We start from the raw sequence: 57671 nt of genomic DNA on the forward strand, positions 1-57671 counted from the left end.
GGTGCGCGGGACGGCATTCACGGCCGCGGCCTGATCGGTATTCGGTCCGGCGAGCAGCACCTGGGTGGCCGAGACGTAGGAGAGCCTGGTGGTGGAATCGCCGGGAGAACCCGCACTGTCGTTCAGCTGCTCAATCTTCGTGACGCGGCCCTGGTTATCGTACGTGAAAGTCACTGCCGATCCCGCGGGCGAGGTGATCCGGGTCAACAGCGACCCGCTGTAACCGAACTTTGTGGATTTGCCGTTCACGTCCTGGTAGATGACCATGTTCTGGCTGTAGTCGTCCTTGCCGAAGGTCGCAGACCGGGTGCTGCTGCCAGCGGTCTGGCTGATTTTTTCGACCAGTCCGCTCTGGGACCCGTAGCTGACGGTGGCGGTGCGGGCCGCCTCGCTGGCCCGGGTTCCAACGATCTTCGTCGGTCGGGCACCGTTGTAGGCCAACGTGGTTGTGTTGCCGTTGCGGTCGGCCAGGGAGACCGCCTTGCCGTCCGCGTTAAACGTCTGGACCTCGGCGGTGGTACGGGAAGTCAGCGTATATCCGGTGGCGGTCTTAACCAGGTCGGCCTTCACGCCGGCCGGGGGGGGTGAAAGCTGTGGTGGAACCGGAAACCGGGGTGAAGAGGGCGGAGTAGCCATCCCCGGAGGTGAAGAGGACTCCTTTAGACGTGGTGGAGAGGGTGCCGGCGGAAGCCAGGGCCAGATTCCAGCGCGGACTGGTGAACGACGATGCGTCGTCCGTGGAACGGGAGTTGTAAACCATGCCCAGGCTCGCGTCGCCGTTAATGCCGGGAAGGCTGAGGGCACCGATGGACACGGAGAGGTTGCCAGTTCCGACGTCCACAGTGGCGCTGACCGTGTCGCTGACCGGCACCGGTAACGGGGTTGCCCCGGGACGGGACCCCAGGAGTCCTAAGGTGTTCTGCGCCCCGGTTGATGCACCGGGAACGGCTAAAGGTGCGTAGGCCTGGACCGGGCCGGCGAAGCCCAGGACCAGGGCTGCGGCCGTTGCGGCGGCAGCAAGCGAGCCGGCTTTTTGGGCACGGCGGGATAGCGCTATGGACATGATGACCCCCGAGAAATCCGAGACTGACGCGGAGGCTGATTGCTCCGGTGAGTGCACGCTAAGCCTGGGGCATGTCCTTTGTCTGTAGCAGTGGAATACCCGTTTTCTCGCCGAAATACAGGTAGTTGCAGATTGTTGGAACTTCGAGGCAACGCCGGGAACGAAGGGGATGCGTCTCAATGACTTCGAGGAAATTTCTCACCGCACCTTCAGCACCAACCCCTATCTGCCTACTGGTGCGCCTCATTGTTGATTGCTTAAGGCCTCGATGTGAAAGTAGTTCCGCGGTGCCTGCGTCACGTCTCAGTGAAGGTGACACTGGATACTAACGGGCAAATGTTCCCGGATAAAGAAGAGTCCGCACGTGCAGCCCTCACCGAAGTGCTGGCCGCTCGTGCGGACTCCTTGCGGACTAAACCCCGTTTAGCCGCGGATTCCAGCTAGACGCCGTAGTAGAGCTCGAACTCGAACGGGTTCGGACGCATGGCCAGGGGCAGGATCTCGTATTCACGCTTGTACTCGATCCAGCTGTCGATCATGTCCTGGGTGAACACGCCGCCGGCCTGCAGGAACTCGTTGTCGTTCTCCAGGGCCACCAGTGCCTCTTCGAGCGAACCCGGAGCCTTCTGGATGTGCTTGGCCTCTTCGGGCGGCAGCTCGTAGAGGTCCTTGTCAATCGGGTCCGCCGGCTCAATGCGGTTCTTGATGCCGTCCAGGCCTGCCATCAGCTGGGCCGAGAAAGCCAGGTACGGGTTGGAGGAGGGATCCGGTGCGCGGAACTCGAGGCGCTTGGCCTTCGGGTTGGAACCGGTGATCGGGATGCGGATGGCAGCGGAGCGGTTGCCCTGCGAGTAGACCATGTTCACCGGGGCTTCGAAGCCCTTGACCAGGCGGCGGTAGGAGTTGACCGTCGGGTTGGTGAAGGCCAGCACAGCCGAAGCGTGCTTGAGCAGGCCGCCGATGTACCAGCGGGCCAGGTCCGAAAGGCCGGCGTAGCCCTTCTCGTCGTAGAACAGCGGCTCGCCGCCGTTCCACAGCGACTGGTGGCAGTGCATGCCCGAACCGTTGTCACCGAAAATCGGCTTCGGCATAAAGGTGGCGGACTTGCCCCAGGCGTCGGCGACGTTCTTGACGATGTACTTGAACTTCTGCAGGTCGTCAGCGGCGTGCGTCAGCGTGGTGAACTTGTAGTTGATTTCGGCCTGGCCGGCGCCGCCGACCTCGTGGTGGGCGCGTTCGACGGCGAGGCCCACGTTGTCCAGCTCGACGCTGATGGCGTCGCGCAGGTCGGCCTGCTTATCAACCGGAGCCACCGGGAAGTAGCCACCCTTGTACGGGGTCTTGTTGCCCAAGTTGCCGCCGTCTTCCTCGCGGCCGCTGTTCCACGGTGCCTCGATGGAATCCACCTTGTAGAAGCTGCCCTTGGGGGCGGATTCGTACTGCACGTTGTCGAAGATGTAGAACTCGGCCTCGGAGCCGAAGAACGCAGTGTCGGCGATGCCGGTGGACGCGAGGTAGGCCTCGGCACGCTCGGCAACACCGCGCGGATCGCGGTGGTACGGCTCGCCGGTGCGCGGGTTCACGATGGAGAAGTTCAGGGCCAGCGTCTTCTCGATGCGGAACGGATCCAGGAACGCCGTGGTGACGTCGGGGATGAGCTGCATGTCGGATTCGGCGATGCCCTGGAAGCCACGGATGGATGAGCCGTCGAACAGCTGACCGTTGACGAAGAAATCGGCATCTACGGTTTTGGCCGGCACGTTGAAGTGCTGCTGCACTCCGGGAACGTCGGTGAATCGGATGTCGACGAACTTCACTTGCTCGTCAGCGATGAACTTGAGGACTTCGTCCGCGTTCTTGAACATCGTTTCTGTGCTCCTATACAACTGTTTGGATGGAGGACCTCGGGCTGCAAGACCAAAGCTGGCGCCCGGTCCTTTGACCGTCCGGCGCAACACCTTGACCTTAGAAGGACCCGGTTTCCCGGCGGTGACACGTGTGTTTCCGGCACGTTACGCAGTCGGTGGTCTCCCTTCCACCCTATCCGCAACTGTCCGGGGCGGTGATAATAGGAGGTTTATTTACGGCCCGGCCACCCGGGTAGTCTTTAACCGTGGTCGATAGAAGCGATATAGGTTCCTGGCTGCAAGGCCCTCCCTCCGATGAGAGCACCTGGCCGGGCAAGGGCCTTGGCCGGCCCCGGACGGGTCCGGGTTCAATAGCCCGTGTAGGGCCGCGCCTGGGCGCGTTGGTCATTGACTGGGCCATCGCTTCCCTGATCGCCTACTGGCTTTTCGGCGGTGACGACTTCGCGATCCTCGGCATCTTCGCCGTCGAACAGATCCTCCTCGTCAGCCTGCTCGGCTACAGCATCGGCCACCGTGTGTTCAGCCTGCAGGTGCAGAAAATGGACGGCCGGGCCGCGGGTATCCCGGCCGGCATCGTGCGTACCGTGCTGCTGTGCCTGGTGCTCCCGGCTGTCGTATTCGACGCCGACCAGCGCGGACTGCACGACCGCGCCATGGGAACCGTGCTGGTGAAGGTCAAACACTAAGCTTTCCATTTCCTCCCGTTTCCGGCAGGCTCGGGGCATGAAACTCCTGATCCTCGGCGGTACCGCCTGGCTTGGACACCGCACCGCACTGGCCGCCGCCGCGGAAGGACATCAGGTCACCTGCGCAGCGCGCGGCATCTCCGGCGCCCCGCCGTCCGGTGCCGCGTTCCTGGCCATTGACCGGGACGCCGATGACGGCCTGGCGGAAGCGGCAGGGCAGCAGTGGGACGCGGTCATCGACGTGTCCCGGCAGCCCGGGCAGGTCCGGCGGGCCGTGCGGGACCTGGCCGACGCGGCGGACTTCTACGTATTTGTGTCCACCGGGAACGTCTATGCCAGCCAAAAGGAGTACGGGCAGGACGAAGACGCACCGCTGCTGGCACCGCTCGCATCCGACGTCATGGAGTCCATGGAGAATTACGGCCCGGCCAAGGTGGCCTGCGAGCAGGCCGTAACGTCCGGGTTCGGTCCGGCTCGCCGGGCGATTGTGCGGGCGGGGCTGATCGGCGGTCCCGGAGACACTTCCGGGCGCAGCGGATACTGGCCGCTGCGCTTCGCGCATCCCGCCGACGCCGCCGGCAGGGTCCTGGTACCCGACGCCGGTGCCCAGCCCACACAGCTCATCGACGTACGCGACCTCGCCCAGTGGCTGGTGGACCTGGCCCGGGAACGCACCGCGGGGATTTTCAACGCCGTGGGGGATACCGTTCCCCTGGCGCAGCACTTGGCGGCCGCCGCCGCCGCGGCCGCAGGGCCCGGAACACTGCTGCCGGAGCACGAACCGGCAAGCACCGGTGCGGCCGGGGAGGAACGGGGCAGCGCCGTCGCCGTCGCCCAGCAGTGGCTGCGTGAGCAGGGTGTGGGGGAATGGTCCGGTCCCCGCTCGCTCCCGCTGTGGCTGGAAGATCAGGACTGGCAAGGCATGAATGCCCGCTCGAATGCGCGGGCGCGCCGGGCAGGGCTGACGCTCCGGCCCCTGGAGCAGACCCTTGCGGACACACTGGCCTGGGAAGAGAACGAAGGCATCAACCGGCCCCGCGGCGCCGGTCTGTCCGGCAACGAAGAGCGGGAACTGCTGGAGCGCCTTGATGCTGGCCCAGGCGCGGTCACGGCTGGACGGGGAAAGGCCGAGTCCTAGGCCGGATACAACAAAAGGGCCCCTCGAGAGGGGCCCTTTTGGTAGGAACGGCTAGCGTCCGCGGGTAGCCTTGCGGTCCGGGCGGGCACGGTAGGGGTCAATGCCCTTGGGGATCGGCAGCCGGGTTCCCAGTGCGGAGAGACGCTGGTTGACGGCGGCGACTTCCTGCTTGGTCAACTGCTTGGGCAGCTTCTTGGCCGTGGGGGCCACCTTGGCCAGGGGGACCTGCCCTTCACCGTTTCCGGTCTGGATGACGGTGACCGGAACCTTGGGGGCGATGCGGTTCATGCGCCGGCGTTCGCCGTCGGCCAGTGCACGGGCGCGGGTCGGGGAGCCTTCGGTGACCAGGACAATGCCGGGACGGCCAATGGCGCGGAACACCGCTTCCTGGGTGCGCGGGTTGACCGCAACGGGCTGCTCTTCGAGGATCCAGCCGCGGCGGAGCACACTCAGGGCTGCACCGGAGGCACCGGGCTGTCCTTCGATCTGCGAGAACGCCGCCCGCTCTGCGCGCCGGGACAGGATGAACACCGCGGCGAGCAGGCCAAGCGGGATGGCGATGATCAGCAGTGTGATCCAGTTGTCGATGAGCAGGCCGATCAGCAGGCCCACGGCGATGATGCCGAAGAAGGCACCAAGCATCAGCCATACAACGTTCGGGTCATTCCGGCGGGTCATCTTGAAGATGTCCACCATCTGCTTCATGCGCCCCTGCTTCTTGGGCTTCTTTTCCCCCTTCGGCTTGCGGGAAAAGGCGCCCTTGCGGGGGGTCTGGGATGCGTCGGAATCAGTGCTTTTGGCCATAATAAGTCAATTCTACGTGATGCGGGCGTGCTGTATTGAAGGGCGTGCGGATGTGACACGCGCCGTGATGCAACGGTATGCGGGGCGGGTGCCTCAGCTGCGGGCGAGGATAGAGGAGGCTTCCTGCAGGGTGGTGCCTGAATCCTCGATGTGTGCCAGCTGCGGGGGCAGTTCCCGGCCCTTGCGGCGCATTGCTCCGGCCCACAGCCGGCCGGCGCGGTAGGAGGAACGGACCAGCGGACCGCTCATCACGCCCAGGAACCCCAGTTCTTCCGCTTCGGTGCTGATGTCCACGAATTCCTGCGGCTTGACCCAGCGGTCCACCGGGAGGTGGCGTTCGCTGGGGCGCAGGTATTGGGTGATGGTGAGCAGGTCGCAGCCGGCGTCGCGCAGGTCCTTCAACGCGCCGGAGACCTCTTCGCGGGTCTCGCCCATGCCCAGGATGAGGTTGGACTTGGTCACCATGCCCATGTTCTGGCCCTGCGTGATTACGTCCAGGGACCGCTCGTACCGGAAGGCGGGCCGGATGCGCTTGAACAGGCGCGGCACTGTTTCGACGTTGTGGGCGAAGACTTCCGGCTTCGCCTCGCAGATATCGATGATGTGCTCCACCTTGCCGGAGAAGTCGGGGATGAGGATTTCGACGCCGGTGCCCGGGTTGAGTTCGTGGATCTTGCGGATTGTCTCGGCGTAGAGCCAGACGCCTTCGTCCTCCAGGTCATCGCGGGCCACGCCCGTGACGGTGGCGTAGCGCAGGTTCATCTGCTGCACCGAGCGGGCTACCTTGAGCGGTTCCATCCGGTCCAGGGCGGAGGGTTTGCCGGTGTCGATCTGGCAGAAGTCGCAGCGCCGAGTGCATTCGGACCCGCCGATGAGGAAGGTGGCCTCGCGGTCCTCCCAGCACTCGAAGATGTTCGGGCACCCGGCCTCCTCGCAGACGGTGTGCAGGCCTTCCTTCTTCACCTGCTTCTTCAGCTCCACGAATTCCGGGCCCATGTTCACTTTGGCCTTGATCCATTCTGGCTTGCGTTCCACCGGGACGGCGGCGTTGCGCTGTTCGATGCGCAGCAGGCGGCGTCCTTCAGGGGCGAGGGTCACAGCAGGGCTCCTTTCGGCCGGCCGTCGGCAGGTATGGCGCCGCGGCCGGGGAGTTCTGTCGGGGTGGTGCCGGTCAGTTCCGCCGTACGGGCGGCAAGCTCGGACTCGATCCGGTCAACGACGTCGGCCGGGGACACGGTCCTGCCGGTTTCGGCGCTGATGGAGGTGGTGCCGGCGTCGGTAATGCCGCAGGCAATGATCTGGCTGTACGGAGCAAGGTCGTTACTGCAGTTCAGGGAGAAGCCGTGCATGGTTACGCCTTGGTGGACGCGGATGCCGACGGCGGCGATTTTGCGGTCCGGGGTGCCGAAAGGCTGCCCGTCTCCGCGCAGCCACACTCCCGAGCGGCCCTCGATCCGGGTGCCGGTAATGCCGTATTCCTGCAGGACGGCGATGACGGCGGCCTCCAGGGCTGCTACGTATGCCTTCACATGGGCCGGGTCGGCCAGGCGCAGGATCGGATAGCCCACCAGCTGGCCGGGGCCGTGCCAGGTGAGTTTTCCGCCGCGGTCCACGTTGATCACGGCAGTTCCGTCAAACGGGCGCTCATGCGGTTCGGTACGGCGCCCCGCCGTGTATACCGGGGTGTGCTCAAGGAGCAGGACCGTATCGGGGGAAGAACCCTCAAGGACCTGCCGGTGCAGTTGCTGCTGGAGATCCCAGCCTGCTGAATAATCCACGTAGTGCGGAGCCAGGCCTACGCGGGTGAACTCCAAAGCCATGGGGCCTAGCCTAGACCCCCGCAGACGTAATGTTGACCACATCCCCGACGGCGGCGCAGGCGGGGGTTCCGCGCGGCTGCGGCAGGCCCCGGCCCGGCCCCCGGGGGCGACTACCTTGTGGATAACCGGTGTGCCCGTCCGGGGCAGGTTAACACTTGGGTGCCATGGACACCACGCCCAATGACGGACGCCCAGGCGTACCGCCGCATGAGACCTTTTCCCCGGAAGCCGGCACCGATGCCCCCGGCCGCACCGCTCCTGCTGTACGGGGGTTCTCCGTGGACCGGCTGCTTGGAACGGGCGGCAGCGGTGCCGTCTGGCTGGTGCGCGACGCCGCCGGCTCGGCCTTTGCCCTTAAGGTCCCGGCCGGGGCGGGACACCACGGGTTTGAAGCCCGGCGGGAAGTGAACGTGCTGGCCCGGATGGAGCATCCGCACCTGGTCCAGCTGCACGGGGTGGCCGAGACCGACCAGGGTGAGGGGCTGCTGGTGGGGTATGCCGCCGGAGGCAGCGCCGCAGCCCTGGTCGCTGCCAGGGGACCGGTTCAACCCGGTGAAGCGGTCAGTGTGCTGGTCGGCATTGCCGGGGCGCTGGGCTACCTCCATGCGCGCGGGGCAGCGCACGGAGATGTTTCTCCGGCCAACATCCTGTTCACGGCCGAGGGCAAGCCGCAGCTTGCCGACTTCGGCCAGGCGCGCCTGCTGGGGGAGCCGGGAACCTCGGCGCCGGCCACCCCGGGGTTCGATGCGCCGGAGGTTGGCGGCAGCCGCCAGAGGCAGCGCTCCCGGCAAAGTACCCTCGGGGCAGCCGCCGATGTTTATGCGCTCGCCGCCGTGGGCTGGTTCCTGCTCACCGGCAAGCCTCCTCCGCCTGTTCGGGACCGCCCGCCGCTGTCGATTCTGGTTCCCGGGGTGGGGCGGGAGCTGCCCGCCCTGCTGGAGGCGGGACTCTCGGAGGACCCGGACGTGCGTCCCGGGGCAGACGAGATGGCGGCATGGGCCTACCGCGGCGCCCGCCCGCTGCCGGTGGACCTGGTGGCTTCCGCCCACCCCGAGGTGCGCCCGGACCTGCTGACCCGGCGGACAGGTTCGGCTGCCCGTGCAGGCGGAACGAAGAAGGGCCGGGGAAGGCGCCCCCAGAAGGAGCCCAACAGGGAGGGGGAGCGGAACAGGGGAAGGGGCCGCATCAGCGGGAGGGGTACGCGGCAGTTCCGGCGGCCGCTTCCTCCGCACCGGCGCAGGCCGGCGGGCACCTTTGTCCGCGTTGCTGCCATTGTCCTGGTGGCTGCAGTGCTTCTGCTGGCCGGAGTGGCGCTCGCAGCGCCCGACCTTCTCCGGGCCGAAACCAACCGGTCCGCCGGGCCGGCCAAGGATGCTCCCGTGGAACCGCGGCCGGACGGCGGCAGCGGCGAGGGCGCGGAAACCCGTACAGAGGATGTTGGGCACGGCAATCCGGACGGAGCCTCCGGCGATGACACGGGTGACGGTGCGGCCGGGCAGGGGAGGGGAGAGTCGCAGGGGATGCAGGGGGAGCAAACGCCGGCAGTGGAGGTCCTGCTGGCCACGGCTGCTGCCGCCGATCCGGCTGAGGCGGTCCCGGCGCTCGCCGAGCTGCGCGCCCGGGCGTTCCGTACAGGCGACCCGCGCCTGCTGGCCCATGTGGACGCACCGGAATCGCCGGCTTTGTCCGCAGATGAGGAACAGGTGGGCAGGCTGGCCCGGGACGGACAGGCCCTGCGGGGTCTGGAGATGCAGGCAAGTGTGCTGGCTCCGGACACCCCCGCTGCCGGCGGATCCGCCGCGCCGGCTGAGGTCACGGTGCAGTTGCGGGTCAGGTTGGAGGTTTCTGCCTACCAGCGCGTGGGCAGGGACGGTTTGGTCCTGGAAGACGCATCCGCCCGGCAGCAGGAAGTGGTGCTGGTGCTCGTGCAAAGCGGCGGCACCTGGAAGATCAGCACGGTCTTCGGCACGGATTAGGCAGGTTGCTGCCGGATCTAGCGTGAGCTGAAAGATAGGATCGGTCTATGAGTCCAACTGCTTACCTTCGTTACCCAGACCTGCACAACGACCTGGTCACCTTTGTGGCGGAAGACGATGTATGGATGGCTCCCGTCGCCGGCGGCCGGGCCTGGCGGGTGTCCGCCATGGGGCTGCCGGCCCGCAGCCCCAAGTTCTCCCCGGACGGCACCCGGCTGGCCTGGCAGGCAGTGCAGGGCGGCGCGCCGGAAATCGTTACGGCCAATACCGACGGCGGAGACTTCCGCCAGCTGACCTACTGGGGCAGCCAGAGCACGCGCCTGAAGGGGTTCAATTCCGCCGGACGGGTCATCGCGACCACGTCCGTGGAGCAGGAGGACAACCGGCTCCGCTGGGCCTTCGAAGTTCCATTGGACGGTGCGGCGCCCGTCAAACTGCCCTACGGTCCGGTGGAAACGCTGGCCGAGGGCCCCGCCGTCGGTGATGAACGCCCGCTGGTGATCGGCAGCATGCTCACCCGCGAGCAGGCCTGGTGGAAGCGCTACCGCGGCGGCACCGCAGGCAAGCTGTGGATTGATGCCGACGGCAACGGCGAGTTCGAGCGCCTGGTGCCCGAACTGGACGGCAACCTTTCGGACCCCATGTGGATCGACGGCCGCGTTGTCTTCCTCTCCGACCACGAGGGTTACGGCAACCTCTACTCCGTGACGCCGCAGGGAACGGACCTCCGCCGCCACACTGACTTTGAAGGTTTCTACGTCCGGCACGCGTCCTCGGACGGCAGCCGCATCGTGTTCGAATCCGCCGGCCGCATCTGGCTCCTGCCGTCGCTGGATGCCGAAGCGCAGCCGCTGGACATTGTCCTTGGTTCGGCAGGCACCGCACGGCGCCCCCGGCCGCTCGACGCTGCCAAGCACCTCGCCGAAGCCGTGCCGGATGCCGCAGGCAACGCGAGCGTGGTGGAAACCCACGGCACGCTGCACTGGCTCGCCCACCGGGACGGACCCTCCCGTGTTATCGAAGCGGACTCCTCGGTGCGTGCCCGGCTCGGCCGGCCGCTGGGAGATTCCCGTGCGGTGTACGTCAGCGACCGTGACGGCGAAGAGGCCGTCTACATTCGAAACGTTTTCGAGGACCTTACGGCTGCCGGGACAGCGGGCCGCAAGGGAACCGAATCGGTGCCGGCGGCGGACACGGCCAGCGGGCTTGTCCTTCCGCGCCCGGTTTCCGCAGCGGGAACGGGCCGCACGGCAGCCGTCACGCCGGTCGCCTCACCTGTTGACGATCACCAGGGTGAGACGCCCGAGCCCGGCGATTCCGGCCATGCTGATTCGCCGGCCGGAACGGCACGCATCGGGTTTGACCGCCCCACCCGCGTCAGCCAGTTGGCGGCCAGCCCGGACGGCAACAGCGTGGGCGTTGCCACCGAATACGGCGAAGTCTTCCTCCTGGACGTCCGGACCGGGGAACTGCACCCGGTAGCCTCCTCTGATTTCGGCGCAGTGGATCACCTGGCATTCTCCCCGGACTCGCAGTGGCTCGCGTGGGCGGAGCCGGCCAGTGCCGGCGGGGGGCGGTCCCGGATCCGGCTGCGGTCTGTCAGCAGCAGCGAAGCGGGGATCATCGACGTCACGGACGGCCGCTTCAGCGACCATGACCCGGCCTTCACCCAAGACGGCAAGTACTTGGCCTTCCTGTCCGAACGCAGCTTTGACCCGGTATATGACACGCACCGGTTCGATCTGAGCTTCCCGTCCTCCACCAAGCCCTTCATGGTCGCCCTTGCCGCCGGCACGCCGTCGCCGTTCGGTCCGGCGGTGTCCGGCGGAACACCCGCAGCAGAGGAAACCAGCGGCAGCGAAGAGGAGAACCAGCCGGTCCCCGAAGTCCGGGTTGACGCTGAACGCATCGCCGACCGCATCATTGCCGTACCGGTGCCGCAAGGCCGCTACGAAAAGCTCCGCACTGCCGGGAATGCCCTCCTGTGGCAGGCCACGGACATCTTCGGCGTCACAGGTGACGGCCGGGCTACGTCTGCAGACAGGGAACCGGCATCACGGCTGGAACGGTTCGACCTTGCCAAGAAGGACGTGTCTGTCCTGGTACCCGCACTGGATACCTACGAAGTCAGCGCTGACGGTTCGCGGCTAGTGCTGCAGCACGAGGGGAACCTCCGCGTGGTCCCGACCGCTTCCCGCGTGGAGGAAGACTCAGCAGACAACGTCCGGGTAGACCTGGGCCGGATCCGGGTACGCATTGACCCGGTCAAGATGTGGGGCCAGGCCTTTGACGAGGCATGGCGGCTGCAACGCGACTTCTTCTGGGCCCCGGACATGGCCGGAATTGACTGGGAAGGCGTCCGGGACCGCTACCGCCCGCTGGTGCAGAACCTCGGCAGCCACGATGACTTGGTTGACCTGCTCTGGGAAATGCACGGTGAACTTGGTACCTCCCACGCGTATGTCACCCCCGCTCCTGCAGCGGAGCCCGGCTCCGGCGCCCAGGGCTTCCTGGGTGCGGATCTGCGCCCGGCAGCCGGAGGCTGGGAAGTGGTACGGATCCTGGCCGCCGAGTCCTCCGACCCGCAGGCGGTCTCGCCGCTGAGCGCCCCGGGTGCCGATGTCCACCCCGGAGACATCATCGCCGCAGTGGACGGCGTTCCGGTTCCGGCGGACCAGGGACCGGCTGCCCTGCTGGCCGGTGCTGCCGGCCGCGCTGTGGAGCTGACAATCGTCTCTGCGTCCGCGGACGGCGAGGCACCCGGACAGCGGCGCATCGCCGTCGTTCCCCTGGCCTCGGAAGAGAGGCTGCGTTACCAAAACTGGGTCAGCGCCAACCGGCATACTGTCCGGGAGGCCTCCAACGGCGAGTTCGGCTACCTGCATATCCCGGACATGGTGGCCAACGGCTGGTCCCAGCTGCACCGTGACCTTGATGAGGAAGCCTCCCGCAAGGCGCTGGTGATCGACGTCCGCCGCAACCGCGGCGGCCACACTTCCCAACTGGTTGCCGAGCAGATCGGACGGAAGGTCACGGCATGGGAAAACCCGCGCGGCGGCCAGCCTTCCACTTATCCGGCGCACGCACCGCGCGGACCTGTAGTGATCCTGACAGATGAGTTCGCGGGTTCCGACGGCGACATCATCACCCAGACCTCGAAACTTCGGGGGATCGGTCCGGTTGTCGGCACCCGCACCTGGGGCGGTGTGGTCGGCATCGATGGCCGGTTCAAACTGGTGGACGGAACCGCAGTGAACCAGCCGCGTTACGCCTACTGGTTCACCGGCGGGGTGGGCTGGGGAGTGGAGAACCGCGGCGTGGAACCGGACATCGAGGTGGCCTTCCCTCCGCACGCCTACGTTGCAGGCGACGATCCCCAGCTTGAGCACGGCGTGGGAATCCTGCGGGAAATGCTCACTGAACTGCCCACGGACCAGCCTCCGGCCCGGGAAGGCTATCCCGTCCTCCAGCCCGCACCCCTGCCGCCCCGGCCGCAGGGCCGGCAGGGGGAGCGGCCGCAGGACGACGGCGGCCTGTCCATTCCGGCACCGGTGTCCGCAGGCGCGGCAGGTAATGACGGTGCCAAGGACAACCGGCACTAACGGCGTCGAAGGGTCTGGACTTCAATACGCAGTCCGGGCCCTTCCGGCGTTGAAGGCGTGGGGGCGCAGGAGTAGCCTCGCAAAGATGGGCATTTCCCGCGATTTCCCCAAGCAACCAGCCGTCGCTGGCACCGCTCAAGATGGGAGCAAGGAATGAGTACCGGAATCCGCCCTTCGTATCTGCGCTGGGGGCCCATAGGGCTTGTTGCCCTCGGCGGCGCAGCGGGTGCCGCGAGCCGCGAGGGTCTAAGTCTGGCGATCCCGAATCTCGGCTCGGTGCCGGTGGCGATCCCGATCATCAACGTGGTGGGTGCGTTTCTGCTCGGCTACCTCTACGAGGCGGTCACCCGTCTCGACAAGGCGCGTCCGACCGGTGCGAACCTCAAGCTGCTGCTGGGCACCGGTTTCTGCGGTGGCTTCACCACCTACAGTTCGCTGGCCACTGACACCGCTGTGCTCTTTCGCGACGGGTTACCCTGGCCGGCGGTGATCTACGCCCTCGGCACGGTGCTGGTGGGCGCCTGCGCCACCTGGGCGGGCATCGCCATTGCGACTGCTGTCAATAACCGCTCCGGCCAACACCGCAAAGATGAGCAGGAGGACGCTACATGACTCCCGGAATTTTCCTGCTGCTGGCGCTTGCCGGCGGGGTTGGGGCCACGGTGCGGTTCGTCGTGGACGGACTTATCCGCGCCCACTCCAACACGCGGTTTGCGTGGGCGACGACGATCATCAACGTCTCAGGTTCCCTCGTGCTGGGCTTCCTCACCGGCCTGACCATCGCGCGCTTTGTGTCTACCGACTTCAGCATCGTGATCGGAACCGGGTTCCTCGGCGGCTACACCACCTTCAGCACGGCGAGCTACGAGACTGTGCAGCTGATCAAAAAGGGCCGGTACGGGGCGTCCTTCATCAGCGGCGTGGTGATGCTCGTGCTCTCCGTTGCGGCCGCGGCGATAGGACTCTGGATCGGCGCTGCCCTGTAGCACCCGTCCTGGATCCGGCCCTATGGTGGGCCGTCATACTCAGCTCCTGCACAGAAGATGCTGCCTGGCGGGGCCGCAACCCGCATCGGGTGTACAGAAGGCAATAAGGCCACAGCCAGTCCGGGGCACCCTGCACGGGACGGCCTAGGGGCGTTTGGCTGCGGGGATGTAGTGGGCAATCACCAGGAACACCCAGGTGGTGAGGATGTACGGCCAGGTGTAGGTGGGAGCATTCAGGTCATGCATGAGCACCGTGACCACCGCGGTCACCACGGTTCCGATGACGGCCAGGACCCATGAGACCGTGTTGCTCTTCAGGAAAACGACGGCGAGGGCAATGGCGGTCAATACACCGGAATAGCCGGCCAGGCCGTTTGCCGTCTCGGTGAGGGCCTCTCCCATCGCCAAGGCGCACAGGCTGCCCACCACGCTGCCCAACAACCCGGCGAGCCCCACTTTCCAGCCCGCTACGAAGAGGCCTAGCAGGATCAGGGCCCCTGACCACACGTTGTTGATCAGTACTACCTCAGACACATTCGTCAGCAACGAGCGCGCGAAGGCAAGCGGAGCCGAGTCGATGGTTTGTGACGGTCCCGAACTCACATGCAGCGCCTCGGTGCTGAGCAGTATTCCTGTCGCAACAATGCAGAACGGTGCCGTCGTCGACGGCAGCCCATAGACTCTCAGCGGCGTTTTCGTGAACAGTGCGACCACCAGCCACGTGACCGGGGCGCAGAGCGCACCGCCGATGAGCGCGATCGGATACGCCGCCCACTGGCCGCCAATGGCCGAATACGTTGCAGCACCGGCCAGGGCGCCGCAGAAGCCCTGCAAGCCTGCGGTAACGGAAGGGGGATCGGCCCGAAGCAGGCGCCCTGCCACTGTGTTTCCCGCGCAGCCAATCAGCACGAGCAGGGCCATGCGCCAGTCGGCCACGACGAAGGCGGCCAGGATCAGCAGCGCCGTCCAGATGTTGCTCTGGAAGAAGATCTGGGACAGGCCCTGTCCCCACCCCTTCAGCCAGCCTGAACCCGAGATAGCCGAATCCGGGTTGGCCGCACCTGCATTGCTCACGTCGTGTCCTTTCCCGGGGCGCCGTCAGGCGGCGCTTGGGCGGGTCGCGGTCCGGCCCACCGTTCCTCCACCCGGCCGAACCTCCAGTACGCCGTCGAGACGAGCCAGACGAGCACGAGGGTTCCTACGACGATGTAGCCCACGTTCTCCAGGTCAATGCCGGCCACCCACCCCGTGAGCGGGTCGCGCAGCCCGAGCTTCTCATTCAGCAGGCCAACCAGTTCGATGCCGCCGATCATCACGGCGATCATCACGGAGAGGCCGGTAATGGTGAGGTTGTAATAGAGCTTGCGGATCGCGTTGACGCTCGCCCAGCCGTAGGCTTTGACCATTGCGGCCGAGTCGAGCGTGTCGAACAGGCTCATGCCGGCCGCGAAGATCAGCGGCAGGCAGAGGATGGCGTACCAGGGGAGCCCGGTTGCCGCACCCGTTCCGGCCAGCACGAGCAGCGCTATCTCGCTGGCGGTATCGAAGCCGAGCCCGAACAGGAAACCGACCGCGTACATTTTGCCCGGCCGGTCGATTGACCGCATCATGGGCCGGATCAGGCGGCTGATGAAACCGCGGCCCTGCAGATGCCGCTCCAGTTCCAACTCATCCAGATCTCCGTCGCGCGACGCCCGCCAGACCTTGAGGATCCCCATAAACGCGACGGCGTTGATGAGTCCGATCAGCAGCAGGAATACTCCGGAGATAACCGTGCCGAACACGCCGAGGCCGTTCCGGACGGCGTTCCCGTCATCGCTCAGCCCCACGGCCCAGCTGACCCCGAGCGCCAGCAAGGCCGCCATCAGGAACACGATGGTGGAGTGGCCGAGGGAGAAGAACAGGCCGACGCCGGCAGCCGGCTTGCGCAGGTCAACGAGCTTGCGGGTGGTGTTGTCTATGGCGGCGATGTGGTCGGCGTCGAAGGCGTGCCTGACGCCGAGGACATAGGCCACCACGGCAATGCCCACACCGAAGACGGATGAGCCGAGCTGGAGATGCAGCGGCTCGACCAGGACGAAGAACAGACCGAAGCCTGCAATGTGCAGGAGCACGACTGGAATGAAAGCACGTACCACCTGCGCCCGGTAGGAGCGCCCCTGCGTCGCGGCTTCCGCTTGCGTGTTGTCTCGCACCGTTCCACCCCTCTCTAGCTCTTGCGGATCACGGGTGCCCGTTTCCCGGTCAGCAACTCGTGCACGGCGGCCGCGGCGGCCGTGTTCGCTGCGGCCACGGCCACGGTGTCGTTGCCTACCAGCCGCATCCACACACCGGCTTCGCCGGGTAACGTGCTCACCCCGAAGATCAGGTCGCCGCCGCTCTCCGCGACTGCCCGGTGCATGGTATCGGCGAGCTGAGCCGGCGGTACGAGGGGCGTGAAGACGTAAAGCATCGCAAGCACGTCATGGTTCGCGAGCACGCCGAGCCCGTTCACGCCGTCGGACCCTCCCGGCTCTCCTGCCCCGGGGCGCAGCCTCACCCGGTCCAGGGCAACGAGCCGGCCGTCCGGACGCCGCACCTCGAGGTCGGAGGCGTACACGTCATAGGCATGGCGTTCGCCGCGGGCGAGCCTGCCGGCGTACAGGGTCTCGCCGAGCAGCAGGGTGGCCGACGCGTCGACCACCGCCGATGTCTGCTGGTAGAAGCGCGAACCGGCGAAGGGGACCACGGCCTCGGGCAGGTACTCCGCGTAGGCGCCTTCTTCGACAGCGATGTTCATAATCGCGGAGGCGTAGTCATGCTCCATCCGGTAGACCCGTGTCTGGGTCTGGGTGGTCACATGCGCCGACGTGCCCGGCCCGAAACGCAGATCGGTGCGCAGCCTGTCTCCATGCAGGATGCCTCCGCCTGCCGACATCAGGTAGGTGTAGGCCATATCCGGGCGCAGCTCGTTGTAGTAGAGCGGATGCATTATCTGCAGCGGTGACTTCTGGTAGTGCTGCACCAGCTCGGTGCGGCCCCGGTTGCGGTCGAACCCCAGCTGCAGAATGCCCACCTTACCCGGGCTGCCAACGGGCAAACCCCGCCAGATTTGAGCCTGGTGCAGCACTTCTGCCGGCACCCGGGCCGGCTCATAGAACGCCGGTTCGAGCCGGTAGCCGCCCCTGCTCGGTTCCCGGCCGCCCGCCGGCGCGGGGCGGGGCAGTGCACTCACGCTGGCGAGCCGGGCTGCACCGGCAGCGGTGTTTCCGGCCGGTTCCGCCATAGTTGCTGGGTCCGTCGCCTTCAGCCTCATCCGATCAGCTCGGTTCTGGCACCCCACTGGGACATGATCTCCCGCTGGAGTTCGTCAACCCCGAACCCGGTGAGTGAGTTCGTCAGAACTACGGGCCTGTCTTCACGCACCCGGTGCGCGTCCGACTCCATCACCCCGAGATCCGTGCGGACATACTGTGCAATGTCGATCTTGTTGATGACCAGGATGTCGCTGTCGGTGATGCCGGGACCCCGCTTGCGCGGCATCTTCTCGCCCTCTGCGGTGTCCAGCACGAACACAAACACGTCCGCCAGTGCAGGCGAGAACGTCAGCGTCAGATTGTCGCCGCCGGATTCGTAAATCAGTGTGTCGATCTCGGGAAACCGTTCCAGCATTTCGGCCCCTACGGCCAGGTTCATGGTCGGGTCGTCGCGGACGGCAGTATGCGGGCAAGACCCGGTCTCGACGCCCATCACGCGCTCGGGATCGAGGATACCGGCCAACTCACGGCGCACGTGGTGGGCATCCTCCTGGGTGTAGATATCGTTTGTGATGACGCCGGGGGTGCGGCCGGCCTCGATCAGCAGCGGAACCAGCGCCTCCGTCAAAGCTGTCTTGCCGCTGCCAACGGGTCCGCCGATGCCGATCCTCAAAACGTTCTCGCTCATGGGTTCCTCTTTTTCGGTGTAGATGTCGTTCTTCCGTATGCGCCATTCAGCTGGAGAACAGCCGCGCCTCGGCCCTTTCGTGCCGGGCCGACATCACGTCCGCCATGGGCGCACAGCCGCCGAGGTCAGCGAGATCGCGCTCAAGGGCGGCATCCATCGCCTGCTCGATCACCCCGGACGTTTCCAGCAGGATGGCCTGCGCCTGCCGGTGGTCGGTCAGCCGAAGCCGGAGCGCGGCCCCGACGAAGCTCGCCGAAAAGGCGAACAGGTCCGCTGCAACAGCGTCCCTGGCGTCAACCCCGTTCGCCGCATACACCACAGCTGCGGCGACGGGCTGGCACCCGGGGGTGCTGCGCACCCGCACCCGCTCCCGGTATTCGGCTAGCAGCGCCTGTTGAGTCAGCTCGGCGCCCAGATCGATCAGCTGGTGCCCGCTGCGTACCGAAGCGGTGCGCATTTCGGCGTTCAGCTTTGAGGCGAAGAGCCGTTGGTCGATCTCCTGGACGAGTTCGACGTCGCCGTCCGCCGCCGCGCGGTGCGCGGCGGCGAGTGCGGTTGCGTCCGAAGGCCCGACGGCGTGCACCAACAGCTCGCCCAGCAGCTGCTGCACGCCGTCCCGGCCCACCAGGCGGGCCTGGCTGTACCCTTCGAGACTGTGTGACATCGTGTAAAAGCCGCTGGGGAAAGCCGAGTCCGCGAACTGCAGGGCTGTCAGCAACTGGCGTACATCCGTCATTCGGTGCCCCTAGGCGAGGAAGAACAACTGGGTCAACGGCAGCGACTGGGCCGGAGGGATCGTGGCCAGCGTGCCGTTGTATGTCACGTTGTAGGTCTCCGGGTCCACCTCGATGTTCGGTGTGGCGCTGTTGCGCACCATGTGCTGCTTGCCGATGCCGCGGCAGCGGTGCACCGGGAGCACCTGGCTCTGAAGCCCGAGCTTCTCCGGCACACCCTTGTCGATGGCCGCCTGGGACATAAACGTTGCCCGCGTGCTCTGCAGCGCCTTGCCCTGCGCACCGAACATGGGCCGGTAATACACCGGCTGAGGGGTCGGCAGTGAGGCGTTCGGATCGCCCATGAGTGCCCAGTTGATCAGTCCGCCTTTGACGATGAGCCGGGGTTTGGCGCCGAAGGATTGGATCGGCCAAAGCACGATATCGGCCATCTTGCCCTCTTCCAGTGAGCCGATGTAGTCGGACACTCCCTGGGTGATGGCCGGGTTGATCGTGATCTTGGCGAGGAAGCGCAGCACCCGGAAGTTGTCGTTGTCCGGGCTGTCCTCGGGCAGCTTGCCGCGCTGGTCCTTGCAGTGGTGGGCGATCTGGAAGGTGCGCATGAACGACTCGCCAATGCGCCCCATCGCCTGGGAGTCGGAGGAAACCATCGAAATGATGCCCTCGTCGTGGAAAACGGTTTCGGCGGAGATTGTCTCGGCCCGCACCCGGGAATCGGCGAAGGCGACGTCTTCCGGGATGTCGTGGGAAAGGTGGTGGCAGACCATCACCATGTCGAGCAGCTCATCGACCGAGTTGACGGTGTAGGGAAGGGTCGGGTTCGTCGACGACGGGAGGACGTTGGGGTGCCCGGCCACCTTGATGATGTCCGGGGCGTGTCCGCCGCCGGCGCCTTCGGTGTGGAAGGTGTGGATGGTGCGCCCGTCGATCGCGTCCAGGGTGTTCTCCACGTAACCGGACTCGTTGAGGCTGTCGGTGTGCACCGAGACCTGCACATCGTAGTGATCTGCCATGGAAAGTGCATTGCTGAGCGCTGCCGGGGTGGTGCCGTAGTCCTCATGTACTTTGAGTCCGGCCGCCCCGGCCTCGATCTGTTCCATCAGGGCCTCCGGCAGCGATCCGTTGCCCTTGGCGAGGAAACCCATGTTCACCGGCATTCCCTCGGCGGATTGGAGCATCCGGGCGAGGTTCCAAACACCGGGGGTGGTGGTGACGCCGTTGGTGCCGTCGGTTGGCCCGGTGCCGCCGCCGAAGATGGTCGTGATGCCGTTGGAGAGGGTCGCCAGCGCCTGTTCCGGCGAGATGTAGTGCACGTGCGAATCGATGCCGCCGGCGGTGGCAATAAAGTGTTCGCCGGCCAGTAATTCAGTGCCCGGTCCAACCACCAGCCGCGGATCCACCCCGTCCTGGGTGTGCGGGTTGCCGGACTTGCCGACGCCGGCGATCTTGCCGTCGCGTACACCGATATCGCCCTTGACCACGCCAAGCACTGGATCCAGGATGATGGCGTTCGTGATCACCAGGTCGAGCACGCCTTCCGCGGCGGTCGCCTGCGGGTCGGCAGCCATGCCGTCACGGGCGGTCTTACCGCCGCCGTAGACAACCTCGTCGCCGTAGTGGCCTTCGTTGTAGTCCTTCTCAATCTCGATCACCAGGTTGGTATCGGCCAGGCGGACCCGGTCCCCGGTGGTCGGTCCAAAGAGATCGGTGTACTGCTTGCGCGAGATCTTCGCCATCACTTCTTCCCTTCTCCTGCGTTACCCGTTTTCGCCGGGTTGCCCGTGTTGCCGGCACTGGGTTTGGCATTCGGTTTGCCGTTCTGGAACTTGAGTTCGTTCATCCGGTCCATCGCCCGAATTTTCGTTGCCGCAGAATCGAGCCCGCCGTCTACGAGGTTGTTGAAGCCGATGACCCGGCGGTTGCCGGCGTAAGCCGTCAGGGTTACCTCTTTGGTGTCGCCTGCCTCGATGCGGATACCGGTGCCTGCCGGCACGTCAAGGTGCATGCCGTAGGCGAGTTCGCGTTCAAACAGAAGCGCCTTGTTGGTTTCGAAGAAGTGAAAGTGGGAGCCGATCTGTATGGCCCGGTCACCTGTGTTGCTCACCAGCAGCTTGACGCTCGGCCTGCCGGCATTGATCTCGATCTCTTGTTCTCCGTGGTCATAAGTGGGGCTGCCCAGCATGGTGATTCCTTCCCTTGCGGCGCAGCGCGGCCGCACATGGTGTTTCAGTGGGGGATTCCGGTCAGCTCGAGCCGATCGGGGCGGGGTGGTGATGGGTGTGGCCGTCGCCCGCCCCGTTGCTGTGGATGTGGGAGTGGCCGTTAGCCTCCTCGAAGGCGTGCGAGTGGGCATAACCGTGACTGTGGTCAGCCTGAAGGCCTGCCTCAATGCCGGTACGGCCGTGCCCGAGGGCGTGCAGTGCGTCATGGACCCGTTCGCGGATGACGCGCAGAACCGCCTGTTCGCTCAGCAGGGCACCGTAGAAGCCGGTGTCGGCAAGTGCGCCTTCGCCGAAGGGGACAGCTTCGCCGTGCACGGCGGCCACCCGGCGGAACCCGGCCGGTACAACCACCGTTTCCGTACTCCCAAGCAGCCGCATCCGCCGGACAGCTTCCAGGAGTGCCTCCGTGTCCTCGACAGCAGCCGTTCCCACCGGGTTGCCGGCCCCGTGGGTCCGCACCAAATGCGCGATGCGGTGGAGTTCGGCGTCGTCGAAGGGGTTGGCTGCATCTGCAACTATCAACACGGCTGCGCGGGGTGTGCGCCGGCGCACCTCGACGGCGGCGGTCCGCAGCCACGCCGTGAGGTGGTCGGCCGTGCCGAAAGCGTCCGCCAAAGCCAGCGGCGCGGCGGCGCTGTCCCGGGCGCCTTGGGCACCGAGCCACTTGAGCGTCTTCGCCGTGTCGGCCACGAGAGTCGGGTTGCGCCCGAAAGTCATTGGTAGCACGACGATTGGTGCCGCCTCCGCGCCGGAGATGTTCCGCGCGCGCAGCCGGGTGAGGGTGTTGTGCAACGGCCGTCCGGCGGGGGTGACGAGAGCGTCGGGGATCATATCGGTGAGGAAGGAGAAGTCCGCACCGTTGCCGCTCTCGTGCCCTCCGACCAGGACCACCGTTGCACGCGGCTCGGCGGGCCCGGTCAAGTCACACCCCAATGGGATCGTGACAGGAGACCAGCTTGCTGCCGTCAACGAAGGTCGCCTCGACCTGCAGGAGAGGCAGCCGCTCACGCACGCCGTCCATGCATTCGGACTCGGAGACGATGGTCTTGCCGAGCTCCATCACCTCAGCAACGGTCCGTCCGTCGCGGGCGCCCTCCAGGATTGCCTCGCAGATGAGGGCGGTTGCTTCGCTGACACTCAGCTTGGTTCCCCGGTCGCGCCGCTTCCGGGCCAGATCAGCAACCTGGTAGATGTAAAGCTTGTCGATTTCTTTGGGAGTGAGGTTCATTTCTTTACCTTCAGCCGCAGTTGCGATGCTATCGAAACCGCTCCCTTGGCGTACGGGCCAAGCTCGCTTGCAAACCACGCTACGCGGACCCCGGCGGGGCCAACACCCCGTCCACCCGGATGCCGGAGCAAAACCCTGCATTGGGTTTGCCCGGGCTCGAAAGACGAAAAGCCCGGACCGCAGCAATCGCGGTCCGGGCCTTGATGCCTGGGATGTGGGAGGCCTAGGACTCCAGGGTGGCGTCCATGGTGATGTCGATTCCTGCCAGGGCCTGCGAGACGGGACAGCCGGTCTTTGCGGATTCGGCGAGGTCATCGAACTGCTCGGCGGTCAGACCGGGGACCACGGCGGTGACCGTCAGGTGGCTGCCGGTGATACCGGTGCCCGGGACGAAGGTGACATCGGCGGAAGTCGAGATCCGCTCGGCGGTCTTGCCCGCCTCGGCCAGCGCATTGCTGAAGGCCATGGAGAAGCAGGCCGAATGGGCCGCGGCAATGAGTTCCTCCGGGCTGGTTTTTCCGTTGGCCTCCTCGGCACGGGCCTTCCACGTGACGTCGTAGGTACCCAAACCGGAGCTGTCGAGGGTTACATCGCCCTTGCCGTTGAAGAGGTCGCCGTTCCAAACGGTGTGGGCTGAGCGGACTGTAGCCATGGGGGGGCTCCTTAAGCAGTGATGGGATGGGGCCGGTGGAAACCGGCGCCATCCCATCCTATTTCCGCTGGTGTGCGGACTACCACATGGTGGCGAGGGCGATGTTGACGATCGTGAGGATGCCGACGCTGTTGGCCAGGCCGGCGGAGACGGGCTCATCCTTCTTGTAGCGGCGCTGGCCGATGAACGCGAGCACGGCAATGACCAGGGCGATCAGGAGCTTGATGCCGATCTTCAGGTGGTTGACGTCGCCGTCGCCCGCCTCGGCGATGGCCACCAGGGCCAGTCCGGTGACCAGCTGGAGCAGTGCGCCGTGGAACTGGCCCGGCAGCACCGTCGGGTTCTTGATCCGCGCGAACCACAGGCCAACGATGATGGCTGCACCGAGGATGTGCAGGAAAACAAGGAAGCTTTGAAGGATGTCCATGCTTCCAGTTTACTGACGCACTGTCAGCACAACGGCCCGATCACGCAGTGCCGCCGTAACTTTTCTACAACATGTAGAGAAATTGCGGCGGCCTTAACGACGCAGGGCGCCCTCCCGTACGGGAGAGCGCCCTGCGGCCGTTCGGGCTGGAACCTAGAGGCCCAGGTCGGCCTCGAAGTTGCCCTCTTCCAGGCGTGCCTTCAGCGTCTGCAGGAACCGGCCTGCGTCAGCGCCGTCCACCAAGCGGTGGTCGTAGGACAGGGACAGGTACATCATCGAGCGGATGGCAATGGTGTCGTTGCCCTCGGCGTCGGTCAGGACGACGGGACGCTTCACGATGGCGCCGGTGCCCAGGATGCCCACCTGCGGCTGGTTGATGATCGGGGTGTCGAACAGGGCGCCCACGGAACCGATGTTGGTGATGGTGAAGGTTCCGCCGGAGAGCTCATCCGGTCCGATCTTTCCGGCCTTGGTGCGCGATCCGACATCGCCGATGCGCTTGGCAAGGCCGGCAATGTTCAGGTCGCCGGCATCCGCGATGACGGGAACCAGCAGGCCCTTCTCGGTATCCACCGCAATCGCCAGGTGTTCGGCGTCGTGGTACGTGATCTGCTGGGCGTCGGAATCGTAGGACGCGTTCAGCTTCGGGTGCTGCTTCAGTGCCTCGGTAACAGCCTTGGCGATGAAGGGCAGGAAGGTGAGCTTGGCGCCGTTCTGCTCCAGGAAGGAGTTCTTGGCCGAGGCGCGCAGCTTAGCGATGCGCGTCATGTCCACTTCCTGGACCTGGGTCAGCTGGGCCGAGACCTGCAGGGATTCGACCATGCGGCGGGCGATGGTCTGGCGGATCCGCGGTGCCTTGACCGTGGTGCCGCGCAGCTTCGCGCTTTCGTCGCTGATCTTGGCCGGGGCTGCCTTGTCAGAAGCGGCGGAGGACGACGCCGGCGCTGCAGCGGGCTGCGGGGCGGCGGACTTCTTTGCTTCGGCGGCTTCGAGGACATCCTGCTTGCGGATGCGGCCGGCGACGCCGGAACCCTTCAGCGTGGACAGGTCCACGCCGTGCTCGTTGGCGAGCTTGCGCACCAGCGGAGTCACGTAGGTGCCGCCGTCGTTGGAAGCCTCAGCCTTGGAAGCTTCCTGCTTCGGTGCTTCAGCCTTGGGGGCTTCCTGCTTGGGAGCTTCCTGCTTCGGCGCTTCCTGCTTGGGAGCTTCCTGCTTCTCCGGCTCAACAGCCGGCGCTTCGCGCTCGTCCTTGGAAGCGGCCGCTACCGGCTCGGCTTCCTTCGGCTCGGCCTTGGCGGGAGCGCCCGCACCGGAACCGATAACGGCGAGTACGGCGCCAACCTCAGCGGTGTCATCTTCATTGACCCGGATCTCCAGCAGCTTTCCGGCCACGGGGGAGGGAATCTCAGTGTCGACCTTGTCGGTGGACACCTCAAGCAGCGGCTCGTCCATCTCGACGTCGTCGCCCACGGCCTTCAGCCAGCGGGTGACGGTGCCTTCGGTGACGGACTCGCCCAGTGCGGGCAGGGTGACCTCGGTGCCTTCGCCGGAGCCGGCGGAGGAACCTTCGTCGGCAGCGGGAACCTCTTCGGCTGCGGGGGCAGGAGCCTCTTCAGCCGGGGCTTCCTGCGCGGGGGCTTCCTGGTTGGCGGCGCTGCCGCCGTCGTCCTGCTGGGAATCGGAGCCGGAACCGTCGCCGATGCGCACAAGCGCGGCGCCGACCTCTGCGGTCTCGTCTTCGGCAACGAGGATTTCCTCGATCACACCGGCCACGGGGGAGGGGATCTCCGTGTCGACCTTATCGGTGGACACCTCGAGCAGGGGCTCGTCGACCTCAACGCGGTCGCCGACGTTCTTCAGCCAGCGGGTGACGGTGCCTTCGGTGACGCTTTCACCAAGGGCGGGTAAGTTCACGGTTTCAGACATATTGTCCCCGTTTCTCCTTATTAGATCTTTTGTGACCAGCCGTACCGCTGGTGCTGGTGATGAATTCCCCGGCGCATCCGGTGCTCCGTCTGCGCCGGGGGAGTGAAGCTTAGGTATTAACCGTGAAGGGGCTTGCCGGCCAGGGCCATGGCTGCCTCGCCCAACGCTTCGTTCTGCGTCGGGTGGGCGTGGATCAGGCTGGCAATATCCTCAGGGTACGCCTCCCAGTTAACGATCAGCTGGGCCTCGCCGATCTGCTCGCCGATGCGGCCGCCGATCATGTGGACGCCGACAATGGGGCCGTCCTTCTCGCGGACCATCTTGATCAGGCCGGAGGAGCCGAGGATGGAGGTCTTGCCGTTGCCGGCCAGGTTGTATTCCTGGACCTCGACGTTTTCGGCGCCGAACTTGTCCTTGGCCTTGGCTTCGGTCAGGCCGACGGAGGCGATTTCCGGCTCGCAGTAGGTGACCTTGGGGATGTTGACGTCTTCGACGACAACGGGCTTCAGGCCGGCGATCTCTTCGGCCACGAAGATGCCCTGCTGGAAGCCGCGGTGGGCCAGCTGCAGGCCGGGGACAATATCGCCCACGGCGTAGACGTTGCCGACGCCGGTGTGCAGGCGCTCGTTGGTGATGACGAAGCCGCGGTCCATGGTCAGGCCCGCTTCCTCGTAGCCCAGGTTGGCGGTAACCGGGCCGCGGCCCACGGCCACGAGGAGCAGATCCGCTTCGTACTTGGTGCCGTCGGCCAGCGTGACGACGACGCCGTCGTCGTTCTGCTGGACGTTGTCGAAGAAGATGCCGGTGCTGAACTTGATGCCACGCTTTTTGTAGGCACGTTCGAGCTGCTTGATGATGGCTGCGTCTTCGTTGGGGACCAGGGAGGGCAGGCCCTCCACGATGGTGACGTCCACGCCGAAGGAGTTCCATACGGAGGCGAACTCGACGCCGATGACGCCGCCGCCAAGGATGACCGCGCTCTTGGGCACGGTGTCCATCTTCAGGGCCTGGTCGGAGGTGATGACCTTGCCGCCGATTTCCAGGCCCGGCAGTGAACGGGAGTAGGAACCGGTGGCCAGGATGATGTTCTTGCCCGTGTAGGTCTGGCCGTTGACCTCAATGGTCTTTTCGCTGGTGAGCTTGCCTTCACCCTCAATGACGGTGATGCCCTTGGACTTGATCAGGCCCTGCAGGCCGCGGAACTTGCCCGCAATGATGTTGTCCTTGTAGGAGTTCACCGCCGTCATGTCGATGGAGTCGAAGGTGGCGTTGATGCCGTACTTGGAGGCCGTCTTGGCGTTCTCGGCGATCTCCGCGGAGTGCAGGAGCGCCTTGGTGGGGATGCAGCCGTTGTGAAGGCAGGTCCCGCCCAGCTTCCCCTTTTCAATGAGACCTACGGAGAATCCCAGCTCCACGGAGCGCAGAGCTGCGGCGTAGCCGCCACTGCCTCCGCCGAGGATCAGGATGTCGAACTCTTGCGCAGCTGCCTTATCGGCCACTTGGACGCTCCCTCGCGTAATCGTTGACGCGCCCATGCGCGCCGATGAGTATTTGGGCGTTTGTGATCAGGTCTCACCCTATCGCCCCCTACCACCTGCATCCACTTGGGGACAGGCGGTAGGGGGCGAAGTGTAATGAGAAACACCAGCAACAAACGTCAGTTCCGTTTCACGGAACCGGATCGGATGCTATGAAGCGCGGGCGACCACGTCTTCCGCGTAGGCCACCAGGGTGCGGACGGCGACGCCGGTGCCCTCCTTCGGGACGTACCCGTACGGAGCGCCCTCGTTGAAGGCGGGGCCGGCAATGTCCAGGTGGGCCCAGGGGATCTTGGTGCCGTTGACTTCGCCCACGAATTCGCGCAGGAACGTGGCGGCGGTCATCATGCCGCCGAAACGCTCGCCGTGGTTGGCAATGTCAGCCACCTGGGAATCCAGGCTGGCACGCAGTTCCTCCGGAATGGGCATCGGCCAGAACAGCTCGCCGGAGCGGTCCGCTGCAGCCTTGACGGCGTCGCGGACACCTTCTTCACCCATCACTGCCGAGACCCGGTTGCCCAGCGCGATCATCTGCGCACCGGTGAGGGTGGCGACGTCGATGATGACGTCGGGGCCTTCTTCGCTGGCGGCAACCAGGCCGTCGGCCATCACGAGCCGGCCTTCGGCGTCGGTGTTCAGGACCTCAACGGTGCGGCCGCCGTAGGTGGTCATCACATCGGAGGGCCGCTGGGCGGTGCCCGAGGGCATGTTCTCGGCAATGCACAGCCAGGACGTGACCTTGACCGGCAGGCCGAGTTCGGCGATGGCCAGGAGGGCGTTGAGCACTACGGCCGCGCCGCCCATGTCCGACTTCATCGCCTGCATGCCGGCGGCCGGCTTCAGGGACAGTCCGCCGGAGTCAAAGGTGATGCCCTTGCCCACCAGGGCGAGCTTGGCCTTCGGGCGCAGCGGCGAGTACTCGAGCTTGACCATGCGCGGCGGGCGGGCGGAGCCCTTGCCGACGCCCAGGATGCCGCCGAAGCCCTCGCGTTCAAGCTTCTTTTCATCGAACACGGTGACCTTCACCGGCAGGGACTTCGCCAGGTCCTTGGCTGCGGCGGCGAAGGTTTCCGGGTAGAGGTGGCTGGGCGGCTGGTTGACCAGGGTGCGGGTGGCGTTCACGGCCTTGCCGAGGATGCGGGCGCGCTCGAGGGCGGGTTTGAGTGCCTTGTCATCAGCGGCGGCCGTGATCACGGTGATCGCCGAAACCGGAGCGGGGACCTTCTCGGCGGTGGCGGCGCTGCGGTGCTCGGTGAAGCTGTAGGCGCCGAACAGGGCGCCTTCGGCGACGGCGGCGGCGTCCGCCACCGTGCCGGCCGGAAGGGCCAGGGCTACTGAGGCGGTGCCGGCAATCTGGCGGACAGCCGAACCGGCAGCCCGGCGCAGGGTCTCTTCCGAGATGGCGACACCGGGGGACACGGCACCCAGGCCGGTGAGGACGAGCATGTCCGCATCAACTTCGGGCAGTCCGGGCAGGCGGTGGACCTGGTCGGCGGCACCGGTGACGCCGAGCATGGGCAGCGAAGCAGCCAGGGCAGCGGTGGCCTTGGGGGAAAGCGGGCTCTCGATCAGGACGGGACCGTCGGGGGTCTGGCCAACGCCGACTACGAGGGCGTTGGCGGAGACTTTCCGCCCGTCCTTGGCTACTGCCGACAGGCTGGGCTCACTGGCTTTGTTCACGAAGCTGCTTCCTCACGTTTCTGTGTTGCTTTGCCGTTACCAGACCGATCGTAGTCTCTTGCCGTGTGCCGGCGCGCAACGTTGCGCGCCGGAGCATGGTGTCCGGGCGTGCGCGCAGGGGCGCAGCGCCGGGGCGCGGTGCGGAATGAATCGGGTACCTGCGTGCGTTTACCCTTGAGTAAGGGGCGCAGCAGGGCTGATACCGCAGGATGCGGGCCGGCATGCTGGGCCAACCGCTTTGGAACGAGCCGCCGGGAGGGGTAAGACATGCTTGATCCGTTGACCCTGTTTAATTTGAATCCTGAGGTGGCGGACTCCGCGGACCTCCACGGACTGAAGCTTCTGGCCGGCTTTACCGGTTTCGCCGAGGCCGGTCATGTGGTCAGCCAGATCCGTGACGAACTCTTCGACGCCCTGGATTATGACCTGGTGGCTACCTTCGACGCCGACCAGCTGATCGACTACCGGAATCGCCGGCCGCAGATCTCCTTCATCGAAGACCACCTAAGCGACTATGAACCGCCGCGGCTTGAGCTGTACCGGATGTACGACGGGCTGGGGGAGCCGTTCCTCTTCCTGACCGGGTTCGAGCCGGACCTGCAGTGGGAACGCTTCGCCGCCGCTGTGCTGCACCTGGTCGATCTCTTCGAGGTGGAACTGGTCTGCTGGGTCCACTCCATTCCGATGCCCGTCCCGCACACCCGCCCCATCGGGGTCACTACCCACGGGAACCGTCCCGACCTGGTGGAGGGCATCAGTTCCTGGACCCCGATTGCCCAGATACAGGCCGCCGTCGGGCACGTGCTCGAAATCCGGCTCACCGACGCCGGCGTCGACGTCGTCGGCCAGGTGGTCCACGTACCGCATTACCTCGCCGAGGCCGAGTTCCCGCCCGCCGCCGTCGCCGGCCTGGAGTACCTGGGCGCTGCCGCCTCGCTGGTGCTGCCCACTGACCGGCTACGCGAAGCCGGGCGCGACGTCGAGCGCCAGATCACCGAGCAGGTGGAGGCCTCCGCCGAGGTCAAGGGCGTGGTGGCTACCCTGGAGAAGCGCTACGACCAGTACACCGAAAGCATCGTCACGCGTTCCCTGCTGGTCAAGGACAACGATGAACTGGCCAACGCCGACGAAATCGGTGCCGCTGTGGAGGCCTACCTGGCCAGCCCGCAGGCCGAAGAGGAATCCGAAGCCCTGTGGCCGGAGACCCAGCACCCCGGCACGGACGGGGCGATGAACACCCAAGAAGACCGACGCGCAGATCAGGAGAATGCACCGCATGCCACGGAGGGCACGGATCAGGGCCGGAGCGATAACGACGCCGAAGGGCACCGGGACCAGGCCTAGCCTGCGGCAGGCCTGCCCGAAGCGGGCCGGCCGATGAACGGAAAACGGGCCTGGCTCGTCTGGGGAGTAGGCGTTTTCGCCTACATGGTGGCCGTCACCCAGCGCACCTCCTTCGGCGTCGCCGGGCTGGAAGCCACCGAGCGGTTCTCCGCCACAGCCTCCGTGCTGTCCGTTTTCACCGTGGTGCAGCTGCTGGTGTACGCCGGGCTGCAGATTCCGGTGGGCGTGCTGGTGGACCGCTTCGGTCCCCGGATGCTGATCGCGGCCGGTGCCGCCCTGATGATGGCCGGGCAATTCCAGCTTGCGGCCGCCGAGTCGGTAGGCGCGGGCATCCTCGGCCGCTCCCTGGTGGGAGCCGGGGACGCGCTGACCTTTATCTCGGTGCTGCGCCTGCTGCCGGCCTGGTTCTCCGGCCGGAAAATCCCGGTTCTCACCCAGTACACGGGCATCGTGGGGCAGCTGGGCCAAGTTGCCAGTGCCATTCCTTTTGCCTTTGTGCTGCACCGCTTCGGGTGGAGCACCGCCTTTGTATCCGCCGCTTCCCTGTCCCTGCTGGCGCTGGTGCTCACCTTGGCGTGTGTGCGGAACCGGCCCGACGGCGGTGAAGCGCCCGTACCGCTGCCGCTCCGCCAGACCGGCACGTCCCTGTCCGAAGCCTTCGCCCAGCCCGGCACCCGGCTCGGCATGTGGACCCACTACACGGTGCAGTTCCCGGGCACCGTGTTCGTGATGATGTGGGGCTTCCCGTACCTGGTCAGCGCCGAAGGCGTGGCGCCTCCGGTCGCCTCGGGGCTGATGACCTTCTTTGTGGTGGTGGCCATTGTCTGCGGCCCGTGGATGGGTTCCTGGGTCGGACGGCATCCGCTGCGCCGGTCCACCATGGTCCTGCTGATCGCCGGCGCCATGGCCCTGGGCTGGCTCGCCGTGCTGCTGTATCCGGGTCCGGCGCCGCTGTGGCTGCTGGCGCTCCTGGTCGCCCTGCTCGCCGTCGGCGGCCCCGGATCGATGATCGGTTTCGATTTTGCGCGGACCTACAACCCCAGCCACCGGCTCGGGACCGCCACCGGAATTGTGAACATCGGCGGCTTTATTGCCTCCCTGGTCAGCATGTACCTGATTGGCGCGGTGCTGGACGTGCTGAACAGCAACGGGTTCTCCGGCGGAGACCTGTACGCCCTGGGCTCGTTCCGGATCGCGCTGGCCGTCCAGTTCGCCGTGATGGCCGTGGGCGTGCTCGGCATCCTGCGCACGCGCGCAAAGATCCGCTCCCGGCTGGCCGACGCCGGCTCGCCGCTGCCGCCGCTGCGCGCAGCCCTGGCCCGGGAGCGCCAGCGCCGCCGGGAAGAACGCCGGGGGACTGCCGGCGGTGACGGCCGGCGCTAACCGGCGCTTCGCCGTGCCGGCCTGCCCGCTGCACCCTTGACCCGGTGCTGGCCGGTGTCCACAATGAGCGGCATGACCGGTGCACAGGCCCTGGGCGGCACAGTGGCCGCTGCAGTAGTGGATGTCCGCGGACTGGCCAAGGGCTTCCGCGGAGTGACCGCTTTGGAGGACGTTACGTTCTCGGTAGCAGCCGGCGAAACGTTCGGAATCCTCGGACCCAACGGGGCCGGCAAGACAACCACAGTGGAGTGCGTTACGGGTGCGCTGCGGCCGGACGCCGGGCACATCAGCGTCCTGGGAGTGGATCCCGCCGCAGACCGGGCGGCAGTGCGGGAACGGGTGGGCTACCAGCTCCAGTCCGCGGCCCTGCCCCCTGCCCTGCGGGTAGAGGAAGCGCTGCGCCTGTTCGCCGCCTTTTATCCTGCTCCGGCGGACGTGACGGACCTGCTGCGCACGGTGGGGCTCGACAAACACCGGAAGCGTCCCTTCGCCAAGTTGTCCGGCGGACAGAAGCAGCGCCTCTCGATTGCCCTTGCCCTGATCGGCAATCCGGATGTGGTGGTTTTCGACGAGCTGACCACGGGACTGGACCCGCAGGGCCGGCGCGATGTCCGGCAGCTGATTCAACGGGTGAAGGACGGCGGCATCACGGTCCTGCTGGTCACCCACTACCTCGACGACGTCGAGCGTCTCTGCGACCGCCTCGCCATCATCGATGCCGGCCGGACACGGTTCGTCGGGACGCCGCAGGAACTTCTTTCGGTGTCCGGCGGGAACGACGGCGGTGCCGGCTCCCTTGAGGACGCCTACCTGGCGTTTATCGAACAGCCTGCAGGAGAGTGAAGGCACGGCCATGCGCACGCTCGGAGCCCTGACATCCGCTGAAGCGAAGCTTTACCTGCGGAATCCGGTGAGCATTTTCATGGCTTTGATCCTTCCCTCGGCCATCCTGCTGCTGCAGGGGTTCGTGATGCCCGGGACGACGGCGCCGATGGGTGGAAGCGATCCCCTCTATGCCAGCCTCCGCCCCATCGACCTGCTGGTTCCCCTGGCCCTTGCGGTGGCACTGTCCAGTGTGGCGGTGACCAACTATCCCTCCGCCATCAGCGGTTACCGTGAGACCGGAGTGCTGCGCCGGCTGGGGGTGACGCCCGTGGGTGCACACCGGATCCTGTTTTCCCAGTGGATCATCAGCGCCGCTTCGCTGGCGGTGGCAGTGACCCTGGCCATGCTGCTTGCCCGGGTGGCTTTTGACAGCCTGATGCCGAGCAGCATCCCGCTGGTTGTCCTGATCCTTGCCTTCGGAACCGCCGCCATGATGGCGGTGGGATCTCTCATCGCTGCCCTCGCCGGGACCTCGCAGACGGCCTACGGTATCGGGTTCCTGGTCTTCATGGCGTGTATGTTCACTGCCGGACTGTGGACGCCCGGACCGTTGATGCCGGAGGGTATCCGCCAAATAGCGGCCTTTACCCCGCTCGGTGCCATGACCCAGGCGCTTACCGCTGCCTGGTACGGCGGGTCGGTTACGGCCTTTCCCTTCCTGGTGATGCTCGGCTGGACCGTTCCATCTGCCGTGGTGGCCGCGAAGGTTTTCCGCTGGAACTGACCGGGCACCTTCGGCTGCGGATCACTCTTCCTCCACCGGCGGGACTGAAAGCGGCCTGCCGGCCGTGTGTACACAGCCGCCGGGCAGGCGCTGTTACGGATGTGTGCACGCAGGAAGCCTTGCGGCATGAGCACAGAACCGGCCGCCGGCACCCCGCAGAACCCATACCGCGTCTGCGCCCCGGCAGACATCCTCAGCCTGATTCCGCACACCTTGGGCTTCGAACCACGGAACTCACTGGTGCTGCTCGCGCTATGCGGCAACCGGCTCGACGCAACCCTGCGCCTCGACCTGCCGCCTGCGCGGGGCCTCAAGCCCGGCACCAGCGCCGCATATGCGCTCAATGCCTGCCGGTTCATGGCTTCGGACCCGCGTGCCGACGGGGTCCTGCTGGCCATGTATACCGATGAGCCCTGGATCCAGCCCGCGCACGCACCATACCGGTCCCTGATCCGGCGCATGGCGAAGGAATTCGGTGCCGCCGGCATCCCGCTGCAGGACGGGTGGCTGGTGGGGCCGGACACCTGGCGCAACTATTTCTGTGTCCGGCCCCACTGCTGTCCCTGGCCCGGGACACCTCGGCAACAAATCGCCGACAGCATGCTCAACACCGAACTCGTGTACCGCGGGAGTGCGTACGCCTCCTCCTTGGAGAACGCGGTAGGGGAGTCCTTTCCGCCGCCGTGGGGCAACCACGAGCAGGTGGCCGAGGCCCAGGAGCGTTTCACGGCACTGGTCGGCGGGCAATGGAACGGAAAGGCGCAGTTCCGCGGAACACTGCTGCTCTGGGCAAAGGCCACCGAAACCGACGGCGCCGGATCGGGCAGTGCAGACCCGGGCAGTGCTGACCCGGGTCTTGCGGGCTCCGGAGACCCGGCCCCTGCCGGAGGCTCCGCCCCTGCCGTCGCAACCCGGCTGCGGGAGGACCCGGAACTGGCTGGTTTCCTGCTGGCAAGCCTGCAGGACCGCTCCGTCCGGGACACGCTGCTGGTTTTGGGCGCGGCCGGCGCCCAGGCTGCCCTGGCCGGGGCGGAAGCCAACGGCCTCACCTCCCGGCAGGCGCAGCCGCCGGTATTCCCGGCGCCTGCACTGCCTTCGGAGCCGCTGCATTCGGAGCCTTTGCCTTCCGAGCCGCTGCGGGGAACACGGGCCCGCGGGACGCTTGCACCCGTGCCCTTTGCCGGGCAGGACACGGGCCGGGCAGAGGGACGGCCAACGGCAGCAGCGGATTTTCGGAACATCCTGGTGGGCACGAGCCCGACGGTCCCGGATTGGAACATGCTGGACCGAACCTACGCGGTGTTCAGGGACCTTGTTCCGGTGGCCGCAGGAGACCCAAAAGCGGCGCTGCTCTGTCTCTTGGCGTGGATCGAATGGGCCCGCGGACGCGGATCCCGCTCTGATGTTTTCCTGCAGCACGCTTTGGACGAGTCGCCGGGCTACCGGCTGGCGCTGCTGCTGCGGGAACTACTGGGAACCGGTGTCCTGCCGGACTGGGCCCGCTCCCGGGCCGGCTCATGGCCGGGGGAACCGGGGTAGCAGGGGTAGCCGGGGGAGTGTTGAGAGCAGTGGAGCATGCAAATGTGACGGCTCCGGGAGCGGGGGACGGCGGCGAACGGGAGTCCGGGCTGCGGATGGAGAAGGGCCGCGCCGGAACGGGACTGCATGATGCGCAAGCCCCGTGCCGTAGCTGCGGATGCCCGCACCGGTGCTGTGGCAGGACGGAAAACGTGCGACAATGGGAACCGAGACCCGGTCGGGTTCGTGTATCAAGTGTCCTTTGAACTGCCAGCCCATGTGGCGGACGGAACAAAACACCGGCGCTGCGTGTTCTACCAAGAACATGCCGAGCTGACATCACTTGGATTGAAGCACGGACTTGACAGGGTCATAGTGGTGTTGCCCCCAATGGCGGTGCCACAACCCGCCGTATGAAAGGTTTTCTGTGTCGCCGAGAAAGACAACTGCAGTCGAAGAGACTGACACTGCACAAAAGCGCACTGCCGCAGCTGACGCCCCCTCCGTGACGGCCGTCAAGGAGCCCGCTTCCGGCGAAAAGACCGCTGCCAAGACGGCCCGCAAGCCTGCCGCCAAGAAGGCACCGGCCAAGGCCGGCACAGCGGCCGCAGGTCGAAAGACCTCCACCAAAACGGCAAAGCCGGCCAAGGGTGCCAAGTCGGAAGCCGAGGACGAGCTGCACGACGAGCCCGCCGACGTCGAACCCGACGCTGACGCCGTCGAAGCTGCCGATCCCGCAGCCGATGCCGCACCCACAGGGTCCGGTTTTGTGTACTCCGACGCCGACGACGACGATGCCCCTGCACAGCAGGTTGTGTCCGCCGGTGCCACTGCCGATCCGGTCAAGGACTACCTGAAGCAGATCGGCAAGGTTGCCCTGCTGAACGCCGAGCAGGAAGTTGACCTCGCACTGCGGATCGAAGCCGGCCTGTTTGCTGACGAAAAGCTTGCCGCCGATGAGCTTCTGCCGGCTGAGAAGCAGATGGACCCCAAGCTCAAGCGTGAGCTGCAGTGGGTGTCCCACGACGGAAAGCGTGCCAAGAACCACCTCCTCGAAGCCAACCTCCGCCTGGTGGTCTCCCTGGCCAAGCGGTACACCGGCCGCGGCATGCTCTTCCTTGACCTGATCCAGGAAGGCAACCTGGGCCTGATCCGTGCGGTCGAGAAGTTCGACTACACCAAGGGCTTCAAGTTCTCCACGTACGCCACCTGGTGGATCCGCCAGGCCATCACCCGTGCCATGGCCGACCAGGCCCGCACCATCCGTATTCCGGTGCACATGGTGGAGGTCATCAACAAGCTGGCCCGCGTGCAGCGCCAGATGCTCCAGGATCTGGGCCGCGAGCCCGCTCCGGAAGAACTGGCCCTGGAACTGGACATGACCCCTGAAAAGGTTGTGGAAGTGCAGAAGTACGGCCGCGAGCCGATCTCCCTGCACACCCCGCTGGGTGAAGACGGCGACTCCGAGTTCGGTGACCTCATTGAGGATTCCGAAGCTGTTGTCCCCGCCGACGCCGTGAGCTTCACGCTCCTGCAGGAGCAGCTGCACTCGGTTCTGGACACGCTCTCCGAGCGTGAAGCCGGCGTAGTTGCCATGCGTTTCGGCCTGACCGACGGCCAGCCCAAGACCCTGGACGAAATCGGCAAGGTGTACGGGGTTACCCGCGAACGCATCCGCCAGATCGAATCCAAGACCATGTCCAAGCTGCGCCACCCGTCGCGGTCCCAGGTCCTGCGGGATTACCTGGACTAAAAGACACTGCGGGCTCGTCCCGGCAGCCGGCACTCCGTTACGCTCCGGCGGACGGGGTGCCGCTGTGTTTAAGCCCGGGGCACATGTGCACATAGCAAAAGAAGTCCCCTTCCGGTTGGAAGGGGACTTCTTCAAGCTTGGTACGCGCTGCCCGCACCTGCGCGGACGCTGCAGCGGTGGTTCTGCCGGTAATTACTCCGCAGGAACCGGCGCCTTCTCGTTCAGGCGAGCGGTTTCATCCTGCCATTCCGAAGTGAGCGGGCGAAGGTTTGCCTCGACCGCCCGTGCGTGGTGTCCGCAGAAAAGCAGTTCCCCACCGGAGGATTCCAGTACGGCACGTACGTATGCCTGTGCGCCGCAACGATCGCAGCGGTCCAGGCTGTTCAGCTCACGGGTTGCTACTGCTGCTGTCATGAGTTGCCTCCTCAAGGGTGTTGATACTTCATATAACCATCTTTGCCGGCCCAGCCATGGCAGGTTCGGCCGCCTTTCGCTCTGCGCGTACCATTTGGCCGGGGCGGTGTGGGCAGTCTCACTGCTGCTGAGTCGCTGACAGGTTCTGTCACCGCCGGGGATTAACCTTGTAGGAGTCCGGGTTGTTCCCGGACATTCATCCGTTTGACACTCATCCGTTTGACACTGATCCGTCTACATTGATCCGTTTGTTGGCCAGCGGCCGATACCAAGGAGTTTCATCGCACGTGGCGCCCCCAAGTTCGAACTACACAGCCCGGCACCTCTCCGTCTTGGAAGGGCTCGAAGCTGTCCGCAAGCGTCCGGGTATGTACATCGGTTCCACGGATTCCCGCGGCCTTATGCACTGCCTCTGGGAAATCATCGACAACTCCGTGGATGAGGCACTGGCCGGGTTTGGCCAAAGCATCAAAGTGATCCTGCACCCGGACGGCTCCGTGGAGATCCATGACGACGGACGCGGCATCCCGGTGGACATTGAACCGAAAACCGGGCTCTCCGGCGTCGAAGTGGTATTCACCAAGCTCCATGCCGGCGGCAAGTTCGGCGGCGGCTCCTACGCTGCCTCTGGCGGCCTGCACGGCGTCGGCGCCAGCGTGGTCAACGCCCTGTCCTCGCGGTTGGACGTCCAGGTGGACCGTGCCGGCAAGACCTACCAGATGGCTTTCCGCCGCGGCGAGCCCGGGCACTTTGCCGACACCGGCAAGAACCCCGCACCGGAGGCGAAATTCACCCCGTCCCCGGAAAGTTCGCCCCTGGAAGTGGTGGGCAAGGCCAAGCGCGGCGTCACCGGCACGCGGATCCGGTACTGGGCGGACCGGCAGATCTTCACCCCGGACGCCAAGTTCTCCTACACCGAGCTGCAGTCCCGTGCCCGCCAGACCTCCTTCCTGGTGCCCGGTCTGCGCATCACCCTCCGCGACGAGCGCCGGCTGCCCGGTACCCCGGGCGAGAACGGTCCGGTGGAAGAGGTCTTCCACCACGACGGCGGCATTGCGGAATTTGTCGACTACCTGGCGGCCGACGCCGCCGTGACGGACATCTGGCGCCTCCACGGCACGGGCAAGTTCAAGGAATCAGTGCCTGTGCTGGACGACAGCGGGCACAGCAGGATCACCGAGATCGAGCGCGAGTGCGAAGTGGACATTGCCCTGCGGTGGGGCATCGGGTACGAAACCAACATCCGGTCCTTCGTCAACATCATTGCCACGCCCAAGGGCGGCACCCACCAGACCGGCTTTGAGCAGGGCCTGCTCAAGACCTTCCGCAAGGTCATCGAAGCCAATGCCCGCAAGCTGAAGGCGGGCAACGACAAGATCGAAAAGGACGATGTCTTCGCCGGACTGACCGCGGTGCTGACGGTCCGGCTGGCCGAACCGCAGTTCGAGGGCCAGACAAAGGAAATCCTGGGCACCTCCGCGGTCCGTGCCATCGTCACCAAGGTGGTGGAGAAGGAAATCACCGCCCGGCTGAACTCCACGGCGCGTGCGGACAAGACCCAGTCCGCGCAGCTGCTGGAAAAGGTGGTGGCGGAGATGAAGTCGAGAATCTCTGCCCGCGTGCACAAGGAAACCCAGCGCCGCAAGAACGCGCTGGAGACCTCCACCATGCCCGCCAAACTGGCGGACTGCCGGATCGATGACCAGGAGCGCTCCGAACTCTTCATCGTCGAGGGCGACAGTGCCCTGGGCACTGCCAAGCTGGCGCGGTCCTCGGACTACCAGGCGCTGCTGCCCATCCGCGGCAAGATCCTGAACGTGCAGAAGGCGTCCGTGGCGGACATGCTCTCCAACGCCGAGTGCGCCGCCCTGATCCAGGTAGTGGGCGCCGGCTCCGGCCGCAGCTTCCAGTTGGACGCGGCACGGTACGGCAAGGTCATTTTCATGACGGACGCCGACGTCGACGGCGCGCACATCCGTACGCTGCTGCTGACCCTGTTCTTCCGCTACATGCGTCCGCTGGTCGAAGCCGGACGTGTGTACGCGGCGGTTCCGCCGCTGCACCGGGTGGAGGTCATCAACGCGGGTTCCAAGAGCAACGAGATGGTCTACACCTACAGCGAGAAGGAACTGCACCAGGTCCTGGCAAGCCTTGAAAAGGAGGGCAAGCGGTACAAGGAGCCCATCCAGCGGTACAAGGGACTGGGCGAAATGGATGCCGGCCAGCTGGCGGAAACCACCATGGACCCCCGGCACCGTACCCTGCGCCGGGTACGGATCTCGGAGGCTGCAGCAGCGGAGCACGCCTTCGAGCTGCTGATGGGAAGCGACGTTGCCCCGCGCAAGGACTTCATCATTGCCGGCGCAGCCATGCTGGACCGGGACCGCATCGACGCCTAGCGGTGCGCCGGGTCGGGGCAGGGACTTAGTCCAGCAGGCCCGGAGCGATCAGCAGTGTGGTCGGGACGGCCAGCAGCAGGACCGAGAGGCACAGCACGCACACCTGCTGCCAGCGCGGGAGCGGCGGCTGCGGCGTCAGCAGCCGGCTGAGCCTGCCGGCTGTGCCCAGCGGTTCCTGGAAGTCCGGGCCGCCCAGGGCAGCCGGAGAGTTGGACGCCGGCGCTGCCGGCGTCTCCCGGCCAGGTGCGGGGCTGCCGGAACCCACTATGGCAACCGAACGCACCAGGGTTAGCCGGTCCACCTTCCGCAGCGCCTCATCATCTGCGAGCATTTCGATCAGTTCGTTGACTGACCGCTGCGCCATCAGTGAGGTCGGCAGCCACGGCAGCGCCGCGCGCCAGGCCGCGAACGCCCACAGCAGCAGGTGGTGGTGCTGAGCCAGATGCGCCCGCTCATGGGTCAGGACGGCGGAAAGCTCATCCTCGGAGAGCATGTTCAGCAGCCCGTCGGACAGGACGGTGACCGAGCGTGCGCCGCCGGGCAGGCAGTAGGCCACCGGCGTGGGGTGCTGGATCACCAAGGTGGCCGGTGCGTCCGAGGAGGGGGAGCTGAGCAGGTTCAGCATGTCCCGGTGCCGCCGCCGGCCGCGGAGAATGCGGTACCAGGTCAGCAGCAGGGTAAAGACCAAATGGGCGCTCAACAAAGATGCGGCGCTGAGGGCGAACACGTGGACCAAGCCGAGTTCGCTCGCCGGGGCGCCGGCCACCAGGATGGCCCAGAGGCCCTGCAGCCCGTCCAGCAAGTTGTTGCCCAGCGGTTCCAGGCCCCAGGTCAGCATGGCGCCGATCATCGACAGTCCGCCGGCGAGGGCTATGGCCTGCCACAGGACCATGGCCGTGAAGGGGGAGCGCGCGGGCCACTTTGCCCGCGAGAGGAGAATGGGCACGGGCCACGCCAGGATAATCGCCAGCGCGGCCAGTGCGTAGGAAGCCCAGAACACTTTGTTGGTGCCGCTGCCTAGGCGCCGAGCAACCTGCGGAGCATCTCGGCTTCGGTGTCGGAGACCGAGCCGACAAACCGGGCCAGGACGGCTTCACGGTCGTTGGCGGTACCCAGGGCCTCGTGCATCAGTTCGGCGGTGTGTTCTGCACGCGTGGTCACTGCCCGGTAGCGGTGCGGCCGGATGTCCCGCTCGCGGCGTACCAGGGATTTTTTCTCCAAGCGCGAAAGGACGGTCAGCACAGTAGTCACTGCCAGGCCCCTGCCGTCGGCGGATTCCTCGCGCTGCGCCAGTTTTTCCCGCAGCTCGTTGGCCGTGGCTGCTTCGGGCGACTCCCACAGGAGGTCCATCATTGCGCGTTCCAGGTCACCCAGCGTAGCCATGTGCATCCTTCTCGTTATTCAGTCCCGGCCTCAGCCGATAGTTCAGTCCAGACCTACCAATGTACCGCGTTTCGGCCTGTGGTTCTACATCACGTAGAAATCTTTGCGGCGATGTTCTACGCTGTGTAGAAGTCAGTCTTCTACGTCCTGTAGAAGTCGTCGAACTATTGAAGGACAAATCGCGTGGAAGCACTGGATATCGCCCGGTGGCAGTTTGGCATCACCACCGTCTACCACTTCCTTATGGTGCCGCTAACCATTGGCCTGGGCATCGTGGTCGCAGCATTGCAGACGGCCTGGGTACGTACCGGCAAAGAGCAGTACCTCAGGATGACCAAGTTCTGGGGCAAGCTCTTCCTCATCAACTTCATCCTCGGCCTGGCCACCGGCCTGGTGCAGGAATTCCAGTTCGGCATGGCGTGGAGCGAGTACAGCCGTTTCGTCGGTGACGTCTTCGGCGCCCCGCTGGCCCTGGAATCGCTGCTCGCCTTCTTTACCGAGTCCGTGTTCCTGGGACTATGGGTCTTCGGCTGGAAGCGTCTGCCGAAGAAAATCCACCTGGCGAGCATCTGGATCACCACGCTTGCCTCGATGCTTTCGGCCTACTTCATCCTGGCCGCCAACTCCTGGATGCAGCACCCCGTGGGCGTGGAAATGGTCGACGGTCGCCCGGTCATGAATGACATCTGGGCCGTCCTGACCAACAACACCCTGCTGGTGGCCTTCCCGCACACCGTCTTCGGTGCCTTCGCCGTAGCCGGCGGCTTCCTGCTCGGCATCTCCTGGTACCACCTCTGGAAGCGGCGCCGTGACGGCATCGACACCGTGGACAGCAAGGGCAACGTAGTAGTTGGCGAACGGCCCGAAATCGGCCGCGACAAAACCGACCACGCCGTCTGGCTCCGCTCGCTGCGCGTGGGCGCCGCCGTCGCCGTCGTCGCCTTCGCCGGCGTGGCCGTCAGCGGCGACCTGCAGGGCAAGCTCATGTTCGCGCAGCAGCCCATGAAGATGGCTGCGGCTGAAGCTGCCTGCCACGACGGTACCGGCTTCTCCGTCCTCTCCGTCGGAGACCCCGGCGCTGCAAATTGCGAGGACGTGGACACGCTCCTCGAGATCCCCGGCATGCTCTCCTTCCTGGCCAACGGCGACTTCGACACCGAGATCCGGGGCGTGAACACCCTCCTGGACCAGTACCAGGACGACTACGGCACCCACCTGCCGGACAACGAAATCTACGGCTCCAACTCGGGCGCGGAGATCGACTACACACCGAACTTCGCCGTCACTTACTGGGGCTTCCGCATCATGATCGGCTTCGGCGGCATCGCAGCAGCCGCTGCGGCCTTCGCCCTCTGGGTGGTCCGCAAGGGCACCGTCCCCGAGTCGAAGTGGCTGATGCGCCTGGCCGTCTTCGGCATCCTGGCGCCGTTCGGCGCCAACAGCGCCGGCTGGATCTTCACCGAGATGGGACGCCAGCCGTTTGTGGTGGCACCGAATCCCACCGGCACCGACGGCGTCTTTATGTTCACCGCGGCTGCCGTCTCACCGGGCGTAAGTATGGGCGAACTGCTCTTCTCCGTCATCGCGTTCACCGTGGTCTACCTGGCACTGCTGGTGGTTGAGGTCCGGCTGCTGTTCAAGTTCGTCCGCGGCGGCGTCCCGGCTGCCATGCCGGACCTGCTGGGCAACGACGACGGCGACACCGGCGGCCTCAACTCCCCGGGCATGGACCCGGACGGCACGCCCGGAAAGGCGAAGTCCGATGTCCTCGACTTTGCCTACTAAGACCTTCCGGACCGGCCGGATCCGGTCCCGCACCTGCGGGACCGGATCCACCCCGACCCTGTCCGGCTTCCTTTCAACCCTGCCGGCCGCCGGCATCCCTGGAGCTCTGTTGTAATGTCGCTACCGTTGTTCTGGTTTATCGTGATTGCCTTCCTGTGGGTCGGCTACCTCTTCCTCGAAGGCTTCGACCTGGGCGTGGGCATGCTCATGAAGCTGATGGCCCGCGACGAGAAGGAACGCCGCGTGCTGCTGAACACCATCGGCCCGGTGTGGGACGGCAACGAGGTATGGCTGATCACCGTGGGCGCGATGACGTTCGCCGCGTTCCCCATGTGGTACGCCTCGCTGTTCTCCGCGCTGTACATCCCGCTGGTCTTTGTGCTGATGGGCCTGATTTTCCGGGCGGTCTCCATCGAGTACCGCGGCAAGCATGACAGTGACAGCTGGCGCAACCGGTGGGACTGGGGGATGGCCCTGGGTTCGCTCGTGGCCGCCTTCGGCGTGGGGGCCGCGCTTGGGCTGACCACCACCGGCCTGCCGCTGAACGAGAACGGCGACCGGGTGGGCGGGGCCTTCGCCTGGCTGACCCCGTACGCCGTGCTGGGCGGAGTGGCCGTTGTGGCGTTCTGCCTGATTCACGCCTGCGCGTTCCTGATGCTCAAGACCGACGGCGAGATCCGCGAACGTTCCCGCAAGGTGGTCCTGCACTGGCTGCCGCTGGGCATCCTCCCGCTGGCTGCCTGGGCCGTTATTGTCCAGTTCATGAACGGCAAGGCCTCGACGCTTCCCCTGCTGGTAGTGGCCGTGGTGGGTGCACTGCTCGCCTGGATCTTTGCCCGGCGCGGCCGCGACGGGGCGACCTTCGTCAGCCTCGGCGTCTTCCTCGTGGCCGGTGCGGCCACCATCTTCGCCGCCATGTACCCGGTGGTACTGCCCTCCACGCTGGACGCCGCCTGGAACCTGACCGTGGAGAACGCCTCCGCATCCCCGTACGCCCTGAAGGTCATGAGCTGGGTGGCACTGTTCGGCCTGCCGGTCGTGGTGCTCTACCAGGGCTGGACCTACTGGGTCTTCCGCAAGCGGGTCAGCGCTGAAGCGATCCCGGCCGCCCACAGCTTCAAGTCGCAGTGAAGCCCGTCCTGCCGGTCAGCGCCACCAGTCGGCGGGCGCTGTATCTTCTTGGCCTGCTGGCCGCCGTCAAGGCGGCCGGCCTGGTCCTGCTGGCCGACGCCGTGGCCGGTGGAATTGCCGGCTTGGCCGGCGGCGGCCCGGACTGGAACCGGATGCTGCTCCTCGGTGCCGCCGGTGCCGTGCTCCGCTCCCTGGCGGTGTGGGGGCAGGACACCGTAGCCCAGCGGGCAGCGGCCGGAGTCAAGGACGAACTGCGCCGCCAGCTTTCCGCCCGCGTGCTGTCCGACGGCGGCACGGTGCCCGGCATGGGCAGCGGCGCCTTGAGCGTCCTGCTCACGCGCGGTCTCGACGGCCTGGACAACTACTACTCCAAGTACCTGCCCGCACTGGTGACCTGCGCCGTCGTTCCCCTGCTGGTAGGCATCCGCATCCTGTCAGCGGACTGGGTCAGCGCGCTCATCGTTGTGCTGACCGTGCCCCTGATTCCGGTGTTCATGATCCTGATTGGCATGCATACGCAGGACAAGACCGCCGCGGCCGTGGATGCCCTGAACCGGCTGTCGGACAACATGCTGGAGCTGGCCAAGGGCCTGCCGGTGCTGGTGGGGCTTGGCCGTGCCAAGGCCCAGACCAGGGCCCTGCGGGACGTGGCCGACCGTTACCGCACCACCACGCTGGCCACGCTGCGCGTTGCTTTTATGTCTTCCCTGGCCCTTGAGCTGATTGCCACCATCTCCGTGGCGCTGGTGGCCGTGTTTATCGGCGTGCGGCTGGTGCACGGCGGCATGCCGCTGGAAGTGGGGCTCCTGGCCCTGATTCTGGCCCCCGAATGCTATCAACCGCTGCGTGACCTGGGTACCGCGCACCACTCCAGTGAAGACGGATTGGAAGCGCTGAACCGCACCAACGCCGTGCTTCGCGCACCGGCTGCCCGTCCGCTGGTTTCCGCTGCCGGGAGCGGCGCCGGGACCGGAACCCCGGGCAACGCCGTGCCCGGACACGCGCCCCTGCAGGTCCGGAACCTGACCATCAGTTACGAGGGACGCCCGCATCCGGCCGTGGAGAACCTGAGCTTCACCGTACCCGCAGGCTCCATTGCGGCCCTGACCGGCCCCAGCGGTGCCGGCAAGACGTCGGTGCTTGAGGCCCTGGCCGGGCTGCGCCGCGACGGCGGGGACACCCGGCTCAGCGGATCCGTTGACGGCGTTGACCGTTCCACCCTGGCCTGGATACCCCAGCATCCCGTCCTCGTGGAGGACACCGTTGCCCGGGAAATTGCCCTGTACGCGGGTCTGCCGGCCGGCGACGCCACCCGTCCCGACGCTCCCGCCCGTGCCGCAGCCCGCGACGCACTGGACGCAATCGACGCCGGACACCTCCTGGACGCCGCGACCGCCGATCTCAGCCCCGGCGAGCAGCGCCGGGTGGCCGTGGCCCGTGCCCTCGCCCGGATCGACGCCGTCCCCGGCGTCCGGGTGCTGCTGGCCGATGAACCCACTGCGCACCTGGATGTCCGCAGCGCTTCGGCTGTCCGTGCAGCGCTGGCCGGGCTGCGCGGCCGGGCTACCGTCCTCCTGGTGGCGCACGACGCCGCAACGGCCGCCGTGGCAGACACCCTGATCCCCGTGGATGCGCCCGCAGGCGTGGTGCAGCCCGCCGGCAGCGGTGCGGTGTTCGAGACGGTCTTCGAGACTGCGCCCGAGGCACTGGCCGAGTCCCTGACTGGAACCGCCGACCTGCAGGCGGATCCGTCGCCGGAACCCTCCGCCGTCGCGCCGATGACGGCAGCAGCGGAGAACGCAGCCGCCCCGGCCCACCAGCCGCTGTGGAAGAACATGCTGGTACTGCGGCCGTGGAGCAAGCAGTTTGTCCTGGCACTGGTCCTGGGCACAGCCGCCACCATGTTCGCCGTCACCCTGACGGCACTGTCTGCCTGGCTGATTGTCCGTGCCAGCGAGCAGCCGCCCATCCTGTACCTGATGATGGCGATTGTGGGGGTGCGGTTCTTCGGTATTGGCCGGGCCTTGCTGCGCTACCTGGAGCGGCTCTCCCTGCATGACGCGGTTTTCCGCGCCACGAACACCCTGCGCGTACGGCTGTGGAACGGCCTGCTGCAGCGGCCCGAAGGCTGGCGCCGCGTGGCCCGCGGCGGCGGTGCACTGGAACGGCTCGTGGGCGACGTGGACGAGTTGCGGGACATTGCGCCGCGGGTCGTCTTCGCGCCGCTGACCGGACTGCTCACTGCGGCCGGAGCCTGCGTGGCAACCTGGCTGCTGGTCCCTGAGGGCCTCGCGGTGCAGGTGGCGCTGTGCGTCGTCGGAATGCTGGTTGCTCCGCTGCTGGCACTGCTCGCGGACCGCGCAGCACGGGCAGCCACGGTCAACCTGCAGGCACGGTCCATGTCCGGCATGGCCCGCCTGCTTTCCGCAGCCCGGGACCTGGAAGCCAACTCCAGCTCGGCACCCGTGCTGGCCCGCCAGGAACAACTCGAAGCGGCGGCGGCCAAAGCCGTCCGGCGCAGTGCCTGGGCACAGGGGCTGGCCAACGCCCTGACCGCCCTCGCCTGCTCCCTGAGCGCGCTCTACATGGTCAGTGCCGCCCGCGAGGCTCCGGCCACAGTGGCCGCCGTGGTGGTCCTGGTCCAGCTGGCCCTGATCGAACCCTTTGTTGCGGTCAACGGGTCCATCCAGCAGTTCTTCGCCTGGCGGACGCTGGGGGACAAGGTGCTGCCGGACCTGGGCACCGATGACGTGGAGGAGGACACCACCGAAGCCGAAGCGGCCGCGCGCGCCCGGTTCGGCACGGTGCAGGACCTGGAACTGCACGGCATCCGTTACCGCTACCCGGGCGCTGCACGCGATGTCCTGGCCGGGGTGGACCTAGAGGTATCGGCAGGGGAGTGGGTGGCTGTCACCGGCCCGTCCGGCAGCGGCAAGTCCACGCTCCTGGGCGTCCTGCTGGGGTTCCTTACACCGCAAAGCGGGTCCTACACCATCAACGGGCAGCAGGCGCAGTCGCTGCCGCCAGCTGCCCGGCGCATGGCGTGGTGCCCGCAGGAGGCCCACCTCTTCGACTCCACGCTGCGCGGAAACCTTCTGCTGGCCCGTGACCGCGCCCTGGCGCCAAGCGAAGCCGAAATGGTCGAGGCACTGCGCGCCGTCGGGCTTGGACCGCTGTTCCGGACGCTGCCCGAAGGACTGGACACGCCCATCGGTGCCGGCGGACATTTCCTCTCCGGCGGCCAGCGCCAGCGCCTCGCCGTGGCGCGGGCACTGCTTGCAGAGGCCGACGTCGTGCTCCTGGACGAGCCTACGGCCCACCTGGACGCGGCGGCCGGGGAACAGCTCATGGCGGACCTGAAGTCCGGCCTGCAGGGCAAGGCCGTGGTGGTGGTGACCCACAACCCTGCAGATGCCGCCTGGTGCGAACGGGAGGTCGGCCTGGGCGCAGGGGCTGTGCTTCTGTCCTAGCGCTTATGGGGTGTCCTAGGGTGGATGGATGCAGACGCCCTCCCTTCCCACAGTCCCAGGCCCGGAAACCGGTCTCCGCTGGCGCTCCATCGCAGCCGACGACGTCGATGCCTGGTATGCGCTGATCCGCCGGATGGCGGAGGCGGACAGACCGGGCTGGGTGGAGGACCGCCGGGACCTGGAGCAGGCAATGGAAACCGCCTCCGGGGACCCGGCGCTGGACACGCTGATTGGCCTGGACAAAGACGGGGCAGCACGCGCCTACGGGCGGATTGCGCTGAACCCGGGCTCCGAAACCGGGTCCGGGTTCGGCGGCGTGGATCCGCAGTGGCGCCGCCGCGGGATCGGCGCGGCCGTGTTCGGCTGGCAGGAAGCGCGCCTGCGGCAGCGGCTGCTCAGCGAGCACCGCAAGCACGGTGTGCTGCGGACCTATGCCGAGGAAGCCAACGCGTCGCACGTTGCCCTGCTGGAGTCCGCCGGCGCCCGTGTGGTGCGGTACTTCACGGAGATGAGCCGGCCGCTGCACACGGACCTGCCGGACGCCGAATTGCCGGCGGGCATGGAGTTCCAAACGTTCAGCGCCGCGAATTCCGACGCCATCCGCCGGGCGCATAATGAAGCGTTCAAGGACCACTGGGGCAGCGAGCCGCGCAACAAGGAACGCTGGGCGTTCACCGTTGGGCATCCCGAGTTCCGTCCGGACTGGAGCTTCGCAGTGATCGATTCCGGCACCGGGGAAGTCGCTGCATACCAGCTGGCCAGCTTCGACCCGGAGAGCCAGGCCATCCACGGCTACAAAGAGGGCTACACCATGCTCCTTGGGGTGCGACGGAACTGGCGCGGACGCAAGCTGGCACCGGCCATGCTGGGCGAAGCCATGCGCCGGTTCCGCGACGGCGGGATGGACAACGCCGGACTGGGGGTGGACACCGAGAACCCCTCCGGCGCCCATGACCTGTACGAAAGCCTTGGCTACCGTCCGACGCACCGCGAAGTGGTCTTCGACAAACCCGTGCTCTAAGACGTGGCCGTGCCCTCTAGGCGGGGGTGTGCTTCGGGGTTGTCTGGATCCATATCGCCTCGGCGGCGGGGAGGCCCAGTTCCATGGCACGCCCGCACGCTTCGATGGTGAGCGTTCCGGCGTAGGGCTGGCGCGCCAGGACGGTCAGCACCGTATCCAGGTGCAGTCCCAGTCCGGCGATATAGCGCAGGAGTTCCGGTTCGTTGTCTGACACGCGTGCCACCACGCCGCGCGTCCCGGGCTCGCAGCGGCTGAGCCGCAGGGCATCCAATACCGGGAAACTGCCGTCGCGGGCGGGAATCGGGTCTCCATGGGGGTCGCGGACGGGGTGGCCGAGCCGGGCGGATAACGCGTCCACCATTTTGTCCGAAACCGCGTGCTCCAGGTGCTCGGCTTCGTCGTGGACTTCGTCCCACCGGTAGCCCAGGTACTCCACCAGGAACGTCTCGATCAGCCGGTGCCGCCGCACCATGCCCACGGCCGCCGTCTCGCCGGCAGCGGTCAGGGCAATGGAGCCGTAGCGCGCATGTGTGAGGAGCCCTTGGGCCGTAAGCTTTTTCACCGCTTCGGAGACCGACGACGGCGAAAACCCCATGTGGACTGACAACGCGGAGACCGTCAGGGGTTCATCCGTCCATTCCTGTGCGGTCCAGATGACCTTCAGGTAATCCTGGGTAGCCGTGGAAAGTTCGCTGTGTGGTGCCACGGTCCCACCTTACTGGAAGGCCTGCCTGAAAAAATGGCCCTCAAATACCCCCAGGGGGTACTTGACCTATACCCCTTGGGGGTATAGCTTGGTGGGGAAAGCGAGGGGAGAGAACCATGACAGAAGCAACCGGACATGCCGTGCACGCACCCGGGGCGGCACCGGCAGGCGTTGCGGCGCCGGCCGCAGTGCACGGATACACCTCCGATAAAGCTGCGTACCTGCGCCGGCTGAAGCGGGTTGAGGGCCAGGTCCGCGGCATCGCCCGGATGGTGGAGGAAGACAAGTACTGCATAGACATCCTCACGCAGGTCGCCGCCATCAATAAGGCGCTGCATGCCGTCAGCCTGGGGCTGGTCCAGGACCACATGTCGCATTGCGTGGTGGATGCCGCGCAGGAAGCAGAGCGCACCGGCAACCCCGAACTCGTCCAGGCCAAGGTGCAGGAAGCAGCCGACGCGATCGGCCGGCTCCTGCGCTAGGGTCCGCCGAAGAATACCCAAGAAAGAAGAAGGATATGGAAACCACCACACTGAACATCTCCGGTATGACCTGCGGCCACTGTGTAGCCTCCGTCACGGAAGAACTGAAAGCGCTCGACGGCGTCAGCGAAGTCTCCGTTGACCTGAACGCCGGCGGGGTCTCCACCGCCACCGTCACCTCCACCCGGAGGATGGCACCGGCGGAACTGGGCGAAGCGGTAGCCGAAGCGGGCTACATGGTCGTCGAAACCACGGCCTAGGAGCCGTTCCCGGGCCCGGCCCAACGCGGGACCCGGCCCCGGACAGCCGGCAGTTAGCAACAGAAGGGAAGAACCATGGACACCCAGGAACTGGTGAACAACAACGCCAGGGCCGTTGAGCTCGATATCCAGGGCATGACGTGCGCCTCCTGCGTGGCACGGGTGGAACGCAAGCTCGGCAAGATCGAAGGCGTGGAAGCATCGGTGAACCTGCCGCTGGAAAGCGCGCGCGTAACGGCACCGGCTTCAGTGACGGACCAGCAGATCCTCGACGCCGTGAACTCTGCCGGTTACCAGGCACGGTTGAAGACCCGGGCCGGCAACTCCGCCGCGCATGGTGCGCATGCGGAGGGCAGCCACGCAGGCGAGGACCATCTGGCCCACGGCGGCTCAGGCGAGGACCATATGTCCCACGGCGGGACCGCAGCACAGCTGCGTCCGCGGCTGATTGCCGCCGCCGTCCTCAGCGTGCCGATCCTGCTGATTTCCATGGTTCCGGCCCTGGCCTTTCCCAACTGGGGCTGGGTGGCCGCACTGCTGGCCCTGCCTGTGGTGACGTGGTCCGCGTGGCCCTTCCACCGGGCCGCGGCCATCAACGCCAGGCACCTGGCGTCCACCATGGATACCCTCGTGGCGATCGGCGTCGCGGCCTCGTATCTGTTCTCGGTGGGCGAGCTGCTGGCCGATCCGGGGCTGACCGCAGACCCGGGCATGGGCGCGGACCCGCACCTGTACTTCGAAGTGGCGTCGGTGGTGGTGACCTTCCTGCTGCTGGGCCGCTACCTAGAGGCCAACGCCAAGACCAAGGCATCGGACGCATTGAAATCGCTCCTGAGCCTAGGTGCCAAGGACGCGACCGTGCTGCGCGGCGGAGAGGAAATCCGGATCCCGGCGGACCAGCTTGCCGTGGGCGACATTGCCGTAGTCCGGCCCGGGGAGAAAATCCCGGCCGACGGTGTCGTGGTGGACGGCCGTTCCGCCGTTGATGCGTCCCTGATCACCGGCGAATCCCTGCCGGTGGAAGTGGACGTTGACAGCCCCGTTACCGGGGCGACCATTAATACTTCGGGCCGGCTGCTGGTCCGGGCCACCCGTGTGGGCAGCGAAACCACATTGGCGCAGATGGGCCGCCTGGTCAGCGATGCCCAGTCCGGCAAGGCGCCCATTGCGCGGCTCGCTGACCGGATCAGTGCAGTTTTTGTGCCGGTGGTCCTGGGCATTGCGGTGCTGACCTTCCTGCTCTGGCTGTTCTTCGCCGGTGACCTGCAGGCAGCGTTCGTGGCGGCGGTTGCCGTGCTCGTTATTGCATGCCCCTGTGCCCTTGGGCTGGCCACACCCGTGGGCCTGCTGACCGGTACCGGGCGGGGTGCCCAGCTGGGCATCCTCATCAAGGGCCCGCAGGTGCTGGAAGACACCCGCACCGTGGACACCATCGTGCTGGACAAGACCGGAACCATCACCACCGGCAAGCTGTCCGTGGCACGGGTCCGGCTCCTGGACAGTGCCCCCGCGGACCTGACGCAGGACGGGCTGCTGCGCCTGGCCGGCTCGGTGGAAGATGCCGGGGAGCATCCCATTGCCCGGGCCATCGCGGCCTCCGCCCGCTCCGGCCCGGGCACCGTCTCCGTCGCCGGATTCGATTCGGCTCCCGGCGGAGGGGTGCGCGGCACCGCTGACGGCCGCAGCGTTGTCGCCGGACGTCCGGCCTGGCTGGATGAGAACGGCGTCGACCTGCCCGACGGCGCGTATGCGGCACTGCGACAGGAGCAGGCTGCCGGTTCCACAGCGGTGCTGGTGGCGGTGGACGGGCACGCGGCCGGCATCATCTCGCTGCAGGACACCCTGAAGGACGGCTCGGCGGCTGCCATTGCCAGGTTCCGCAGCCTGGGCCTGCGTCCGGTGCTGCTGACCGGTGACAACGCCGTGGTGGCGGCCCACGTGGCGGAACAGGTAGGCATTCCGGCGGAAGACGTCCTCGCGGACGTCCGCCCGGAAGGCAAGGTGGAGGCAGTCCGGCGGTTCCAGGACCAGGGACGTACCGTGGCCATGGCCGGCGACGGCGTGAACGACGCCGCGGCGCTGGCGCAGGCCGACCTCGGCATTGCCATGGGCACGGGCACCGACGTTGCCATGGAAGCGGCGGACCTGACCGTGATGGGCAGCGATCTGGGCCAGGTGGCCACCGCCATCGAGCTGTCCCGGCGTACGCTGGCGACCATCAAGACCAACCTGTTCTGGGCTTTCTTCTATAACGCTGTGGGCATCCCGGTAGCGGCTTTCGGGCTGTTGAACCCGATGATTGCCGGAGCAGCGATGGCCGCCAGTTCGGTGCTGGTGGTGGGTAACTCGCTGCGGCTGCGCAGCTTCGGCAAACAGCACGCCCAGTAGGCTGCACGGCACAGAAAAAAGCGGCAGGCGTGGTCCAACGGACCATGCCTGCCGCTTGGTTTGCGCGGTGCTTGTGTGGCTGTGCTTGGTGTGGCGGTGCCTTGTGTGCCGGGGCTAGCCCTGGCTGGGGCCGACGGCGTCCACTGCATTGGCCAGCGGCACCCCGGACCCGTCCCGGCGCCCGTGCTCGGTGGGCAGCGCCCGGGCTACGCCGTTGGCAGCAGCTGCCTTGGCTGGTCCGTGCCCGGCCCAGGCCACCACCAGAGCGTCTTCGCCCTTCAGGAAACGGTGCGCCCGGACACCGGCAGTAGCGCGGCCCTTGGCGGGGAATTCCTCGAACGGCGTCACCTTGACGGAGCCGCCGGGTGTGCCCGGCAGGGTTTCGGCGGCGGTGGACACCGTCACCACTACCGCATCGGGATCATCCGCGGCCACCACGCCGAAGTACACCACGGCGTCGTCGGCTGCCAGCTTGATGCCGGCCACGCCGCCGGCCGTGCGGCCCTGGGCACGGACGGCGGACGCCGGGAAGTGCAGCAGCTGCGCCGAACGGGTGATGAAGACCAGTTCATCGGTCTCGTGCGCGGCCACCGCAGCACCAACCACCTCGTCCTTCGGCTTGAGCGTGACGGCTTCCCAATCGTCCCGGTTCAACGGGTAATCCGGGTTCACGCGCTTCACCACGCCGTTGCGGGTGCCCAGTGCCACTACTTCATTCAGCGGCACCAGGCCAACCAGTTTCTCGCCCTTGGACAGGGTCATGAACTCCTTCGCGGGAACCCCGCCGGCCAGGTTCGGCAGCCCGGCGGTGGAGGGCAGGGCCGGCAAATCCAGCACCTGCACGCGGATCATCCGGCCGCTGGAGGTCAGCGCGCCTATCTCGCCGCGCGCCGTGGTCTTCACCACGGAGCGGAAGACGTCGTGGCGCACCCGCTGGCCGCTTTCAGCCAGGGGGTCCTGGTCCGAGGTGCGGGCCACCTGGCCCGAGGTGGAGAGGATGGCCCAGCAGGGGTCGTCCGGGATTTCCAGCGGCAGGACGGCTTTGGCCCCCTTGCCGGTGGCGCCTGCAGCAGCGGCGGCGACGGCGGCGCCCTTCAGCGGGGAGGCAGCCTCGGATTCCAGCAGCACGGTGCGCCGCGGCGTGGCGTACTTGGCCGCTACCTCGCCCAGCTCGTCCGAGACCAGGGAACGCAGGAGCTCTTCAGAGCCCAGGATGGCTTCCAGCTCCTCGATGGCCTTGCGCAGCTCGTCCTGTTCCTTCTCCAACTCAATGCGGGAGTACTTGGTCAGCTGGCGCAGCCGCAGTTCCAGGATGTGGTTGGCCTGGATCTCCGTCAGGTCGTACACGGCCATCAGCCGCTGGCGGGCCTGAGCGGTCTCATCCGAGGACCGGATGATCTGGATGACTTCGTCAATGTCCACAATGGCGATCAGCAGGCCCTCGACCAGGTGCAGCCGGTCCTTCTTCCGGCCCAGGCGGTAAGCAGTGCGGCGGCGGACCACGCCGATGCGGTGGGCCACGTACACCTGCAGCAGTTCCACCAGGCCCAGGGTGCGCGGCTGCCCGTCCACCAGGGTCACGTTGTTGATGCCGAAGGAATCCTCCATGGGCGTGAACTTGTACAGCTGCGCCAGCACGGCGTTGGGATTGAATCCGTTTTTCAGCTCGATCACCAGCCGCAGCCCGTGGCTGCGGTCCGTCAGGTCCACAATGTCGGAAATGCCCTGCAGCTTCTTGGACGTGACGGCGTCCTTGATTTTTTCGATGACCTTTTCCGGGCCCACCATGTAGGGCAGTTCCGTCACCACCAGGCCGGTGCGGCGGGCGGTCAGCTGTTCCACTTCGACCTTGGCGCGGGTCTTGAAGGATCCGCGGCCCGTGGCGTAGGCATCCCGGATGCCCTCCAAGCCCACGATCCGTCCGCCGGAGGGCAGGTCGGGGCCGGGAATGAACCGCATCAGTTCATCCAGCCCGGCATCGGGATTGGCGATCAGGTGACGGGTGGCGGCAATGACTTCGCCCAGGTTGTGCGGGGCCATGTTGGTGGCCATGCCCACGGCAATGCCGGTGGCGCCGTTAACCAGCAGGTTCGGGAAGGCGGCGGGCAGCACTTCGGGCTGTTCCAGCTGGTTGTCGTAGTTGGGCACAAAGTCCACTACGTCTTCATCGAGGTGGTCCGTCATGGTCAGCGCGGGGGCCGCCAGCCGGGCCTCGGTGTACCGGGCGGCGGCAGGGCCGTCGTCGAGCGAACCGAAGTTGCCGTGCCCGTCGATCAGCGGCAGGCGCAGCGCCCAGTCCTGCGCCATGCGCACCATGGCGTCGTAAATGGCCGTGTCACCGTGCGGGTGCAGCTTGCCCATTACCTCGCCCACCACGCGGGCGGACTTCACATGCCCGCGGTCAGGGCGCAGCCCCATGTCGGACATCATGTACAGGATGCGGCGCTGGACGGGCTTCAGCCCGTCCCGCGCATCCGGAAGGGCGCGCGAATAGATGACCGAGTAGGCGTATTCGAGGAACGAGCCTTCCATCTCGGTGGTGACATCAATATCGATGATGTTCTCGGCGATCACTTCGCCGGGTGCGGACTTGGAGACGGGTTGGCGCCGGGCCATGCTGTGTCGAATCCTTGCAGTGGTAGGAGGTGGGTGGCAGGAGGTGGGTGGTTGGGGACTACTCTGAGTCTATGGTGGAGCAGGGACATTACCCCGAATATTGGGAAGCCGACGTCGTGTTGCGGGACGGCGGTACCGGCCATCTGCGGCCGGTTTCCCCCGCGGACGCAGACGCGCTGCAGGCCTTCCACATGCGGCAGTCGCAAAGCTCCATCTATCTTAGGTTCTTCACCTACAAGGCCAAGCTCACCAAAAAGGAGCTTGAGCGCTTCACCAACGTGGACTACCGCAACCGGGTGGCGTTCGTCATCACCATTGGTGACGAAATTATCGGCATCGGCCGTTATGACCGCCTCGACGACCCCACCGAGGCCGAGGTTGCCTTCAACATCTCCGACGGCCACCAGGGCCGCGGCCTGGGTTCCATCCTGTTGGAGCACCTTGCCGCCGCCGCGCGGGAAAACGGCATTCGCCGGTTCTCGGCCGAAGTGCTGCCGGAGAACCGCAAGATGATCGGTGTCTTCGCCGACGCCGGGTACGAGGTGCGCCGGCATTTCGACGACGGCGTGATTGCCCTGGACTTCAACATCGACCCCACGGAGAAATCCCTGGCGGTGATGGAGGCCCGCGAGCACCGCGCCGAGGCGCGCAGCGTCGCGGACCTGCTCTCGCCGTCGTCCATTGCCGTTATCGGAGCCAGCCGCGAGTGGGGATCGGTGGGTTACCAGCTGCTGGAGCACATCATTGAGGGCGGCTTCAAGGGCTCCGTTTATGCCATCAATCCCGAGGCCTTCGAACTGGCCGGAATGATTTCCTACAGCCGGATCGCAGACGTTCCGGAAACGGTTCAGCTTGCCGTGATCGCAGTGCCGTACGACCAGGTCCTGGAGGTCGCCGACGAGTGCGCGGCTGCCGGCGTCAAGGCGCTGCTTGTGGTCACAGCCGGGTTCGGGCCCAAGGGGCCGGAAGGCCTGGCCCGGCAGCGCGCCCTTGTCCGCCGGGCCCGTGCGCACGGCATGCGGGTGGTGGGGCCGGCATCGCTGGGCCTGATCAACACCCGTCCCGAGGTAGCACTGAACGCGTCCATGGCTCCGGCGCTGCCGCGGCGCGGGGGATTGGGGTTGTTCAGCCAATCCGCGGCCATCGGGGTGCTGCTTTACGCCACTGCGCAGCGCCGCGCGCTGGGGCTATCCTCCACCATCTCGGCCGGCAACCGGGCCGATGTGTCCGGCAACGATGCCATGCAGTATTGGGAGGACGACGCCGACACCAAGGTGGTGGCGATGTACCTGGAGTCGGTGGGCAACCCGCGTAAGTTCTCCCGCCTGGCCCGCCGGCTGGCTCGCACCAAGCCGGTGATCGTGGCGAAATCCGATGTCACCGGCCTCCAGCTGCCGCCCGGCCACGCGGTGCGGACCACTCAGGCACCGCCCGGCGCGTTGGATGCCATGCTGCGCCAGTCCGGCGTCATCCGGGTCAGCACCAATGAACAGCTGATCGACGTGGCGCAGATCGCCGTCAGCCAGCCGCTGCCCCGCGGCCGCAGGATGGCCGTCTTCAGCAACTCGGTGGCACTGGGCCGGGTGCTGGCCGACGCGTGCACCGGACTGGACCTGGAAATCACGGCACTGGAAGCCGAACTTGCCCTGGACACCGGCAGAAGCGTGGCCCTGCCGCAGCTGCGCCGGACCGTCATAGGGGTCCTTTCCGACGATGACGTCGACGCCGGCGTTGTGGCCATCCTGCCCACCCCCGGGCTCACCACCGATGCCATTGCTGCCGTGCTGGCCGAATGCGTGCAGGAGACCGGGAAACCGCTGGTGGCGGCGTTCACCGGAATTGTTGACCCGCGGGCGCACGTGGAAGGCATCCTTGCCGCCGATACCGACGTACCCGGTGAGGGTCTGCCGTGCTTCAGCAGCCCCGGTGCCGCGGTCAGCGCACTGGCGGCCGTGGTGCGGTACACCGAGTGGGCCAACCGCGACCACGGCAGCTTCGTGGAGCCGGCCGGGGTGGACACCGAGGGTGCCGCAGCTTTCATCACTTCCCTGATGGGCCGGGTCGAAGGGGACCGCCTGACCCGTCTGGACCAGGAACATACCGCCCGGCTGCTGCAGTTCTACGGGATCTCCGTGCTGCCGTCCGTCAACTTTTCCACCCCTGAGGAAGCCGTGGCCGCCGCGGACCGGCTGGGCTGGCCCGTGGCTGTCAAGACCAGGGAAGGGCATCTGCGCCACCGCCTGGATCTTGGGGGAGTGCGGCTGAACATTTCCAGCCCCGAGGCACTGCGGACCAACATTGAGCAGATGCGCGGCGCGCTGCAGCGGTACGGGGATTTCGAGATGGAAATCCAGTCTATGGCCCCCAGCGGCCAGGGGTGCCGGATCCGTGCCATTGAGGATCCGCTGCTGGGGCCGGTCATCTCCTTCGGCCTGGCCGGGGATGCCACGGGCCTGCTCGATGACTGGGCGCACGGCGTGCCGCCGCTGACGGACCGCGACGTCTCCGAGCTGGTGCGTGCACCGCGCGCCTCCGTCAGGCTTTTCGGTTACCAGGGCCTGCCTGAAGCCGACACCCCGGCACTGGAGGACCTTATTGCCCGGCTGGCGGTCCTGAAGGACGAACATCCGCAGATTGCCTTGATAGACATCAACCCGGTGCTGGTCTCCGCCGACGGCATCACGGTGCTCAGCGCCGACATTCGGCTGGGCAATCCGCAGCGCCGCACCGACAGCGCGCGGCGGGCAATGCGGGACTGACTTTTCCCCTGTCCGCGCGCCATTTAGGCGCTGGGGGGCGGTCTGGGGGAAACTGGAAGCATGTCGCCGTTACTTTCCGCTGAACGCCGCAGCCTTGATGCTTCCATGGAACGGGCAGGTTTCTACCCGACGCTCCTGGCCGATGTGGTCCATGACGCCCTGGACGGCCGCGAACCGCTGTCCCACCTCATCCACTTGGAAACGCACTTTGAGCGCACCGAGGTACACCGCCACATCACCGTGCTGGTCCTGACCGAGGACATGCTGGTAATCACCCACGTGGATGACCAGCAGCTGGATGAAGCCGGCGAGCAGATGATGGCCCAGGTTTCCACCGAGTCCGTACCGGTCACCCAGATCCGGTCCGTGGTGCTGGGTTACATGTACGCCCAGCCGCAGGACTACAAGCCTTCCGACCCGGTCCGTGAAATGACCCTGGCCATAGCCTGGTCCGGCGGCCAGCGGCTGGATATGGGACCTGCGGGATGTGCGGACCCGCAGTGCGAGGCCGACCACGGCTACACCGGCACCATTGCGCAGGAGGACATTGTCCTGCGTGTCAGCGCCGAGGCGGACGGGGCCCAGGCGGTGCAGAACGCCAAGGCCTTCGCCCGTGCCCTGCGCAAGGTCAATACCGACACCACCGCCGCGCCGCGCCCGTTCGACGGCGCCGACTCCCGGCAGCGGATGCCCGGTATCGGCGGCCGCTTCAACCGCGCCCACCCGCAGCGGTAAGCCAGCGGTGTCAGCTTCCACAATCCCTGAGTCCCTGCCCGCAGCACCGGCCTACGGAACCCGTTCGGTTGGCGACGTCCTGACCAGCGCCGCCGCAGTGCTGGGAGTGCCCGGCTACGAGAACCTGCTAAAGCTTCCGGCAGCCCGCCGCGTGTGTGTGGTGATGGTGGACGGGCTGGGTTTGTCCCTGTTGAAAAAGCGCGGTGGACATGCGCCCTTCCTGAAGGGCTTCCTGCCGAAG

At 66.5% G+C, this 57671-nt stretch carries 47 protein-coding genes and 1 pseudogene (2 of these 48 cut by a window edge); 23 read left to right on the top strand and 25 right to left on the bottom strand.

Features of this window, described 5'->3' with window-relative positions:
* The 3 genes from QNN98_RS07045 to glnA all read right to left on the bottom strand — a co-directional run.
* Window positions 1-570: the beginning of an RHS repeat domain-containing protein gene (locus QNN98_RS07045; protein WP_283996634.1), read on the bottom strand. The gene continues 2202 nt to the left of window position 1, outside the view; 570 of the gene's 2772 nt are visible here — the first part of the coding sequence; it begins with the start codon at window positions 568-570; its stop codon lies off the left edge, out of view.
* The gene (locus tag QNN98_RS07050; protein WP_283996635.1) at window positions 551-1063 is read right to left on the bottom strand and encodes a hypothetical protein; all 513 of its coding nucleotides are present in this window, start codon (window positions 1061-1063) and stop codon (window positions 551-553) included. Before QNN98_RS07050 ends, QNN98_RS07045 begins: the two co-directional genes overlap by 20 nt.
* A 440-nt stretch (window positions 1064-1503) precedes the next feature.
* On the bottom strand, window positions 1504-2928 hold the full coding sequence (gene glnA / locus QNN98_RS07055) for a type I glutamate--ammonia ligase (protein WP_227910888.1): 1425 nt from the start codon (window positions 2926-2928) through the stop codon (window positions 1504-1506).
* Window positions 2929-3176: 248 nt separating this feature from the next.
* On the opposite strand from glnA, the gene QNN98_RS07060 reads away from it, so the two are divergent.
* Both QNN98_RS07060 and QNN98_RS07065 read left to right on the top strand, forming a co-directional pair.
* Window positions 3177-3617: an RDD family protein gene (locus tag QNN98_RS07060; RefSeq protein WP_283996636.1), complete on the top strand. Its 441-nt coding sequence runs from the start codon at window positions 3177-3179 to the stop codon at window positions 3615-3617.
* Window positions 3618-3654: 37 nt separating this feature from the next.
* On the top strand, window positions 3655-4755 hold the full coding sequence (locus QNN98_RS07065) for an NAD-dependent epimerase/dehydratase family protein (protein ID WP_283996637.1): 1101 nt from the start codon (window positions 3655-3657) through the stop codon (window positions 4753-4755).
* Window positions 4756-4806: 51 nt separating this feature from the next.
* Here the strand turns inward: QNN98_RS07065 and QNN98_RS07070 are convergent, their stop codons facing one another.
* The 3 genes from QNN98_RS07070 to lipB all read right to left on the bottom strand — a co-directional run bounded on the left by QNN98_RS07070 (window position 4807) and on the right by lipB (window position 7379).
* Window positions 4807-5559, bottom strand: coding sequence for a DUF4191 domain-containing protein (locus tag QNN98_RS07070; RefSeq protein ID WP_227910891.1), 753 nt, complete (start codon window positions 5557-5559; stop codon window positions 4807-4809).
* Window positions 5560-5652: 93 nt separating this feature from the next.
* The gene (gene lipA / locus QNN98_RS07075) at window positions 5653-6657 is read right to left on the bottom strand and encodes a lipoyl synthase (RefSeq protein WP_227910892.1); all 1005 of its coding nucleotides are present in this window, start codon (window positions 6655-6657) and stop codon (window positions 5653-5655) included.
* Window positions 6654-7379 (bottom strand): lipoyl(octanoyl) transferase LipB, encoded by a 726-nt coding sequence (gene lipB / locus QNN98_RS07080; RefSeq protein ID WP_283996638.1) that lies wholly within the window; start codon window positions 7377-7379, stop codon window positions 6654-6656. Before lipB ends, lipA begins: the two co-directional genes overlap by 4 nt.
* 164 nt (window positions 7380-7543) lie before the next feature.
* Between lipB and QNN98_RS07085 the strand changes: the two genes are divergently transcribed.
* From QNN98_RS07085 to crcB, 4 genes are all read left to right on the top strand, one after another.
* Window positions 7544-9355 (top strand): protein kinase domain-containing protein, encoded by a 1812-nt coding sequence (locus QNN98_RS07085; protein WP_283996639.1) that lies wholly within the window; start codon window positions 7544-7546, stop codon window positions 9353-9355.
* A 47-nt stretch (window positions 9356-9402) separates the two neighbouring features.
* Window positions 9403-12957, top strand: a complete 3555-nt coding sequence (locus tag QNN98_RS07090) for a S41 family peptidase (RefSeq protein ID WP_283996640.1) — start codon at window positions 9403-9405, stop codon at window positions 12955-12957.
* Between the two features lie 153 nt (window positions 12958-13110).
* On the top strand, window positions 13111-13569 hold the full coding sequence (locus QNN98_RS07095) for a fluoride efflux transporter FluC (RefSeq protein WP_227910896.1): 459 nt from the start codon (window positions 13111-13113) through the stop codon (window positions 13567-13569).
* Window positions 13566-13943, top strand: a complete 378-nt coding sequence (gene crcB, locus QNN98_RS07100) for a fluoride efflux transporter CrcB (protein WP_227910897.1) — start codon at window positions 13566-13568, stop codon at window positions 13941-13943. The genes QNN98_RS07095 and crcB overlap by 4 nt, the downstream gene beginning before the upstream one ends.
* Window positions 13944-14087: 144 nt before the next feature.
* Here crcB and QNN98_RS07105 read toward each other — a convergent pair whose 3' ends face one another.
* From QNN98_RS07105 to QNN98_RS07170, 14 genes are all read right to left on the bottom strand, one after another.
* Entirely contained in the window at window positions 14088-15017 is a 930-nt protein-coding gene (locus tag QNN98_RS07105) for an urea transporter (protein WP_283996641.1), read from the bottom strand.
* A complete protein-coding gene (locus tag QNN98_RS07110) occupies window positions 15014-16057 on the bottom strand; it encodes a HoxN/HupN/NixA family nickel/cobalt transporter (RefSeq protein ID WP_227910899.1) in 1044 nt (347 codons plus the stop codon). The genes QNN98_RS07105 and QNN98_RS07110 overlap by 4 nt, the downstream gene beginning before the upstream one ends.
* A gap of 95 nt (window positions 16058-16152) precedes the next feature.
* A complete protein-coding gene (locus QNN98_RS07115) occupies window positions 16153-17208 on the bottom strand; it encodes an urease accessory protein UreD (RefSeq protein ID WP_227910900.1) in 1056 nt (351 codons plus the stop codon).
* Window positions 17209-17234: 26 nt separating this feature from the next.
* Window positions 17235-17867 carry an urease accessory protein UreG gene (ureG, locus tag QNN98_RS07120; protein ID WP_227910901.1) on the bottom strand — a complete coding sequence of 211 codons (633 nt, stop codon included), beginning with the start codon at window positions 17865-17867 and terminating at the stop codon, window positions 17235-17237.
* Window positions 17868-17913: 46 nt separating this feature from the next.
* On the bottom strand, window positions 17914-18531 hold the full coding sequence (locus QNN98_RS07125; protein ID WP_283996642.1) for an urease accessory protein UreF: 618 nt from the start codon (window positions 18529-18531) through the stop codon (window positions 17914-17916).
* An 81-nt stretch (window positions 18532-18612) separates the two neighbouring features.
* Window positions 18613-20337: an urease subunit alpha gene (gene ureC / locus QNN98_RS07130; protein WP_227910903.1), complete on the bottom strand. Its 1725-nt coding sequence runs from the start codon at window positions 20335-20337 to the stop codon at window positions 18613-18615.
* Window positions 20337-20783: an urease subunit beta gene (locus QNN98_RS07135; RefSeq protein WP_227910904.1), complete on the bottom strand. Its 447-nt coding sequence runs from the start codon at window positions 20781-20783 to the stop codon at window positions 20337-20339. The genes ureC and QNN98_RS07135 overlap by 1 nt, the downstream gene beginning before the upstream one ends.
* Window positions 20784-20844: 61 nt before the next feature.
* The gene (locus QNN98_RS07140) at window positions 20845-21744 is read right to left on the bottom strand and encodes a hypothetical protein (protein ID WP_283996644.1); all 900 of its coding nucleotides are present in this window, start codon (window positions 21742-21744) and stop codon (window positions 20845-20847) included.
* Between the two features lies 1 nt (window position 21745).
* Window positions 21746-22051: an urease subunit gamma gene (locus tag QNN98_RS07145; RefSeq protein WP_227902226.1), complete on the bottom strand. Its 306-nt coding sequence runs from the start codon at window positions 22049-22051 to the stop codon at window positions 21746-21748.
* A gap of 223 nt (window positions 22052-22274) precedes the next feature.
* Complete coding sequence (locus QNN98_RS07150; protein ID WP_227910906.1) at window positions 22275-22703, bottom strand: OsmC family protein; 429 nt, start codon at window positions 22701-22703, stop codon at window positions 22275-22277.
* A gap of 79 nt (window positions 22704-22782) precedes the next feature.
* Complete coding sequence (locus tag QNN98_RS07155; protein ID WP_227910907.1) at window positions 22783-23130, bottom strand: hypothetical protein; 348 nt, start codon at window positions 23128-23130, stop codon at window positions 22783-22785.
* 153 nt (window positions 23131-23283) lie between these two features.
* Window positions 23284-25056, bottom strand: coding sequence for a 2-oxoglutarate dehydrogenase, E2 component, dihydrolipoamide succinyltransferase (gene sucB, locus QNN98_RS07160; protein ID WP_283996645.1), 1773 nt, complete (start codon window positions 25054-25056; stop codon window positions 23284-23286).
* Between the two features lie 116 nt (window positions 25057-25172).
* On the bottom strand, window positions 25173-26555 hold the full coding sequence (lpdA, locus tag QNN98_RS07165; RefSeq protein WP_227926550.1) for a dihydrolipoyl dehydrogenase: 1383 nt from the start codon (window positions 26553-26555) through the stop codon (window positions 25173-25175).
* 189 nt (window positions 26556-26744) lie between these two features.
* Window positions 26745-28274: a leucyl aminopeptidase gene (locus QNN98_RS07170; RefSeq protein WP_229959496.1), complete on the bottom strand. Its 1530-nt coding sequence runs from the start codon at window positions 28272-28274 to the stop codon at window positions 26745-26747.
* A gap of 267 nt (window positions 28275-28541) precedes the next feature.
* Between QNN98_RS07170 and QNN98_RS07175 the strand changes: the two are divergent.
* The 6 genes and pseudogenes from QNN98_RS07175 to QNN98_RS07200 form a co-directional block, all read left to right on the top strand.
* A pseudogene (locus QNN98_RS07175) lies at window positions 28542-29435 on the top strand (proteasome assembly chaperone family protein); the annotation flags it as partial.
* A gap of 216 nt (window positions 29436-29651) precedes the next feature.
* Window positions 29652-31001 carry an MFS transporter gene (locus QNN98_RS07180; RefSeq protein WP_283996646.1) on the top strand — a complete coding sequence of 450 codons (1350 nt, stop codon included), beginning with the start codon at window positions 29652-29654 and terminating at the stop codon, window positions 30999-31001.
* A gap of 72 nt (window positions 31002-31073) precedes the next feature.
* Window positions 31074-31844 (top strand): ABC transporter ATP-binding protein, encoded by a 771-nt coding sequence (locus QNN98_RS07185; protein WP_283996647.1) that lies wholly within the window; start codon window positions 31074-31076, stop codon window positions 31842-31844.
* A 10-nt stretch (window positions 31845-31854) separates the two neighbouring features.
* A complete protein-coding gene (locus QNN98_RS07190; protein ID WP_227910913.1) occupies window positions 31855-32610 on the top strand; it encodes an ABC transporter permease in 756 nt (251 codons plus the stop codon).
* Between the two features lie 126 nt (window positions 32611-32736).
* A complete protein-coding gene (locus QNN98_RS07195; protein ID WP_283996648.1) occupies window positions 32737-34149 on the top strand; it encodes a DUF4192 family protein in 1413 nt (470 codons plus the stop codon).
* Between the two features lie 406 nt (window positions 34150-34555).
* Window positions 34556-35881, top strand: a complete 1326-nt coding sequence (locus QNN98_RS07200; RefSeq protein ID WP_227910915.1) for an RNA polymerase sigma factor — start codon at window positions 34556-34558, stop codon at window positions 35879-35881.
* A gap of 192 nt (window positions 35882-36073) precedes the next feature.
* On the opposite strand, the gene QNN98_RS07205 is transcribed toward QNN98_RS07200, so the two are convergent.
* Window positions 36074-36295 (bottom strand): DUF7455 domain-containing protein, encoded by a 222-nt coding sequence (locus QNN98_RS07205; RefSeq protein WP_227910916.1) that lies wholly within the window; start codon window positions 36293-36295, stop codon window positions 36074-36076.
* Between the two features lie 287 nt (window positions 36296-36582).
* Between QNN98_RS07205 and QNN98_RS07210 the strand changes: the two genes are divergently transcribed.
* Window positions 36583-38694, top strand: a complete 2112-nt coding sequence (locus QNN98_RS07210) for a DNA gyrase/topoisomerase IV subunit B (RefSeq protein ID WP_227910917.1) — start codon at window positions 36583-36585, stop codon at window positions 38692-38694.
* 25 nt (window positions 38695-38719) lie between these two features.
* Here QNN98_RS07210 and QNN98_RS07215 read toward each other — a convergent pair whose 3' ends face one another.
* Both QNN98_RS07215 and QNN98_RS07220 read right to left on the bottom strand, forming a co-directional pair.
* On the bottom strand, window positions 38720-39694 hold the full coding sequence (locus QNN98_RS07215) for a M56 family metallopeptidase (RefSeq protein WP_227910918.1): 975 nt from the start codon (window positions 39692-39694) through the stop codon (window positions 38720-38722).
* A gap of 17 nt (window positions 39695-39711) precedes the next feature.
* Window positions 39712-40077: a BlaI/MecI/CopY family transcriptional regulator gene (locus tag QNN98_RS07220; protein WP_227910919.1), complete on the bottom strand. Its 366-nt coding sequence runs from the start codon at window positions 40075-40077 to the stop codon at window positions 39712-39714.
* Between the two features lie 183 nt (window positions 40078-40260).
* On the opposite strand from QNN98_RS07220, the gene QNN98_RS07225 reads away from it, so the two are divergent.
* The 4 genes from QNN98_RS07225 (at window position 40261) to QNN98_RS07240 (ending at window position 47484) form a co-directional block, all read left to right on the top strand.
* Entirely contained in the window at window positions 40261-41862 is a 1602-nt protein-coding gene (locus QNN98_RS07225) for a cytochrome ubiquinol oxidase subunit I (RefSeq protein ID WP_283996649.1), read from the top strand.
* A 114-nt stretch (window positions 41863-41976) separates the two neighbouring features.
* On the top strand, window positions 41977-42993 hold the full coding sequence (gene cydB, locus QNN98_RS07230; protein ID WP_227926541.1) for a cytochrome d ubiquinol oxidase subunit II: 1017 nt from the start codon (window positions 41977-41979) through the stop codon (window positions 42991-42993).
* Window positions 42990-46463 (top strand): thiol reductant ABC exporter subunit CydD, encoded by a 3474-nt coding sequence (gene cydD / locus QNN98_RS07235; RefSeq protein WP_283996650.1) that lies wholly within the window; start codon window positions 42990-42992, stop codon window positions 46461-46463. Before cydB ends, cydD begins: the two co-directional genes overlap by 4 nt.
* A gap of 28 nt (window positions 46464-46491) precedes the next feature.
* Window positions 46492-47484 carry a GNAT family N-acetyltransferase gene (locus tag QNN98_RS07240; protein WP_283996651.1) on the top strand — a complete coding sequence of 331 codons (993 nt, stop codon included), beginning with the start codon at window positions 46492-46494 and terminating at the stop codon, window positions 47482-47484.
* Between the two features lie 16 nt (window positions 47485-47500).
* Here the strand turns inward: QNN98_RS07240 and QNN98_RS07245 are convergent, their stop codons facing one another.
* The gene (locus QNN98_RS07245) at window positions 47501-48190 is read right to left on the bottom strand and encodes a metal-dependent transcriptional regulator (protein ID WP_229959482.1); all 690 of its coding nucleotides are present in this window, start codon (window positions 48188-48190) and stop codon (window positions 47501-47503) included.
* 116 nt (window positions 48191-48306) lie between these two features.
* Here QNN98_RS07245 and QNN98_RS07250 point away from each other — a divergent pair, with 116 nt between their 5' ends.
* From QNN98_RS07250 to QNN98_RS07260, 3 genes are all read left to right on the top strand, one after another.
* Window positions 48307-48672, top strand: a complete 366-nt coding sequence (locus QNN98_RS07250; RefSeq protein WP_227926537.1) for a metal-sensitive transcriptional regulator — start codon at window positions 48307-48309, stop codon at window positions 48670-48672.
* 35 nt (window positions 48673-48707) lie between these two features.
* On the top strand, window positions 48708-48932 hold the full coding sequence (locus QNN98_RS07255; RefSeq protein WP_227910926.1) for a heavy-metal-associated domain-containing protein: 225 nt from the start codon (window positions 48708-48710) through the stop codon (window positions 48930-48932).
* A 75-nt stretch (window positions 48933-49007) separates the two neighbouring features.
* Complete coding sequence (locus tag QNN98_RS07260) at window positions 49008-51320, top strand: heavy metal translocating P-type ATPase (RefSeq protein WP_283996652.1); 2313 nt, start codon at window positions 49008-49010, stop codon at window positions 51318-51320.
* Window positions 51321-51434: 114 nt separating this feature from the next.
* Here QNN98_RS07260 and QNN98_RS07265 read toward each other — a convergent pair whose 3' ends face one another.
* The gene (locus tag QNN98_RS07265) at window positions 51435-53936 is read right to left on the bottom strand and encodes a DNA gyrase/topoisomerase IV subunit A (protein ID WP_283996653.1); all 2502 of its coding nucleotides are present in this window, start codon (window positions 53934-53936) and stop codon (window positions 51435-51437) included.
* Between the two features lie 71 nt (window positions 53937-54007).
* On the opposite strand from QNN98_RS07265, the gene QNN98_RS07270 reads away from it, so the two are divergent.
* The 3 genes in view from QNN98_RS07270 to QNN98_RS07280 are tightly spaced (at most 60 nt apart) and all read left to right on the top strand, a layout consistent with a single transcriptional unit that may run on beyond the window.
* Window positions 54008-56695 carry a bifunctional acetate--CoA ligase family protein/GNAT family N-acetyltransferase gene (locus tag QNN98_RS07270; protein WP_283996654.1) on the top strand — a complete coding sequence of 896 codons (2688 nt, stop codon included), beginning with the start codon at window positions 54008-54010 and terminating at the stop codon, window positions 56693-56695.
* A 60-nt stretch (window positions 56696-56755) separates the two neighbouring features.
* The gene (locus tag QNN98_RS07275) at window positions 56756-57430 is read left to right on the top strand and encodes a DUF5998 family protein (protein WP_227910930.1); all 675 of its coding nucleotides are present in this window, start codon (window positions 56756-56758) and stop codon (window positions 57428-57430) included.
* A 7-nt stretch (window positions 57431-57437) separates the two neighbouring features.
* Window positions 57438-57671, top strand: partial view of an alkaline phosphatase family protein gene (locus tag QNN98_RS07280; RefSeq protein ID WP_229959479.1) — the 5' end (the start) only. 975 nt of this gene lie beyond the right edge of the window; only the first 234 of its 1209 coding nucleotides appear in the window; the start codon lies at window positions 57438-57440; its stop codon lies beyond the right edge, outside the window.

The organism is Arthrobacter sp. zg-Y1143 (assembly GCF_030125565.1).
Taxonomy (GTDB): domain Bacteria; phylum Actinomycetota; class Actinomycetes; order Actinomycetales; family Micrococcaceae; genus Arthrobacter_B.

What these genes read in the sequence shown, in the direction of transcription:
- QNN98_RS07265 (WP_283996653.1), bottom strand. Translation starts at nt 53,936, where the DNA reads ATGGCCCGGCGCCAACCCGTCTCCAAGTCCGCACCCGGCGAAGTGATC.
- ureG (WP_227910901.1), bottom strand. Translation starts at nt 17,867, where the DNA reads ATGAGCGAGAACGTTTTGAGGATCGGCATCGGCGGACCCGTTGGCAGC.
- QNN98_RS07090 (WP_283996640.1), top strand. Translation starts at nt 9,403, where the DNA reads ATGAGTCCAACTGCTTACCTTCGTTACCCAGACCTGCACAACGACCTG.
- QNN98_RS07050 (WP_283996635.1), bottom strand. Translation starts at nt 1,063, where the DNA reads ATGTCCATAGCGCTATCCCGCCGTGCCCAAAAAGCCGGCTCGCTTGCT.
- QNN98_RS07250 (WP_227926537.1), top strand. Translation starts at nt 48,307, where the DNA reads ATGACAGAAGCAACCGGACATGCCGTGCACGCACCCGGGGCGGCACCG.
- lipB (WP_283996638.1), bottom strand. Translation starts at nt 7,379, where the DNA reads ATGGCTTTGGAGTTCACCCGCGTAGGCCTGGCTCCGCACTACGTGGAT.
- QNN98_RS07195 (WP_283996648.1), top strand. Translation starts at nt 32,737, where the DNA reads ATGAGCACAGAACCGGCCGCCGGCACCCCGCAGAACCCATACCGCGTC.
- QNN98_RS07260 (WP_283996652.1), top strand. Translation starts at nt 49,008, where the DNA reads ATGGACACCCAGGAACTGGTGAACAACAACGCCAGGGCCGTTGAGCTC.
- QNN98_RS07145 (WP_227902226.1), bottom strand. Translation starts at nt 22,051, where the DNA reads ATGAACCTCACTCCCAAAGAAATCGACAAGCTTTACATCTACCAGGTT.
- QNN98_RS07135 (WP_227910904.1), bottom strand. Translation starts at nt 20,783, where the DNA reads ATGCTGGGCAGCCCCACTTATGACCACGGAGAACAAGAGATCGAGATC.
- sucB (WP_283996645.1), bottom strand. Translation starts at nt 25,056, where the DNA reads ATGTCTGAAACCGTGAACTTACCCGCCCTTGGTGAAAGCGTCACCGAA.
- cydB (WP_227926541.1), top strand. Translation starts at nt 41,977, where the DNA reads ATGTCGCTACCGTTGTTCTGGTTTATCGTGATTGCCTTCCTGTGGGTC.
- QNN98_RS07275 (WP_227910930.1), top strand. Translation starts at nt 56,756, where the DNA reads ATGTCGCCGTTACTTTCCGCTGAACGCCGCAGCCTTGATGCTTCCATG.
- QNN98_RS07180 (WP_283996646.1), top strand. Translation starts at nt 29,652, where the DNA reads ATGAACGGAAAACGGGCCTGGCTCGTCTGGGGAGTAGGCGTTTTCGCC.
- QNN98_RS07220 (WP_227910919.1), bottom strand. Translation starts at nt 40,077, where the DNA reads ATGGCTACGCTGGGTGACCTGGAACGCGCAATGATGGACCTCCTGTGG.
- QNN98_RS07185 (WP_283996647.1), top strand. Translation starts at nt 31,074, where the DNA reads ATGACCGGTGCACAGGCCCTGGGCGGCACAGTGGCCGCTGCAGTAGTG.
- QNN98_RS07240 (WP_283996651.1), top strand. Translation starts at nt 46,492, where the DNA reads ATGCAGACGCCCTCCCTTCCCACAGTCCCAGGCCCGGAAACCGGTCTC.
- QNN98_RS07095 (WP_227910896.1), top strand. Translation starts at nt 13,111, where the DNA reads ATGAGTACCGGAATCCGCCCTTCGTATCTGCGCTGGGGGCCCATAGGG.
- QNN98_RS07125 (WP_283996642.1), bottom strand. Translation starts at nt 18,531, where the DNA reads ATGTCACACAGTCTCGAAGGGTACAGCCAGGCCCGCCTGGTGGGCCGG.
- crcB (WP_227910897.1), top strand. Translation starts at nt 13,566, where the DNA reads ATGACTCCCGGAATTTTCCTGCTGCTGGCGCTTGCCGGCGGGGTTGGG.
- QNN98_RS07190 (WP_227910913.1), top strand. Translation starts at nt 31,855, where the DNA reads ATGCGCACGCTCGGAGCCCTGACATCCGCTGAAGCGAAGCTTTACCTG.
- QNN98_RS07270 (WP_283996654.1), top strand. Translation starts at nt 54,008, where the DNA reads ATGGTGGAGCAGGGACATTACCCCGAATATTGGGAAGCCGACGTCGTG.
- QNN98_RS07085 (WP_283996639.1), top strand. Translation starts at nt 7,544, where the DNA reads ATGGACACCACGCCCAATGACGGACGCCCAGGCGTACCGCCGCATGAG.
- QNN98_RS07115 (WP_227910900.1), bottom strand. Translation starts at nt 17,208, where the DNA reads ATGGCGGAACCGGCCGGAAACACCGCTGCCGGTGCAGCCCGGCTCGCC.
- QNN98_RS07255 (WP_227910926.1), top strand. Translation starts at nt 48,708, where the DNA reads ATGGAAACCACCACACTGAACATCTCCGGTATGACCTGCGGCCACTGT.
- QNN98_RS07205 (WP_227910916.1), bottom strand. Translation starts at nt 36,295, where the DNA reads ATGACAGCAGCAGTAGCAACCCGTGAGCTGAACAGCCTGGACCGCTGC.
- glnA (WP_227910888.1), bottom strand. Translation starts at nt 2,928, where the DNA reads ATGTTCAAGAACGCGGACGAAGTCCTCAAGTTCATCGCTGACGAGCAA.
- QNN98_RS07155 (WP_227910907.1), bottom strand. Translation starts at nt 23,130, where the DNA reads ATGGACATCCTTCAAAGCTTCCTTGTTTTCCTGCACATCCTCGGTGCA.
- QNN98_RS07070 (WP_227910891.1), bottom strand. Translation starts at nt 5,559, where the DNA reads ATGGCCAAAAGCACTGATTCCGACGCATCCCAGACCCCCCGCAAGGGC.
- QNN98_RS07150 (WP_227910906.1), bottom strand. Translation starts at nt 22,703, where the DNA reads ATGGCTACAGTCCGCTCAGCCCACACCGTTTGGAACGGCGACCTCTTC.
- QNN98_RS07065 (WP_283996637.1), top strand. Translation starts at nt 3,655, where the DNA reads ATGAAACTCCTGATCCTCGGCGGTACCGCCTGGCTTGGACACCGCACC.
- ureC (WP_227910903.1), bottom strand. Translation starts at nt 20,337, where the DNA reads ATGGCGAAGATCTCGCGCAAGCAGTACACCGATCTCTTTGGACCGACC.